Raw genomic sequence first — 57,186 nt, 5'->3', positions numbered from 1 at the left:
GCGCTACGGAATGCAAGCGTCGCGTTCAAAAACACCAGCTACTCTCCGGACGGTGACAATATCGTCCTGAACCAGGTGGCGTATCGCTACGATGCGAATAATGACGGCAACTACTCCGAACCCGAAGTCACCATCACCATGCGAGCAGACAAGACGTTTGACTTCAAAGGAGCCAAAGTCGGCCGGTATCGATTCAAAGTGTATGTAAAAGAAGACTACGGCAAGGAGGCTACAGGCTACTTTGACTTTGAGGTCATCAACGACGCCCCGCAGGTATCGTTCGACGTCACTTCTGAAAGCCTGGAGCCTGAACCCCTTGTGTCGGTACCGATCAGCACGAAAACAATGGCAGAAGATCGCACCAAGTGGGGAAACAGCAACTTTGGAGCCGAGACAAAAATTTCTTCCTGGGTCTACAATCCAGCAAATGGAGCCTTGGCTGCCCCGTGGGCGACGTTCAACCGGGCGGAGCTCTTCATGGTTGGAAGCGACGGATATCCTCGGACCGTACGCAGCAATCCGGTCGATGATCGTTCCTTTACCGGTTTCATGCAGTCAGCCCTTTTATCTGGCGGCGTCACGGCCATCTCCAACTACGATAAAAATACGTACGTCTACACGTACGATTTTTATCGGGATGGAGTGAAAATCGGCAGCCGAACGGGACTAGAAGGCATCGTTGCAGTTGATCTGTACACGGGGATTGTGCACACCCGGCTGTATGGCGATGCCAGCAAAATCAGAAGCTACTACGCCGATTCCTTCCTTAATCCTGCCGGAACCCCGTTTGCCATACGGGGAGAAGTGTATGCCAACGGCAAATGGATCAAAGTCGATTACCCTACGGTACTGGGAACGACGCCGAACCTGAATGCAGGCAGCTTGCCGACAGCTTTTTCCGACCATCTCTACTACTATGCGGAGTACCAGAACAGCAGCAACGGAACTCCACTAAAAACATCGTTCACATGGGACGGAGTGAAGAGCGAAAAGCAATGGTACAACAACACTGAATATGAGCATAACTATATTCTCGGAGCCGAGTCCATTGTCGCCGGCAGCGTCGATAAAGACATGAACTATGTCACCTCGTCGTACCGTACCTTCTCCAGTTCATCGAAAGTCTATTTTAGCCGGAATCTGGAGGATGACACGGACCGGTACCAGAACCTTATTCGTACACCAGACGACCGTATCTTTGTCACGTTTGATGGAAAATGGGTCGTAACCAACACGGGTGTTTATGATCGGAACCATCCCTACTCCTACGCGGATCCAATCTCCAGCTTTGACTATGGGACCCGAGTCATGCACGTGACCGATACGAACTACGCTTTGCTGGACAACTACGAGCGAGGGGCAAAGCTGATCCGAATTCAAGATAACGGAACGATAACGACCATCCGAGATTATCCTCAGCTGCAGTCCATTTATAGAAACATACGGATTGATAATCAGAACAACTTCGTCTTCCAAGACCGGGAGACGCTATACAAGATCAGCACGTCCGACTTCTCGCTCACGCAGCTGGCGGCCGTAGGCAATTTCGCCGTGCCGATCAACAACGGTGCTTTTACGGTGGCAACCAACGACCGGCGAACAGAAGTCTATGCGCCTCGCGAAAGTCGGCCGGAAGGAGCCTATATCTCTTCCCACAACCAATTGCTCGGTCAAGCAAAGATGAAGAATGTCTCGTACAGTTTCAAGATGAAGCTTAACATGTCAGCTCCGTCGTATCTCTATTCGGGCTATTCGTTCCACGCGCAGGATAACCGGAACATGTACCGCGTTGAGGTCAATCATGACTCGGTCAGCCTGGTTCGGGTCGCCGGAGGAACGAGGAAGGTGCTTCAAAGCGCATCCTATCCAATCAATCTGGCCCAAAAGTACACGTTTAAGATTCAAGTTCTCGACGGAAAGATCAAGGTCTACGTGGACGGCACGCCTGTCATCGACATCAACGAGACTACGTACACCGAAGGGAAGTTCGGGCCGTTCGCCGAGATTCCCAAAACGGAATTTTTCCAGGTGAGCTATACGGACCTGACACCAATCAGTACGTCAACCGTGCTGAACGGCGTCGGCCTCGTCGGAAGACCGCTCATTTATACGATCCGGAACACGGACACGGAAAACGATCCGCTAATCAAAGATCTGACTTCCTGGAAGTACGTCCAGCTGGCGCAGAAATTCCTCGATGCCCAGGACGGCAAATCAGGCGCGTCTGCCTTGAGCGGGAAGTGGTTCACCTCTCCGGCCGCCGTCATCGACAAGGTAGGCTTGTACCGAATCAGCTACAAGTCCAAGGATGATCCGCATCCTGACTATCTCTATCCGAAGATGGACTTCGACGAATACCGCAAGGAGAGCAACGAGTCGGTACGCGATGTCATCATCCACCGGCCGCCAATTTCGGACTTCGACGTCTCGCTCGCTTCGAACGGGACCGTCTTGTGGACGGACCGCAGCCGGGACCCCGATCGCTACCTGTCGAGCAGCCATTACTCGACCGAAGCGACGGGCATCGACTACTACCGGACCAAAGGCGTGCTCGAGAAAAAGTTCTATTATCTCTCTCCATCGGGCAAATTCGTTCGAACCAAGTTGGTTACCCCGGATGAAATCGGAGAATATACTGTTGGCCTGGCGGTGAAGGATGAATACGAAGCCTGGAGCGATTACACGGAGAAGACCGTCTACGTCGGCACGCTGCCGCAGCCGGACGAGCCTCCGCACGCCGGCTTCAACCTGAGCCGCGCGACGACGTATCGAGGCGTAGAGATCAGCATCGATTCGACCGCATGGGACAAAGAGGATGGAGCGCGCCAAAACCTTCCTCACGACTACTTCATCCGGAATCTGGATGGCGGAACCGAAAAGATGGCCAGCCAGGCCCGGACGACGTGGACCAAGACGTTCAGCACGATGGGGACTTTCCGAATCCGTCAGGTGGTGGAGGACAAGCTGGGCCAGACCGACACCGTTTCAAAAACGGTACAAGTCGTTAACCGAATTCCGACGGCCAACATCTTCGTTCCTTCTTCGACCGATCAGACGAAGCCAGAGAAACTGACCGAATTCCGTCCGAAGTTCAAATGGAGCTATGGCGATGCCGACAGCGATCCGCAAGCCAAGTACCAGGTGAAGATTTACCGATATGGGGGCGTCATCGTCCACGATTCGGGCATCAAGAACGGGAGCGACGGAACCTACATCCCTACAGCCGATCTTCCGGAATACACGAACCTTTACATCGTGGTCAGAGTTCTGGACGGCTTCGATTGGGGGGAGAGCGCTCCGAAGTTCTTCTACATTGAAACGAACCGCCCGCCCGTAGCGGACTTCGATTGGACGCCGAAGCCGGTCTATGAAGGCGACCCGCTCCAGATGCTCGACCGCTCGTCCGATCCGGACGGAGACGCGCTTACGGCGAAATGGACCGTGCTCGACCCGTCGGGCCGAACGAGCGTGCATGCGGCTCCGCCGCTCATCGAACGGTCCTTGCCCGGCACCTATCAGGTGACGCTGACGGTCAGCGACGGCAAGGCGGAAGCGACGGCTGCGAAGCCGATCTCGGTCGTGCCGCTTGGACTGAGCGCGGATGTCGGCCATACGGCGGACTGGAAGGAAATCCATGACCGGCTCGGCCACGAGACGGCGCAGCATCCGAAGGAGTTTTATGCCGGGGAGAAGCTGATCGTGCAAGGCTATCCGGTCCCGGCTCCGGTGCTGCAGGTGACGGCGAGCTTGACGGCCGGAGGCGGGCTGGACGCACACACCATCCTGAAGCCGGTGACGGCCGATCGCCATTATGCGGGCGAGCTGCATGACGAGCGGTGGGCGCATTTGACGGATGGACTGTCCAAGGGCGCCTATACGATCCGCTTCGAGGTGGTGTACCGCAACGGCACGCGCAAGACGGCGGACGTGCCGATCCGCATCATCGGCTCGGCGCTCGGCGCCGCGGGCGTGCACCGCAAGCAGTAGCGGCAGCCGCAGACGGACGGTTGACACCTTTTGCCGGTATGAGGTATAACCTAGTATAGAAATGCCGATGATAGACCGACCGTAACCATAGCAACTTCATTGACGAGAACACGCGCCCTGCGGGGAAGATCCCCAGAGAGCCGGCCCAGAGCTGCAAGCCGGCGTTCGGAACCCAGACGTGCATCCTCTCCGAGAAGCGCCGCCGAATCGGCCGCTTCGGCCCCCAGGGCTGGACGGTCCCAGTAAGCGCCGCCGGATGTCCTCCGTTACAGGGAACGCGGATTGCGCAGGTTCGATCCGCTGCCGAGGAGCGCTTGCGCTGACGGCTGTCGGGATCGACAGGCCGCTGCCGATGCGTTCGAATCAGGGTGGTATCGCGAGTTTACGCTCGTCCCTTTCCAAGGGGCGGGCTTTTTTATTTTCTAGAGCTTATTTTCCAAGAGGAGTGTTGAGCGATGCAAAGAGTGGATGTGAAGGAGAAGGCCCGCGCGCGCGAGCTGCGCGTGCTGGACAAGTGGAAGACGGAGGAGACGTTCAAGGCTTCCATCGACAACCGCGCAGGCAAGCCGAACTTCGTGTTCTACGAGGGACCGCCGACGGCGAACGGCAAGCCGCATATCGGGCATGTGCTCGGACGCGTCATCAAGGACTTCATCGGCCGCTACAAGACGATGTCCGGCTACCGCGTCGTGCGCAAGGCCGGCTGGGATACGCACGGCCTCCCGGTCGAGCTCGGCGTGGAGAAGGAGCTCGGCATCTCCGGCAAGCAGGAGATCGAGAACTACGGCGTCGAGGCATTCGTCAAAAAGTGCCAGGCGAGCGTGTTCGAATACGAGCGCCAATGGCGCGAGCTGACCGAAGCGATCGGCTACTGGACCGACATGGACGATCCGTACATCACGCTCAAGAACAGCTATATCGAGAGCGTCTGGCATATCCTCTCGACGATCCATGGCAAAGGGCTGCTGTACCGCGGCCACCGCGTCAGTCCGTACTGCCCGTGCTGCCAGACGACGCTCAGCTCGCATGAGGTCGCCCAAGGCTACGAGGACGTCAAGGATCTCAGCGCCACGGTCAAGTTCCCGCTGGAGAACGGCGAAGGCCATCTGCTCGCCTGGACGACGACGCCATGGACGCTGCCGGCCAATACGGCGATCGCGGTCAACCCGGATTTGACCTACGTCAAGGCGAAAAAAGACGGCGAGGTATACTTCGTCGCCGAGGCGCTCGTGGACAGCGTGTTCAAGGGCGACGACAAGCCGGAAATCGTCGGCAGCGTGAAGGGCGCCGAGCTTGTCGGCCTCGCCTACCGCGCTCCGTTCGACTATGTTCCGGTCGATAAGGGCCATGTCGTCATCGGCGCGGACTTCGTCAGCGACACGAGCGGCACGGGCATGGTCCACATCGCGCCGGCGCACGGCGACGACGACTATAAGACCGCCCGCAAAAACGGCATCAGCCTGCTGGCCGTCGTCAACAACCAGGGCCGCTATGTCGACGAGGTGACGGATCTGGCCGGACGCTTCGTCAAGGACGGCGAGGTCGACATCGAGATCGTCAAGATGCTGAGCGAGAAAGGGCTGCTCTTCTCCAAAGAGAAATACGAGCATAGCTATCCGTTCTGCTGGCGCTGCAAATCGCCGCTCATCTATTACGCGACCGAGAGCTGGTTCATCGAGACGACCGCCGTCAAGGAGCAGCTGATCGCGAACAACAGCGGCGTCGACTGGTACCCGGGCCATATCCGCGAGGGCCGCTTCGGCAAGTTCCTCGAGGACCTCGTCGACTGGAACATCAGCCGCAACCGCTACTGGGGCACGCCGCTCAACGTCTGGGTGTGCGAGGCGACGGGCAAGGAGTACGCGCCGTCCAGCCTGGCCGACCTGCGCGAGCGCTCCGTGACGGAGCTGCCGGAGGACTTCGAGCTGCACAAGCCGTATGTGGACGAAGTGAAGCTGCGCAGTCCGTTCGCCGAAGGCGCGGTCATGACCCGCACGCCGGAGGTCATCGACGTCTGGTTCGACAGCGGCTCGATGCCGTTCGCGCAGCAGCATTATCCGTTTGAGAACGAAGGCCGCTTCGCCGAGCAGTATCCGGCCGACATCATCTGCGAGGGCATCGACCAGACGCGCGGCTGGTTCTTCAGCCTGCTGGCGGTCTCGACGCTGTACAACGGGCAAGCTCCGTACAAGGCGGTCATCTCGACCGGCCATGTGCTCGACGAGAACGGCCAGAAGATGAGCAAGTCCAAGGGCAATGTCATCGACCCTTGGGAAATCATCGACGAGTACGGCACCGACGCGTTCCGCTGGGCGCTGCTCGCGGACAGCGCGCCGTGGAACAGCAAGAAGTTCTCGCGCGGCATCGTCGGCGAAGCGAAGTCCAAGGTCATCGATACGATCGTCAACACGCATGCGTTCTTCGCGCTGTACGCGAGCATCGACGGCTTCGATCCGTCCGAGCATCAAGGACGCGTCTCCGCGGCCAAGCTGGACCGCTGGATCGTCTCCCGCCTCAACACGCTCGTCCGCACGGTCGTGACCGGCCTGGAAAGCTGGGACTTCCTCAACTCGGCCAAAGCGATCGAGGCGTTCGTCGACGAGCTCAGCAACTGGTACATCCGCCGCTCGCGCGACCGCTTCTGGGGCAGCGGCCTGACCGACGACAAGCTGGACGCGTACGCGACGCTGCGCGACGTGCTGCTGACGCTCTCCCGCCTCATCGCGCCGTATGCGCCGCTGCTGGCGGAGGATGTTTACGGCAACCTCGGCGGCAAAGGCAGCGTCCATCTGGCCGACTATCCGACTGTCGACGAATCGGCGATCGACGCCGAGCTCGAGCGCGACATGGAGACGGCCCGCACGATCGTCGAGCTGGCGCGCAACGTGCGCAACGAGACCGGCATCAAGACGCGTCAGCCGCTGTCCGAGCTCATCGTCTCGCTGAGCGGCGAGTTCGCGCTGACGGACTACGAGGAGATCGTCAAGGACGAGATCAACGTCAAGGCGATCCGGGTCGAGACGAGCGACAGCGGCTTCGTCGACTTCGCCCTCAAGCTGAACCTCAAGGTCGCGGGCAAGAAGTTCGGCAAAAACGTCGGTCCGATCCAAGCCTACCTCAAAGGATTGGACGTCGATGGCGCTCGCGCGATCGTGACGGGCGGCAGCTTCGTCTTCGCCTCGCCGGACGGCGAGGAAGCGACGGTCGCGCTCGAAGAGCTGCTCGTCGAGAAGCAGGCCAAGGCGGGCTTCGCCTCCGCTTCCGGCGGCGGCGTGACCGTGGCGCTCAATACCGACATCACGCCGGAGCTCGAGCGGGAAGGCTGGGTACGCGAGGTCATCCGCGCCGTGCAGGATACCCGCAAAAAGCTCGACCTGCCGATCGAGAAGCGGGTCGAGCTCGTGCTGGACGCCGACGCCGAGCTGACGGCGGCGCTGCAGGAGAACGACGAGCTGCTTCAGAGCAGCGTGCTGCTGAGCAGCGTCAGCTACGGCAGCGAGGCCGGCATGGAGCGCGTGCAGCTTGGCGAGCGCTCGCTCGGCCTGCTGATCCGCGGCTGATTCGGGCCGCGAGGCCAGGCGTCGCGTCAGCGGCAGGATGGACGGACAAAAAGGCTCCTTTCTCCCGGACGGGAGAAAGGAGCCTTTTCCTGTGGAATCCGCCAGCATTTTCCGGGACATACTAGCGGGGAATTCTTGAGCCTGAACATACGGAAGGAGGAGCGGCATGGGCGAAGAGCATCGGAGGAACAAGGCGAGCGAGCAGGAGCGGATCAGCCTGCTCCAGGATCGGCTGGAGAAGATCGCCGCCGATCTGGAGCGGTCCCAGATGGCCGAATACGTCGATCTGCTCAATCGGCCGTGGAAGCTCATCCGCCGGAATCTGGTCGCAGGCGTCTCGCGCGGCGTCGGCTACGCGATCGGCATCGCCTTCTTCACGACCGCGATCCTGTATCTGCTGCAGGCGCTCGGACAGCTCAACCTGCCGATCATCGGCGACTACATCGCCGACCTCGTGCGCATCGTGCAGATCCAGCTGGAGGGCAAGCAGTATTGAACGAGGCGGATCAGTCGGACGGCAGCTCTTCTCCCCGGCCGCTGTCCATGTAGTTCTTGTACTCGCGGTTGCGCACGACGCTCACATGGCGGCCGGTCATGTCTGTCGCAAGGAAGCTTTCGATGTCTTCGACGTAGCCGACATTCTCGTCGGACTCGATGCCGATGCTCTGGTAGCTGTCTCCCGGCATCTCGTCCATGGCCGGAGAGGTCGACGTGCCCCAGTGCTCGACGGTCTGCCACGCATCCTCGCCGTCGAATCCGGGATCGTCCTTGCCGTCGCGGTCGGAATCGCCGAACGGAGGACGCAGCACCGCCTCCTCGGCCGGACGGCGGTGGGACACATGCTGCCGCGGGGAATGCTGGATGCAATAAAGCGTATCGGGAAGCGCCGACAGCCGCTTTTCCGGAATGTCTTCGCCGCAGACCGCGCAGCGGCCGTAGCTGCCGTCGATCATCGCCGCCAGGGCGGCATCTATGCGCTCGCGATGCAGGTCCATCTGCTCCTGAAGCGCGATATCCTTGCCGCGCTCGAACATTTCCGTCGCTATGTCCGCAGGGTGGTTGTCGATCGTGCTGAGCTCGCCGGTCTCGTCGCGCAGCGACTCCTGCAAGCCGTCGTGATCGGACTCCACGTCGCGGCGGATCAGCTCCTCGCGCTGCCGGAGCAGCCTTTGCTTCAACCGCCCGATGAGAGCTGGGGAATGAGTCATGTCGCACACACCTTTCGGCAGCCGCGCAGGCTGCGAGGGGACTGGAATTGCTGCTGTTAGTGTGGACGACTTGCAGCCGGATTACAGATGGGGTTCTCTGGAAGCGAGGAGCCTCCGGCCAATGGCTTGCGGGCCGGCGCCGCGCCGTCCCGAATCCGTCCTTATCGCCGTCCCGGCACCGGCTCCAACGCTTGCCTCGAAGCTGTCCTGAAGCCTGCTGCCAGGCATGCCTGAGCGCTGGCTCCGCCCGGAACGGTTATGCTACAATGAGACGGACGAGGAGGGAAAAGCTTGAAGGTCAAGGGGTATTCATACGTGGTGGCGCTGGCCGCCATCTTGCTCGACCAGATCACCAAAATCATCATCATGAACCGGCTCGAGCTCTACGAGCAGATCAAAGTCATCGGAGATTTCTTCATCATCACCTCCATCCGCAACACGGGAGCGGCCTTCAGCATGCTGGAGGGGAAACAACTGTTCTTCCTCATCATCACGCCGATCGTCGCGGCGGGCATCGCCTGGTACATCCACCAGCAGCGCCGATCCGGCAACGTCTGGCTGCTGACCGCGCTGGGCCTCGTGCTCGGCGGAGCGCTCGGCAACTTTATCGACCGGCTGCTCTACGGGCATGTCGTCGACTTCCTATCCTTCAATTTCGGCTCCTATTCGTTCGCGGTGTTCAACATCGCCGATTCGGCGATCACGATCGGCGTCATCATGATCATCATCGACACGCTGCGGGAGGACCGCCGCGCGCGGGCGGCGGCCAAGGAAGGCCGCGACCCGGAGCAGCCGAAGGAAATATTGCATACAGAGGACTGACTTCGCCTTATGACATTCCAAAACAACCCGCTTGAACATGTCGTCGAGCAAGACGACGAACGGCAGCTCGAATGGACGATCGCGCCGGAGCAGGCGGGACAGCGCATCGACAAGTTCATTACCGACCAGCTCGCCGATCCCGCCATCTCGCGCACGCAGGTCCAGGACTGGATCGCGTCCGGCGCCGCATCGGTCGGAGGCCGCGCCGTCAAGGCGAACTACAAGCTCTCCGCAGGCGACTCGCTCTCCGTGACGGTGCCGGAGCCGGAGGACGCGGCGATCGTGCCGGAGGACATCCCGCTCGACATCGTGTACGAGGACTCCGACGTCATCGTCATCAACAAGCCGCGGGGCATGGTCGTGCATCCGGCGCCGGGCCACTCCGGCGGCACGGTCGTGAACGCGCTCATGCATCATTGCCGCGACCTGTCGGGCATCAACGGCGTGCTCCGTCCGGGCATCGTGCATCGCATCGACAAGGACACGTCCGGCCTGCTCATGGCGGCCAAAAACGATCTGGCCCATCTGTCGCTCGCCGAGCAGCTCAAGGAGCATAGCGTGACGCGCAAGTATGTCGCGCTCGTGCACGACAACCTGCATCATGACATCGGCACGATCGACGCGCCGATCGGACGGGACGAAAAGGACCGCAAGATGTTCACGGTCACCACCAAAGGCAGCAAGCATGCGGTGACGCATTTCCAGGTGATCGAGCGGATCGGCGACTATACGCTGGTCGAGCTGCAGCTGGAGACGGGCCGGACCCATCAGATCCGCGTCCACCTCAAGTACATCGGCCATCCGCTCGCGGGCGATCCGGTCTATGGGCGCAACAAGACCGTCGCGCTGGGAGGACAAGCGCTCCATGCGGCGGCGCTCGGCTTCACCCATCCGCGCACGGGCGAGCGGCTCGAGTTCGAGGCGCCGATCCCGGACGACATGCAGCATGTGCTGACGAGCTTGCGGAACCGCTAGCGGCAGCTGCGCCGGCGCTTCGGGCATTGCGGACGATGCGAAAAATGCAAATTTTTCGCGCAATGTTCCATTAGCACGGCAAGCGCCTTGCGCTATGCTGAAACAGGCTGCACTCGCGCGCCGCTCCCCTCCGGGAGCGGCCGTGCCAGCATGAGACCTCCACGACCCGGGCGCGGCCTTCCGCTCCCGGGTCCATTCATGAAAACGAAAGGGGATCCGATCCCATGACCTCGATCAATTCCAACTATTTGAACCTGCAAGGCAGCTACCTGTTCTCGGAAATCGCCAAGCGGCGCACGAAGTTCATTCAGGACAACCCGCAGGCCGAGATCATCAGCCTCGGCATCGGCGACGTGACGCGCGGCCTGCCGGAAGCCGTCACCAAGGCGATGCACGCCGCCGTCGACGAGCTGGCCGTGCCGGGCAGCTTCCGCGGCTACGGTCCGGAGCAGGGCTACGACTTCCTCATCCAGGCGATCATCGAGAACGACTACAAGGCGCGCGGCGTCGACATCGCCGCCAACGAAGTGTTCGTCAGCGACGGCTCCAAGTGCGACGTCGGCAACATCCAGGAGATCTTCAGCCAGGATGCCGTCGTCGCCGTCCAGGATCCGGTCTATCCGGTCTACGTCGACACCAACGTCATGGCGGGCCGCTCGGGTTCGTTCAACAGCGAGCTCGGCCGCTACGAGAACATCGTCTACCTCGACTGCACGGCTGAGAACGGCTTCAAGCCGTCGCTGCCGGACCGCAAGGTCGACCTCATTTACCTGTGCTACCCGAACAATCCGACCGGCATGACGCTCACGAAGGACGAGCTCAAAGTATGGGTCGACTATGCTCGCGAGAACAACTGCCTCATCCTGTTCGACTCGGCGTACGAGTCGTTCATCACCGAAGCCGACGTGCCGCACAGCATCTATGAAGTCGAGGGAGCGCGCGAGGTCGCGATCGAGTTCCGCAGCTTCTCCAAGACGGCCGGCTTCACCGGCGTCCGCTGCGCCTACACGGTCGTGCCGCGCGAGCTGAAGGGCCTCGACAAGGACGGCAATTCCGTCGTCATCAACGACCTGTGGAACCGCCGCCACACGACCAAGTTCAATGGCGTCTCCTACGTGACCCAGCGCGGCGCGGAAGCGATCTACTCGCCGGAGGGCAAGGAGCAGATCCGCGGCCTCGTCGACTACTACATGACCAATGCCGGCATCATCCGCGACGGCCTTGCGTCGCTTGGGCTGGACGTATTCGGCGGCGTCAACGCGCCGTACATTTGGCTCAAGACGCCGAAGGGCCTCGATTCGTGGGCGTTCTTCGACAAGCTGCTGTCCGAGGCGAACATCGTCGGCACGCCGGGCGTCGGCTTCGGCCGCAGCGGCCAAGGCTACTTCCGCCTGACGGCGTTCGGCAGCCGCGAGAACACCGAAAAAGCTGTGGAGCGCATCCGCGGCCTCAGCCTGTAAGCCGATTCGACAGCCGGTCCGCCAAGCGGACCGGCTTTTTCTTTGCCCGACCATTGCCCTTTCCGGGAGAAGGTGTTATTATTATTCAGCCAATTGAATATTAATGCAGCACAACCAAGGAACAGGGTCGGGGTTGACTTCATCGGCCTCGCATGGGATAATCGTATCCGATAACGGCAGTACCTTTAACTCAGTCCAGAGAGGCTGGCAAGGTAGCGTGATATGTGCCGTCGTCGATGAAGCTTGTCAGCCAGCTCGGAGTCCTTGCCTCCGCGCGGCCGGCTCGGCGCGTCCTTGCGCCTGCCCGCCGCCGGAGAGGGATCCGCCCGCTTGCTCTTCTTCAAGACGGCACATGCTTCTTTCCCTCTCCTTGCTGAGCGTTCAGCAGGGAGATTTTTTTTGCCCTGCCGAGGGAGGATAAAGCCGTACACTACCCATGCGCAGCGGCTGCGGCCGGACGCTGAAGGAGCTCGATCACCCATGTCAGAAGGCGAGAAGCGCGCCATCATGGACGATACCGCCATACGGAGAGGCCTGACCCGGATCGCCCATGAGATCGTCGAAAAGAACAAAGGCATCGAAGGCTGCGTGCTGGTCGGCATCCGGACTCGCGGCGTCTACCTGGCCCGCCGCCTCGCCGAGCAGATCCGCGAGATCGAGGGAACGCCTGTCGCTTGCGGCGAGCTGGACATCACCGGCTACCGCGACGACCGCTCGCCGGACGGCCAGCGGGGAGCCATCGCGGTGCCCGATGCCGGAGGCCAGCCGGTCCCGGTCCACGACAAGCGCGTCATCCTGGTCGACGACGTGCTCTACACGGGCCGGACGATCCGCGCGGCGATGGACGCCTTGATGGATCAGGGACGTCCGCAGTCGATCCAGCTGGCCGTGCTGCTCGACCGCGGCCACCGAGAGCTGCCGATCCGGCCGGATTATGTGGGCAAAAACGTGCCGACCTCCAAGCAGGAGAGCATCCGCGTCTCCCTTCAGGAAGTGGATGGAGAAGACAACGTCACCATCACGGAAAGACAGGGAGGATGATCAGGATGACGGCATTGCAGCTGCGGCAAAAAAGCCTGCTTGGCTTGAAAGGGATGGGGCGCGAGGAGCTGGAGTCGATCCTCTCGCGCGCGGCCCACTGGGAGCGGCAGGAGCAGAAGGTGCAGCCCGTGCTCGCGGGAAGCTTCGTCGCCAACATGTTCTTCGAGAACAGCACGCGCACGCGGTTCAGCTTCGAGGTGGCGGAAAAGCGGCTCGGAGCCGAGGTGCTGAACTTCTCGGCGGCGGAATCGAGCGTGCAGAAGGGCGAGTCGATCTACGACACGGTGCGGACGCTGGAGTCGATGGGCATCGACGCCGGCATCATCCGGCTCAAGCCGGCCGGAGTGCTCGAGGAGCTCGCGGAGCGCATCCAGGTGCCGCTCATCAACGCAGGAGACGGCAACAACGAGCATCCGACGCAGGCGCTGCTCGACCTGTACACGATGCGGCAGCAGTTCGGACCGCTTTCGGGGCTGCGCGTCTCGATCATCGGCGACATCAAGCACAGCCGGGTGGCCCGCTCCAACTACTGGGGGCTGAAGCAGTTCGGAGCGCAGGTGCGCTTCTGCGCGCCGGAAAACATGCGCGAGAACGAGCTGGATGTGGCCTACGTGAGCATGGAAGAAGCGCTCGAAGCCGACGTCGTCATGATGCTGCGCGTGCAGCTCGAGCGGCATGAGGGCGGCATGCTCCGCTCCGCGGAAGAGTACCGCGAGCAGTACGGTCTGACGGCGGAACGGGCGGCGCGCCTCGCGCCGCATGCGATCATCATGCATCCGGCGCCGGTCAACCGCGACGTCGAGATCGACGGCGATCTGGTCGAGCATCCGCAGTCGAGAATTTTCCCGCAGATGCAGAACGGCGTGCCGGTGCGCATGGCCGTCATCGAACGGGCGCTGAGAGGATAGAGGCGGCGAGCGCCGCCAGGAAGCAAGGACGACGGAAGCAGGCAGGCAAGGCGGCATTCGCTGCGAAAGGGGACGGATCAAGCAATGGCAGCTGTGGAATGGATCGTGAACGGACGGATCTGGAACGAGGAGAGCGGCGAGCTGGAGACGAGGCATATCCGCATCGAGGACGGCCGGATCGCCGAGATCAAGGCCGGCGACGCGCCGGCGGCGGCAGGCGAGGGCGTGCTGGACGCGCGAGGAAGGCTGGTCTCGGCGGGCTTCATCGACATGCACGTGCATCTGCGCGACCCGGGCTTCGAGCACAAGGAGGATATCGTCACCGGCACCGCCTCGGCGGCGGCGGGCGGCTTCACCACGATCGCCTGCATGCCGAACACGCGGCCTTCGATCGACACGCCGGAGACGGTGCGCTATGTGATCGACAAAGCCCGCGAGCAAGGAAACGGCGTGAAGGTGCTGCCCTACGCGGCCATCTCCAAAAACCAGCTCGGCCGCGAGCTGACCGACTTCGCGGCGCTGAAGGCGGCCGGCGCGATCGGCTTCACCGACGACGGCGTCGGCGTGCAGCGCGCGCAGACGATGAAGGACGCGATGGGGCTGGCGCAGTCGCTCGACATGCCGATCATCGCTCACTGCGAGGATGACAGCCTCGTCGAAGGGCTGTACGTCTCCGAGGGCAAGTTCGCCCGCGACAACGGCATCAAGGGCATCCCGAACGAGTCCGAGGCGATCCATGTCGGCCGCGACGCGCTGCTGGCGGAATCGACCGGCGTCCATTACCACGTCTGCCACGTGAGCACCGAGCAGTCGGTGCGCCTGATCCGGCTCGCCAAGTCGGTCGGAGTCCGCATCACCGCCGAGGTGTGCCCGCATCATCTGGTGCTGAGCGACGAGGACATCCCCGGCATGGATTCCAACTGGAAGATGAACCCGCCGCTGCGCACGCCGCGCGATGTCGAGGCGGTCATCCAAGGCCTCGAGGACGGCACGATCGACATGATCGTCACCGACCACGCCCCGCACAGCGCCGAGGAAAAAGCCCGCGGCATGCAGCTCGCGCCGTTCGGCATCGTCGGCTTCGAGACGGCGTTCCCGCTGCTGTACACCGCCTTCGTCCGCACGGGCAAATGGTCGCTCGGCTTCCTGCTGAACCGCATGACCCGAATTCCCGCTTCCGTCTTCCGCCTCGACTCGGGGCGGCTGGAAGTCGGAGCTCCGGCGGATCTTACCGTCGTCGAGCTGGAGGAGAAGCGCGAGGTCGATCCCTCTGCCTTCCTTTCCAAAAGCAGCAACACGCCTTTCGGCGGCTGGAAGCTCTACGGATGGCCCGAAGCCACCGTCGTCGCCGGCAGCGTCGTCTGGTCCCACCAAAGCGCATAAGGAGTGATACGGATGCAAGCGAGACTGATTCTTGAGGATGGAACCGTATTTGCGGGCCAGTCGTTCGGCGCCGAGACGTTCAAGCCCGGCGAGGTCGTATTCAACACCGGCATTACCGGCTACCAGGAGGTGCTCTCCGATCCGTCGTACTGCGGACAGATCGTCACCATGACGTATCCGCTGATCGGGAACTACGGCATCACCCGCGACGATTTCGAGACGGTGGCGCCGTTCATCCACGGCTTCGCCGTACGCCGCCACGAGCCGATCCCGAGCAACTGGCGCGCCCAGGTGTCGCTGGACTGGCTGCTCAAGGAGCACGGCATCCCGGCGATCAGCGAGATCGACACGCGCATGCTGACCCGCAAGCTGCGCCACTTCGGCACGATGCGCGGCGTCATCACGACCGGCAGCGAGCGCGTCGAGGCGATCGTCGAGCAGCTGACCGGCACGCCGCTGCTGCGCGACCAGGTCGCCCGCACGTCGACGAAGCAGGTGTTCACGAGCCCGGGCTTCGGCGAGCGCATCGTGCTGATCGACTACGGCGCCAAGACCGGCATCCTGCGCGAGCTGACCAAGCGCGGCTGCGACGTCGTCGTCGTGCCGCATGACACGTCCGCGGAGACGATCCGCCGCCTCAATCCGGACGGCATCCAGCTGTCCAACGGCCCTGGCGACCCGCAGGACGTGCCGCATGCGGTCGCGACGATCCGCGAGCTGCTCGGCGAATACCCGATCTTCGGCATCTGCCTCGGCCACCAGCTGTTCGCGCTCGCTTGCGGCGCGGATACGGAGAAGCTCAAGTTCGGCCATCGCGGCGGCAACCACCCGGTCAAGGAGCTTTCCACGGGACGCTGCTACATTACGAGCCAGAACCACGGCTACACCGTGCCGGAGTCCAGCATCGCCGGCACCGAGCTGACCGTGACCCATATCAACAACAACGACAAGACGGTCGAAGGGCTGAAGCATAACGAGCATCCGGCCTTCTCGGTCCAATACCATCCGGAGGCGGCCCCGGGGCCGTTCGATTCCAGCTACCTGTTCGACGAATTCCTGGAGCTGATCCGCACCCATCGCCGCACTAACCCTTCCAAGCCGCGTCAAGCCCAGCTGTCGGAAGCGTCCAAAGGAGAGCTGCTGTATGCCCAGAAATAACCTGCTCAAGAAGATCCTCGTCATCGGCTCCGGCCCGATCGTCATCGGCCAGGCCGCCGAGTTCGACTATGCCGGCACGCAGGCTTGCCAGGCGCTGAAGGAAGAGGGCTACGAGGTCGTCCTCATCAACAGCAACCCGGCGACGATCATGACCGATACGAACATGGCCGACAAAGTGTACATCGAGCCGATCACGCTCGACTTCGTCTCCCAGATCATCCGCCAGGAGCGTCCGGACGGCCTGCTGCCGACGCTCGGAGGCCAGACCGGCCTCAACATGGCGGTCGAGCTGGCGCGCGCCGGCGTGCTCGAGCGCGAGAACGTGCAGCTGCTCGGCACGCAGCTGACGGCGATCGAGAAAGCCGAGGACCGCGATCTGTTCCGCGAGCTCATGCGCGAGCTGGAGCAGCCGGTGCCGGAGAGCGTCATCGTCACGACGGTCGAGGAAGCGGTCGATTTTGCCAATGAGATCGGCTACCCGATCATCGTTCGCCCGGCGTATACGCTCGGCGGCACGGGCGGCGGCATCTGCGCGACCGAGGCCGAGCTGCTGGAGACGGTCGCCTCCGGCATCCGCTACAGCCCGATCGGCCAGTGCCTGATCGAGAAGTCGATCGCCGGCATGAAGGAAGTCGAGTACGAGGTCATGCGCGACGCGAACGACAACTGCATCGTCGTCTGCAACATGGAGAACTTCGATCCGGTCGGCGTGCACACCGGCGACTCGATCGTCGTGGCGCCGAGCCAGACGCTGTCGGACCGCGAGTACCAGATGCTGCGCTCCGCCTCGCTCAAGATCATCCGCGCCCTGAACATCGAGGGCGGCTGCAACGTGCAGTTCGCGCTGGATCCGTTCAGCTTCCAATACTATGTCATCGAGGTCAACCCGCGCGTCAGCCGCTCCTCGGCGCTCGCCTCCAAGGCGACGGGCTACCCGATCGCCAAGATGGCCGCGAAGATCGCCGTCGGCTACACGCTCGACGAGATCGTCAACCCGGTCACGGGCCAGACGTATGCCTGCTTCGAGCCGACGCTCGACTACATCGTGTCCAAAATTCCGCGCTGGCCGTTCGACAAGTTCACGGGCGCCAACCGCAAGCTCGGCACACAGATGAAGGCGACCGGCGAAGTGATGGCGATCGGCCGCACGTTCGAGGAGTCGATGCACAAGGCGATCCGCTCGCTGGAGATCGGCACGCATCGCTTCCATCTCAAGGACGCGCATGAGCTGGGCGACGAGACGCTCCGCACGCGCCTGGCCAAGCCGGACGACGAGCGCATGTTCCTGATCGCCGAGGCGTTCCGCCGCGGCTGGACGCTCGCCGACATCCAGGACCTGACCAAGGTCGACTGGTGGTTCCTCGACAAGATCGAGAGCATCGTCGCCTTCGAGGACGAGCTGCGCCGCGCTCCCGGCCTGACCAAGGAGCTGCTCTACGCGGCCAAGCGCCGCGGCTTCTCCGACCGCTCCATCGCCGAGCTGCGCCGCGAGGGCAGCCAGCAGACGCTGACGGACGAGCATGCGGTGCGCACGTTCCGCCTGGAGCAGGGGCTGCGTCCGGTCTACAAGATGGTCGACACCTGCGCCGCCGAGTTCGAGGCGAGCACGCCGTACTACTACTCCACCTACGAGGTGGAGAACGAAGTGACCGAGACGGACAAGCAGAAGGTGCTCGTGCTCGGCTCCGGCCCGATCCGCATCGGCCAGGGCATCGAGTTCGACTACTCGACCGTGCATGCCGTCTGGGCGATCCAGAACGCCGGCTACGAAGCCGTCATCATCAACAACAACCCGGAGACGGTATCGACCGACTTCAGCACCTCCGACCGGCTCTACTTCGAGCCGCTGTTCCTGGAGGACGTGCTGAACGTCATCGAGCAGGAGCAGCCGATCGGCGTCATCGTGCAGTTCGGCGGCCAGACGGCGATCAACCTCGCGGCTCCGCTGGCGAAGGCGGGCGTGCGCATCCTCGGCTCCAGCCTCGAGAGCATCGACACCGCCGAGGACCGCAAGAAGTTTGAGGCGCTGCTGCGCGGCCTCGACATCGCGCAGCCGGAAGGCAGCACGGTGACGAACCTCGAGGAGGCGATCGTCACGGCGAACCGCCTCAGCTACCCGGTGCTCGTGCGTCCGTCTTACGTCCTCGGCGGCCGCGCGATGGAGATCGTCTACTCCGACGAGGAGCTGGTCGGCTACATGGCCGAGGCGGTCAAGATCAATCCGGAGCATCCGGTGCTGATCGACCGCTACATGCTCGGCAGGGAAGCCGAGGTCGACGCGATCTGCGACGGCGAGACGGTCGTCATCCCGGGCATCATGGAGCATGTCGAGCGCGCGGGCGTGCACTCCGGCGACTCCATCGCGGTGTACCCGCCGCAGTCGCTGTCCGCGGACATCAAGGAGCAGATCATCGACATCACAATCAAGATCGCCAAGGCGCTGAAGGTGGTCGGCCTGGTCAACATCCAGTTCGTCATCCATAACGACAAGGCGTACGTCATCGAGGTCAACCCGCGCTCCTCGCGCACGGTGCCGTTCCTCAGCAAGGTGACGGGCCTGCCGATGGCGAACCTGGCGACGCGCGCCATCCTCGGCACGAAGCTGGCCGAGCTCGGCCATGTCGACGGCCTCTGGCCGGAGGACAAGTTCGTCAGCGTCAAGGTGCCGGTGTTCAGCTTCGCCAAGCTGCGCCGCGTCGATCCGACGCTGACGCCGGAGATGAAGTCGACGGGCGAGGTCATGGGCCGCGACGAGCAGTACGCCAAGGCGCTGTACAAGGGACTGATCGGCGCCGGCATGAAGATTCCGCTGCAAGGCTCCATCGTAGCGACCGTGTCCGACAAGGACAAGGGAGAGGCGCTTGAGCTGCTGAAGGGCTTCTATGCGATCGGCTACAAAATCATCGCGACCGGCGGCACGGCCGCCGCGCTCGAGGCCGAGGGCATCGTCGTGCAGCGCGTCAACAAGCTGAGCGAAGGCTCGCCGAACATCCTCGACCTGATCCGCAGCGGCCAGGCGCAGTTCGTCTTCAACACGCTGACCAAGGGCAAGACGCCGGAGCGCGACGGCTTCCGCATCCGCCGCGAGGCGGTCGAGAACGGCGTCGTCTGCATGACGTCGCTCGATACGGTGCGGGCGCTGCTGAACATGCTGCAGACGATCAACTTCAGCTCGAACCCGATGCCGGTCCTGCAATAATCCGATGAAGCACGGCCAGCGCCGATGAGCGCGCCGTCTCCAGCACCGCCTTCCTAGGCGCTGCCGGCGGCGCGCTTCTGGCGGATGGCCTTTCTCTATGCCCAGTCGACCGAACAGATCGATCATAAGGAGGAGCAAGCGATGAGCACAACGGCCCTGAGCCGCGAGCAGGCGGCAGCCAAGGTGATGGTGGCGCTGGATTACCCGGACGCAGCCTCCGCCGAGCAGCTGCTGGAGCAGCTCCAAGGCATCCCCTGCTACATGAAGGTCGGCATGCAGCTCTTCTACGCCGCCGGACCGGACTTCGTCCGCCGGCTCAAGGAGCGCGGCTACCGCGTGTTCCTCGACGTGAAGATGCATGATATTCCCAACACCGTCAAAGGCGGCGCGAGCAGCATCGCAAGGCTCGGCGTCGACATGTTCAACGTGCATGCCGCCGGTGGCCGCGACATGATGGAGGCGGCGATGGACGGCGTCGAGGAGGCGCTCGCCGCCGATCCTTCGCTGCCGCGCCCGACGGTCATCGCCGTCACGCAGCTGACGAGCACGAGCGAGGAGGTGCTCAACGACGAGATCGGCATCCCCGGCACGGTCGAGGAGGCGGTCGCCCGCTACGCGCTGCTCGCGATCGCGTCCGGCCTCGACGGCGTCGTCGCCTCGCCGCATGAGGTGCAGCTCGTCAAGGACGCCTGCGGGCCGACGTTCCAGACGGTCACGCCGGGCATCCGTCCGGCCGGCGCCGATGTCGGCGACCAGACGCGCATCATGACGCCGCAGGACGCGCTTCGCGCCGGCACCGACTATATGGTGATCGGACGGCCGATCACCCGGGCGGCCGATCCGCGCGCCGCCATTGAATCCATGATCGAGGAGCTGATCCAAGCATGAGCATGCTTCAAGTCGAAAGCCTTCCGCGCGAGATCGCGGCCAAGCTGCTGGACATCGGAGCGGTCGCGCTGCGGCCGGAGGAGCCGTTCACCTGGACGAGCGGGCTGAAGTCGCCGATCTACTGCGACAACCGGCTGACGATGTCCTACCCGGATATCCGCGACCTTGTGGCGGAGGGCTTTGCCGCGGTCATTCGCGAGAGCTATCCGGACGCCGACGTCATCGCCGGCACGGCGACGGCGGGCATCCCGCATGCCGCCTGGGTCGCGCAGAAGCTGAACCTGCCGATGGCCTACATCCGCGACAAGGCCAAGGGCCACGGCAAGCAGAACCAGATCGAAGGCCGCATCGCCGCGGGGCAGAAGGTCGTCGTCATCGAGGATCTGATCTCGACCGGCGGCAGCTCGATCAAGGCGGCGCAGGCGGTCGCCGAGGCGGGCGGCGAGGTGCTGGCGGTCGTCGCCATCTTCTCGTATCAGTTCGCGAGCGCCGAGAAGGCTTTCGCGGAGGCGGGCGTGCCGCTGCGCACGCTGTCGGGCTACTCGGCGCTGATCGACGTGGCGGCCGAGCGCGGCATCGTGCAGAGCGGGCAGCTCGCGTCGCTGCAGGCGTGGCGAGAGGACCCGGCCAGCTACGGCAAGTAGGCGGCGAGATCGGCCTCGCGCCGAGGCAGAGCGATAGAGGGCGGGACGGCGCATGAGGCCGACCGTCCTTTTCGCTGTTTGGGCAGGAGGGCCGCTGCGCGGGCTGAGCCTTTCTCCGGTGAAGCCGGAGAACCAGACCCGGAGAAGCAGCCCCGGTAGGGCAAGAAGCCCGCTGCGCGAGCCGAGCCTTTCTCCGATTCCACTGGAAGCCGGATGCCCTGATTTCCCGACCTCCTATTCGGAGGCCATCCGTCTTCCAAGAGGACCGCTGCCGCTTCTCCGAAAGGCATCGTCTCGCTCCGCTCTGCCTCGCCCCGCAAGCTTGCTCCCTCCCCCTTCTTATTAGGGGGGAGGGCCGTCTCCCGAATGCGGGGAGACGGCAGCGCTTCGCACGGCCGCAACAAACTGGCCTTAAAACAGACCAAGCCAGCAAGCAGTCAAAGCTGCCTGCACAAACCATCCCAGCCCTGCTCGACCAATTACATAGGCGAGCTGCGCGGAAAAACCGAGTAACTCGGGCGTCCAGGGGGAGAAACGGAACGAGTTGCGCGGAAAAACCGAGTAACTCGGGCGTCCAGGGGGAGAAACGGAACGAGTTGCACGGAAAAACCGAGCAACTCGGGTGCCCGGGGGAGAAACGGGGCGAGTTGCGCGGAAAAACCGAGTAACTCGGGTGTCCGTGGGGAGAAACGGAGCGAGTTGCGCGGAAAAACCGAGTAACTCAGGTGTCCGTGGGGAGAAACGGAGCGAGCTGCGCGGAAAAATCGAGCAACTCGGTGCGGCTGTGGAGCTGGAAGTTCAGGGGCGGTTGGTGGAGCGGTCTGGTTGCGCATCTGAATGCAGAGGTAAGATGCTGCTCTTGTTGCAACAGGCGCGGAACCGTGCAACATACGCGAAGCGAGAGCAATATGCCAGGACCAGGAGCGAAGCGGACGGGAGACTCGCGAAGAAGCGGCCGCGGGTCCCTTGGAGGCCGGGTTCCACCCCTGCTGGAGAATGGAATCAGAGGAATCTGGGCTCTAGGAAGATCGGAACGAGTCCCCGCTCCGCGAAGCGGATCGGTCCCGGTGTCCGCGCTCCGACAAGCGAAGATAGGACTCGAGCGGTCATTACAAAGCGCCGTCGAATCGTGCTATACTAGAGGGAGTGATTGTGGATCCGAGTCGATCCGGCTTTAAAAAATTCATGGGTAAGGACCGATAACATTGAGCAATCGACAACCTGCAACTGACGTGATCTTGATCGGCGCCGGCATCATGAGCGCCACCCTTGGCGCCTTGCTGAAGGAGCTTGCGCCGGACTGGAGCATCAAAGTGTTCGAAAAGCTCGCCTCGGCAGGCGAGGAAAGCTCGAACGAATGGAACAATGCCGGTACGGGCCACTCCTCCCTGTGCGAGCTCAACTACACGACCGAGAAGGCCGACGGCTCGATCGACATCAGCAAGGCGGTCAAGGTCAACGAGGAATTCCAGGTATCCAAGCAGTTCTGGGCGCATCTGGCGGCAAGCGGACTTATCCAGCATCCTCAGGAGTTCATCAAGGCGCTGCCGCATATGAGCCTCGTGTTCGGGCAGAACAACGTCAACTTCCTCCGCAAGCGCCACGAAGCGCTCAAGGACAACCCGCTGTTCCGGGGCATGGAGTATTCCGACCGTCCCGACCAGCTCAAGCAGTGGATTCCGCTCATCATGGACGGACGCAAGGTCGACGAGCCGATTGCGGCGACGAAGATCGACTCCGGAACGGACGTCAACTTTGGCGCTTTAACGCGCATGCTGTTCGCCCATCTGCAAAGGCAAGGCGTCGATGTCCGCTACAACCATCAGGTCGACGACGTGAAGCGTGCCGGCGACGGCAGCTGGGAGATCAAGGTGCGCGACGGCCGAGGAGCGGTCGAACGCCATAACGCCAAGTTCGTCTTCCTCGGCGGCGGCGGCGGCAGCCTGCATCTGCTGCAGAAGTCCGGCATTCCAGAAGGACGTGCCATCGGCGGCTTCCCGATCAGCGGCATCTTCATGGTATGCCAAAATCCGGAGGTCGTCTCCCGGCATCACGCCAAGGTGTACGGCAAGGCCGCCGTCGGCGCGCCGCCGATGTCCGTGCCTCATCTTGACAAGCGTTATATCGAGGGCAAGGAAATGCTGTTCTTCGGACCTTTCGCCGGCTTCTCGCCGAAGTTTCTCAAGAACGGCTCGATGCTCGATCTGATCACGTCCGTCAAGCCGAACAACCTGGTGACGATGCTCGCTTCCGGCGCCAAGAACGTGCCGCTCGTGAAGTACCTGCTCAAGGAGCTGTCGCTGTCCAAGGAGCAGCGGATGAACGCGCTGCGCGAGTTCGTTCCGGAAGCCAAGAGCGAGGACTGGGAGCTCGTCGTAGCCGGCCAGCGCGTGCAGGTCATCAAGGATACGCCGGCGGGCAAAGGCATCCTGCAATTCGGTACGGAAGTCGTAAGCGCGGCCGACGGCTCGATCGCGGCGCTGCTTGGCGCCTCGCCGGGAGCATCGACTGCGGTTTCCGTCATGCTGGAGGTCATTGAAAAATGCTTCCCGCAGCAGCTCAAGGCATGGGAGCCGAAGATCAAGCAAATGATCCCTTCCTACGGCCTCAAGCTTCTCCAGCACCCGCAGCTGATCGCGCAGATCGAGGCCTCTACGGCCAAGGCGCTCCAGCTCAAGGAACTGCATCCAGCCAAATAAGCTGTCTTCCCTCCCCGGTGCCGACCGAACGGTTCCGGGGATTTTTTGCATTCTTTCCCAAAATACTCCTGGATTATGCTATGATAGGCAGGTTGAAGGAGGAGACGCGCAATGCTAGGCTGGATCAAGCGCCGTCCGTGGACGGCGGCAGCGGCGGCGGTCGTGCTGATCGCGGCGAGCTGGACCGGGAATCTGCTCTATCGCGGCACGCAGCTGTTGGAAGAGCCTTATTTTTTCACGCAGGATCAGCTCGTCCATCCCGGCACCAATCAGCTCTACATCCCTTACTTGGAAAATCGCCGAGAGCGGAATTCCGTCCTATTCGTGCAATGGAACGAGCGGCCCGATGCTGCCATCGTGCTGCAAGAGACGATGGGCTTCCGCTACCAGCGCCAGCTGACGGCCTATGCCAGTTGGGAAGTGGATCAAGAGGCCTATGAACAGCTCAAGGAGCCGCAGCCGATAACGTTGACCGTACATTACCGCAATGGAACCATAAAGCAGGTCCGGGCCGGCACGCTGCGCAAGCGCGAGGAGTCGGTTCTAGGCATCAAGGGCAAGGGGGGCGGGTCCGACAACGGTTCCGTAAACGGCGCAGCCGCTTGCGACTGCACGCTCGAAAGAATCGAAGTCGTTCCTGCTGAGCTTGGCGACTCGATCCGGTTGAAGCCTTACGGCTTCGGGGCTAAGTCGCTGCAGCCGCCGGTCGCGCTGACCAAAGGGGAGACGATCCGGATCGACTGGTCGTTCGCGCCTGACGGCGGGAACAGCCTTCGCGGAGCCCATTATTACGAGATGGGCCTGGAGCTGACGTTCCGGACGGAGGACGGCCGGATCATCCGGGAGCGGGAGCCGCTTGCTTTTCCGAACTTGGCCATCGACGAGAACGACTTGACGGCGCTGGTGAAGCAGCTTCGAAAAGGAAGCGAGCCGCATCCGGCCATGAACGGAGGGAGCTCGCGATGAATGTATCCTGGCGAAAGCCGCTTCGCCGCATCGGCTGGGGCCTCCTCCTCGTGCTGCTCGACGTGCGGATCGCGGGCATCGACTGGCTGCCGGACTTCGTCGGCTATATGATGGCGGCGTCGGGATCGCTGCGGCTCGGCAGCGAGTTTCCCGCGATGCGCCGCGCCGGGCGGCTCGCCTGGGGGCTGGCGGCCGTCTCGCTCCCGGCTGTGCTCATGCCGTATACCATGAATCCGACGGAGGGAATCTCGCAGCTGCCGCTGCCGGTCCAGCTGTACGGCCAGCTGATGCTGGCGCTTCACGCCGTGCTGATCATGCTGCTCTGCACAGGGCTGCGCGAGGCGGCATCCAAGGCGAAAGCGAGGGACATCCAGCATCAGGCCGGAGGCAGGCGGACGTTTTATGCGCTGCTCGCTTTTGTCCTGCTGGTGTTCTATCCGTTCCAGTTCAATCTAGAGGAGCTGCAGTGGTGGGTCTGGTATGGAGGCGGCGTCCTCCTGCTCGGCATCGCCGAGCTGCTGGCGCTGCGGCTGCCGTTCCGTCTAGCCCGTGTCCGCAGGCACAGAGTCGACAAGGAGGCGACAAGGAGGCGCCAACCCTATGATCATCATTCGTAAACGAAATCCGGAAGAGCCGCTGCCGATGGAGCTGCTGCTGCTCGCCGACCCGTCCGCCGAGATGGTCGCTTCCTACGCGGAGCGCGGTGAATGCTGGCTGCTGGCCGATGGCGACGGACCGCCGATCGGCGCGTACGTGCTGCTGCCGACGAGGCCGGCGACGCTGGAGCTCGTCAATGTGGCGGTCGCCGAGGAGCGCCAGGGCCAAGGCCTCGGCAAGCGGCTCGTGCTCCATGCGGTCGAGCGCGCCCGCGAGCTCGGGGCGGCGACGCTCGAGGTCGGCACGGGCAACTCCAGCATCGGCCAGCTGGCGCTCTATCAGCGCTGCGGCTTCCGCATCGCGGGCGTCGACCGCGATTTTTTCGTGCGCCACTACGACGAGCCGATCGTGGAGAATGGAATTCCGTGCGTCGACATGATTCGGCTGTCGATGGATCTTCCCCGCTCCGACGCGGGTGCCGGGACTTCCGGCCCCCGTTGATTTTCCGATAGACAAGGCGAGGCCGACCTCCGATAATAGAGTTGAAGTTTTCCATACGTGGAGCTTACATAATCGAGGTCAGGGGAATGCCAATCATGAACCATTGGAAAGGTCTTGCCGCCACGGCAATCGCTGCGGCCGTCATCGCGACGAGTCTCGGAAGCGGCGCGGCCGATTCGGCCGCGGCGGCCGCCGCCAAGCCGGCGATCAGCGTCGTGCTGAACGGCAAGACGCAGAAGTACGATCAGCCGCCGGTCATCGTGAACGGCTCGACGCTCGTGCCGCTGCGCGGCATTTTCGAAGGGCTCGGCGCCAAAGTGTCCGTCAGCGGCAAGCAGATCACCGCGACGAAGGGCTTCACGACGATCGTCCATACGATCGGCCAGAACTGGGCGCTCGTCGACGGCCAGAAGGTCGAGCTGTCCCAGCCTTCGCTCGTGCTCAAAGGACGCACGCTCGTGCCGCTTCGCTTCATCGGCGAAGCGCTTGACAGCAAGGTCGGCTGGAACGCCGCCAAGCAGCAGGTGACGGTCGCTCCGCTCCAAGGCGCCGAGCTGCAGGCGCGCTGGGCGGACAAGGCCAACAGCTTCGCCTGGGCCGGCAAGCTGGACAAGCTCAAGGCGATGCTTGCCGCAGGCTGGAAGCCGGCGCTCAGCGAGCAGGCGTTCATCACGAGCGTCTTCACCAAAAACAAGGACATCGTCAAGCTGTTCCTCGACAACGGAGCCGACGTCAACATGATCGTCACGATGGAAGAGGGCGACGCCATCGCGCTCGTCGAAGCGGCGACGTTGCCTTACCGCGAGACGGCGGACGGGGAATATCCGGCAACGACCGAGGCGTCCGATCTGGAGCTCTTGCGGCTGCTGCTCTCCGCCAAGCCGGACATCGCCGGCCTCGAGCAGGAGAACGGCAACCTCGTCTGGACGGCGATCCACGCCGGACGCCTGGAGATCGTGAAGGAGCTGCTGGCGGCCGGAGCGAGCGCCAAGTCCGACGGCAAGCAGCAATTCGCTGCGCCGCTCGCCGCCGCTGCCGGCTATGTCGGCGCTGACGGCAGCCGCGCGTACGCCATGATGGAGCTGCTGCTCAAGAACGGCGCCGATCCGAACGACTGCAACTGCGACGTCAAGGAGAGCTACACGCCGCTTGAGCTCGCGAGCGGCATGCTGTACGACGCCCAGGATGACGGCATCGCCTACAAGCCGGAAGCCCGCGTCGTCGAGCTGCTGCTCCAGCATGGAGCCGATCCGAAGCGGGACCATGCGCTGTACGAAGCGGTCGACGCCGAGGCGCTGGACATCGTCAAGCTGCTGCTCGCCAAGGGCGCCGACCCGAACAAGAAAAATCCGTCTACGGAAAAAACGCCGCTGGATCTTGCCAAGGAGCTCGGCAACGCCGAGCTGACCGCGCTGCTGCAGCAGACCGCGGCAAGCGTATAGCAACAGAGCCCGTCCGCATTGTCGGACGGGCTTTTTTAAGTCAACCGGAATTTTAAGTCAATCGGAAGAAGGAGGCAGGCCGAGATGAATCGAGAGGAAACGATCCGCGCCGCGGCGCGCTTGCGCGGCGAAGGCCAGGGCGAGGAAGCGCTGCGGCTGCTGAAGGCGCTGGCGGAGCATGCCGAGGAGGACGCCGAGCTGCAGTACCAGCTCGCCTGGACGCATGACTCGCTCGGACTGGAGCGGGAGGCGGTGCCGCATTACGAGCGGGCGCTCTCGCTCGGACTGGCGGAGCCGGGAGACGATGCGGGAGCGAGGCTCGGACTCGGGAGCACGCTGCGGACGCTCGGCCGCTACGCCGAGGCGCGGCAGCTGCTGGAGGCGTCGGCGCAGCGGTACCCGGAGCGGGCGGAATTTCGCGTGTTCCTGGCGATGGCGCTGTACAACGAAGGCGAGGCCGCCCGCGCGATGGAGCTGCTGCTGCGCGAGCTGGCGGACAGCAGTTCCGCCGCCGGCGTGCGGGATTATGCGCCTGCGATCCGTTTTTATGCGGACAAGCTGGATCAGGTATGGTGAAAAAAAGCCTTTACCAAACCTTCCCTTCCGTGTAAGATGAATCATCAAACGGAAGGGTTTCTAGGGATCCGGGAAGCGGCCGCGCCGATGCGGCCCTCTTCGACCGAACCGAGCGAGACCGGCGCGGCGCCATAGGCCGCGTACACCGTAAGGGATAAAAGACCTTCGGAAAGTTCCGCCTGCACGCCTGTGCCGGCCGGCTTTCCGAAGGTCTTTTTGCCGATTCCGGCCGAGGCCGGGAAAGGAGCGGCCCCGCATCGCGTGCGGGTCCGGCACGGACAGACGAGCACGAAGGGAGCGGAGAGCATGAACGTATTGGAGACGAAGGGACTGCGGAAGACGTTCCGCGTCAAGCGCAAGGAGCCGGGATTCGCGGCGAGCCTCCGCTCGCTGTGGGCGCCGAGCTGGAGCGAGAAGGAGGCGGTGTCGGGCATCGACCTCGCGGTCGAGGAGGGGGAGACGATCGCTTTCCTCGGTCCGAACGGAGCCGGCAAGTCGACGACGATCAAGATGCTGACCGGCATCCTGCATCCGAGCGGCGGCGAGGCGACCGTGCTCGGCCATGTGCCTTGGAAGGAGCGCAAGCAGCTCGCCTACCGGATCGGCACCGTCTTCGGGCAGAAGTCGCAGCTGTGGTACCATCTGCCGCCTAGCGACACGTTCGAGCTGATGAGCCGCATCTACGAGCTCGACCGGGACGACTACCGCCGCCGGCGCGACTTGCTGATCGAGCGCTTCGAGCTCGGGCCGTACCTCGATACGGCCGTGCGGCGGCTGTCGCTGGGCGAAAGGATGCGCTGCGAGATCGCCTGCTCGTTCCTGCACCGGCCGCGCCTGCTGTTCCTCGACGAGCCGACGATCGGCCTCGACGCCATGATCAAGGAGCGGATCCGCGAGCTGATCGCGGAGCTGAACCGGGAGGAGGGGACGACGGTGTTCCTGACGTCCCATGACGCGGGCGACATCGAGCGGCTGTGCCGGCGGGCGGTCGTCATCCATCACGGCGGCATCATGGTCGACGGCTCCGTGCAGCGGCTGAAGCGCGACATCCTCCGCTACAAGACGGTCGCCGTGCGGCTTGCCGAATCGTCCCCGCCCGCCGAGTCGCTGCCGCTGCCTCCCGGGGCGCGGCGGCTGCCGGCCGACGCCGGCCAGCTGCGGCTGTCGGTCGATCTGACGGAGATCGGCGTCGAGCAGGTGCTGCAAGGGCTCATGTCGACGCTGGCGATCGCGGACGTGACGATCGAGGACCCGCCGATGGAGGAGGTCATCAAGACGCTGTTCGCCCGAGGCCGAGACGAAGGCGTGGCCGCGCGAGAGGAGGATGCGCCATGATCGCCGCCAAAGGCGCGAAATACGCCGCCGTCGTCCGCATCACGCTCAAGCAGCAGACCGCTTACCGGATGGACTTCCTCATGCGCTCGCTGTTCCTGCTGCTCATCCTCTACGTGTTCATGCAGCTCTGGTCGGCGGCGTACAGCGGCCAGGGCGAGGGCGCGGAGATCGCCGGCTTTCGGCTCAAGGACATCATCTGGTACCTCGTGCTGACCGAGGCGTTCACGATGGCGTTCCCGCAGCTGTGCACGCGCATCGAGGAGGAGGTCAAGAGCGGCGGCATCGCCGTCCGCCTGCTGACGCCGATCTCGTACGCCGGCTACCAGTACGCGTCCTATCTCGGGGAGGCGGCGCTGCGGTTCGTCGTCAATCTGGCCTGCGGCAGCCTCATCGGCTGGATGCTCGTCGGCCCGCCGGAGCTCGGAGCCGGCTGGTCCTCGATCGCGGTGCTCGGGCTCGGCAGCTTCACGCTGGCGTTCCTGCTCAACCTGTCGATCGCGCTCTGCTCCTTTTGGGTGGAGGAGACGCGGGGACTGGAGTTCATCCTGCAAAAGCTGCAGTTCACCGTCGGCGGCATGCTCATCCCGCTCGACCTGATGCCGCACTGGCTGCAGCAGGTATGCGCCTGGCTGCCGTTCCAGGCGGTGCTGTACTTTCCGGCCAAGTCGGCCGTCAGCGGCGGGGAGGAGCTGGGCGCCTACGTGGCGCAGCAGCTCGGCTGGATCGCCGTCATGGCGGCGCTGTGCGCCTGGATCTATTCGCGGGGCATAAGGAGGCTGAATGCCAATGGAGGCTGATCGCAAGCCGGCCGAGCGGTCCGCGTCGGCGGCCGCGCCGACCCGGGCCGCGACCATGGCCGCTTCCGCGGCGGCCGCGGACCGGCGCAAAGGAACGTTTTGGCGAGGCACGCTGCCGTTCCTGCTCACCTGCTGGAAGCTGAATCTCGCCGGCGCGATGGAGTTCCGCCTGAGCTTCCTCATGACCGCCGGCACGATGTTCCTGAACAACGTCATCTGGCTGCTGTTCTGGGGCATCTTTTTCGACCGCTTCCCGGATGTCGCCGGCTGGGAGCTGAAGGACGTCATGCTGCTCTGGGCGGTCAGCGCAGGCGGCTTCGGCTGGGCGAGCGTGCTGCTCGGCAACTTCACGCGCATCGCCTATCTGACGGCGAACGGGGAGCTGGACGTCTACCTGACCCAGCCGAAGCCGCTGCTGCTGAACGTGCTGGCGAGCCGCATGTCGCTGACGGCGATCGGCGACTTCCTGTTCGGCGCGGCGATCTATGCGTACGTCGGCGACCATAGCTGGACAGGGCTGGCCTCTTTCCTGCTCGCGCTGCTGATGTCCGGCCTGTTCTTCCTGTTCTTCACGCTCGCGACCGGCTCGCTGGCGTTTTTCTTCGGCAACGCCGAGGGCATCGCCTTCCAGCTGTTCAACAGCTTCCTCGCGTTCACGACCTACCCGGCGGACATCTTCAAAGGGCTCGGCCGGCTGCTGCTGTTCACGATCGTTCCGGCGGGCTTCATCAGCTACATGCCGATCGGCCTGCTGCGCGGCTGGGACGGATCGTTCATGCTGGCGGCGGCAGGCATGCTGCTGCTGCTGGCGGCGCTGTCGCTCGGGCTGTTCTATGCGGGCCTGCGGCGCTACAGCTCGGGCAACCGGATGGCGATGAGGAGCTGACGTCCAGCCGGCGGAATGGCTGCGGCCAGCGAATGCCTACAGCCAGCCGGAGTAGAATTTCTCGTAGCCGGCCTTCATGACGCGTCCGCCGAAGCGGCTGAACGCCTGGTCGCGGTTGTCCTCGGACACCCGGCGCGGATGCGCGGCCGCCATGTTCAGCAGCTCGAACCAGTTGGACTCGCTGCCGGCGAACGTATGCGTCGACGCGATATGCCCGTAGCAAGGATGCTCGGGCTTGACGACGAGCTTGCCCATCGCCATCGCCTCCGCGAGCGGCATCGAGAACGTGTCGAAGCGGCTGCTGCTCCAGTACACCTTCGCCGAATTCATCAGCTCGAACACCTCGTCCCTGGACAGCGCGAACTTCAGCGTCACGTTGGACGGGATGTCGTAGCGCTTCATGCTCTCGCGGTAGCGGAGGCCGCCCATCGCCATCACGACGTCCTTGTCCGGATTGCGGCGCGCGTACTCGAGCGGCAGGTCGGGACGGCGGTTCGGCTCGTCGCGCCCGATCCACAGGATGCGGTTCTCGACCACCTGCGACGGGTCGTAATGGCGCTCGGCGAGCTCCTCCTCGAAGCCGATCGGAATGACGTCCACGTCCGTGACGCCCCAATCGGCGCGGAACAGGCCTTTCAGATAGTCCGTATGCACGACCGCCTTGTCCACGATCGAGTAGAACGGCTTCATCATCTCGTAGCCGGTCAGGTCGGGATGCGGGTAGCTGTGCGGGAACAGCACCGCCTTGTCGCGGAACATCTTGAGGAACGTGAACCCGGATACCGTGTAGATGACATGCTCGATCCGCTCCCGGTCGAGCTGCTCCAGCACGAGGTCGTAGTTGACGAGATCGCCTTTTTCGTACTCGTAGCCGGGCGCCTGGTCGTATCCGCTCACATGGCGGTCCGGCGCGACGAACACGATCTCGACGCCGAGCTCGCGGCTGAGCGCCTGCAGCCTTTCGGCATAGATGCGGGGGCCCTGGGCCTCCGCGAATTGAATTTTTCTCATGACGAGACCGACTTTCGTCACCGTCGATTCCTCCTTCGGGTGGGGCATGCTTCTGCTAGTATAATCGACCGGCCCGATATGGGGTAGAGAAGAGGGAGGAGAACGGCAGAGCGGCGAGGAAGAGGGTATAAGGCATTAAGGAAACGAAACGCCGCATCAGCACTCGAGAGGAGCATGCATCATGGAAAAAATCGAGCTATGGCCGCAAGGAGCGCCGGGCGCGCTCGGCACGCAAGAGGAGGATCGGCCGCATCTGCTGCGCTTCCCCGCGGCCGGCACGGCAGCGAGAGGGGCCGTCGTCGTCTGCCCCGGAGGAGGCTACGCGATGCGGGCCGGACATGAGGCCGACCCGATCGCGGCCTGGTACCAGGAACGCGGCTTCCACGCGTTCGTCCTGCATTATCGCGTCGCCCCGTACGCCTATCCGAGCGCGCTGGAGGACGCCCAGCAGGCGATCCGTCTCGTACGGCTGCACGCGCAGGAGTGGGGCGTCGATCCGGAGCGGATCGCGCTGCTCGGTTTTTCGGCAGGCGGGCATGTGGCGGCGAGCGCAGGCACGCTCAGCAACGACGGCGACCCGCTGTCGGACGACCCGATCCGGCGGATCGGCTGCCGCCCGGACGCGCTGCTGCTCTGCTATCCGGTCATCAGCATGCGCCCGGACGTGACGCATGGCGGATCGCGGCGCAACCTGCTCGGCGAGCGGCCCGATCCGGAGCTGGAGGCGCTGCTGAGCGCGGACGAGCAGGTCGGCCCGGATACGCCGCCGACGTTCCTGTGGCATACGGCGGAGGATGAAGGCGTCTCTTCTCGCAACAGCCTCCGATTCGCGATGGCGCTGGCGGAGCACGGCGTCTCCTACGACCTCCATGTGTATCAGCGCGGGCGGCACGGCATCGGCATGGCGGCGGACGACCGCCGCGCCGGCGGCTGGCTGGAGCTTTCCCGGAGCTGGCTGGAGGATCTCGGCTGGGGAGGATCGTCGCGTTGACGGCATTGAATTAATTTTATACAATTGAATCAGAAACGATTTAATTGGGAGGCGATGCCGATGTTGATCTATGAGATTCCAGTGGAGAAGTCCGGCGGGGAGCAGACGACGCTGGAGCCCTATCGCGGCAAGGTGATGCTGATCGTCAATACGGCGACCAAATGCGGGCTGGCGCCGCAGTTCGACGGCTTGGAGAAGCTGCATCAGACGTATAAGGACGAAGGGCTGGCCGTGCTCGGCTTTCCGTGCGGCCAGTTCGCCAATCAGGAACCCGGCGGCGACGATCAGATCCAGGAGGCGTGCCGCATCAACTTCGGCGTCACGTTTCCGCTGTACGCCAAGGTCGACGTGAACGGCGACGGCGCGTCGCCGCTGTTTCAATACTTGACGAGCGAGGCCAAGGGCTTTCTCGGCACGAAGGCGATCAAGTGGAACTTCACGAAGTTCCTCGTCGACCGGGACGGCCGCGTCGTGCAGCGCTTCGCGCCGACCGACAAGCCGGAGAAGATCGAGAGCCATATCCGAAGGCTGCTCGGAGCCGGCGCTCCGGCGTGAGCCGCGCCGGGCGATGAGCGGCGCCAGGTGATGAGCGGCTCGACCGCAGAGGCGCCTGTCCGATAAGCGGCTCGATCGCAGATGCGCCCGTCCGATAAGCGGCCCGACCGCAGAGGCGCCCGATCGATGATGTCGGTCGCCGCCCGCCCGTCTCCGACTCCGGAGGCGGGCTTTTCTATCTGCCCAAGGCCGCTCTGTGATAGACTGGATACGATCCAGATCCAAGGAGGAACAAGCATGCTGCGTATCGGAATCATCGGCTCCAACTTCATCACGGAAACGTTCATCGACGCGGCTCGGCATGTCGACGGGCTGCAGCTCGCGGCCCATTATTCGCGGAGCGCCGAGCGGGGGGCGGAATTTGCGGACAAGCACGGCATCCCGTGCCGGTTCACGGATCTCGAGGAGATGGCGGCGAGCCGCGAGCTCGACGCCGTCTACATCGCCAGCCCGAACTCGCTGCATGCGGAGCAGGCGGTCTTGTTCATGAAGCGCGGCAAGCATGTGCTGTGCGAGAAGCCGATCGCCTCCAACAGCCGCGAGCTGCGGGAGATGATCGCCGCCTCCAGGGAGCATGGAGTGCTGCTGCTCGAGGCGATGAAGTCGACGTTCCTGCCGAACTTCGCCGCGATCCGGGACAACCTCGGCCGTCTTGGCGAGGTGCGGCAGTATTTCGCTTCGTTCTGCCAGTATTCCTCGCGCTATGACCGCTACAAGGCGGGCGAGGTGCTGAACGCCTTCAAGCCGGAGCTGTCCAACGGCTCGCTGATGGATATCGGCGTCTACTGCCTGTATCCGCTCGTAGCGCTGTTCGGCAAGCCGCAGACGGTGCAGGCGAGCGCCGTCATGCTGGATACCGGCGTCGACGGCCGCGGCAGCCTGCTGCTCGGCTATCCGGGGATGGAGGCGCTGATCGCGCACTCCAAGATCAGCGATTCGTCGCTGCCGGCCGAGATTCAGGGGGAGCAGGGCGTCATGCGCATTGAGCGGATCAGCCAGCCGGCGTCCGTTCGGCTGCAGCTCCGCGGCGGGCCGGAAGAGGACTTGAGCCGGCCGCAGGCAGCCAATACGATGCAGTATGAGATTGAGGCTTTCGTACGGCTGATCGCCGAAGGCCGGACCGAGTCGGACATCAACACGTTCGAGCTGTCGCTCGCCGTGATGGAGGTCATGGACGAGGCGCGCCGCCAGATCGGGCTTGTGTTCCCGGCGGACCGGGCGTAAGGGCAGGGACGGCATGATTCAAGGGTACAAGGAATGAGGGAGGAGGCTGTTTCCAGGCCGGCTGCGCGCCGGTCGGGGACGGCCTTTTTTTGTGTGCCGGGATAAGGGGACTGGCGTTCGGGGGCGGACAAGCCGCTGTGCGGGCTGACTGCGTAGGACGAAGCCGCCAAGGGGACGAAGAGGTCGCTGCGCGAGCCGAGCCAAGCCTGTGGGACGAAGAGGTCGCTGCGCGAGCCGAGCCTCTCTCCGATTCCACTGGAAGCCGGATGGCTTGATCCCCTGACCTCCAATGCGGAGGCCATCCGTCTTCCAAGAGGACCGCTGCCGCTTCTCCGAAAGGCATCGTCTCGCTTCGCTCCCTTCGCCCGCCGCCCGCTCCCCCTTTATTTAGGGGGAGCGGTCCGTCTCCCGAAAGCCTGGGAGACGACAGCCTCGACTGTGCCCAGCGCTCGCCAAGTTAGCTCGGCTTTGCTCCATCTCCGCGTCCGCCCAACCCGCGTCGACTTCTAAGCAGGCTATGATCTGCCAAGCTGCCGACCCTACTGCCTCGTCAGCCAGCCATTGGCGAAGCTAGCTGGTGAACGGAGGAGCGTGATCGAGGCATGAAGTCGAAAAAATCATGTTACCTGGAGGACAGTTGGAGAAACGACGGAGATGCGCGGAAAAACCGAGTAGCTCGGGTGCGAAGACGAGTGAACAGGGGGAGATACGCGGTAAAACCGAGCAACTGGGACTCGTAGACGAGTAAACGAGGGAGATGTGCGGAAAAACCGAGCAACTGGGGTGTGGAGACGAGGAGAGGTGTGCGGGCTGCTGAGCTCGGGCGGCGTCGGTCGGGTGGCGCGAGCGCGGGATGCAAACGGTGGCATGCGAGCGGGACGCGGGCGGTGCGGACGGCGTGGGGGAGTGCGGGCTGCGGAGGCGAGGATGCAGGCAGCGGGAGCCCGGGATGTGCAAGGCGGGACGCGAGCGGTGCGGACGTCCGGGCGGCGTGGGCGGAGCTAACGAAACTGAGGAACGTTATTTGTCCGAAATAGGCGCAAATAAAATTGTAACGATACTGAGAAGTGCTATTGAAGGCTTCAACACCGATTTTTCGGAGTTGAAGGCCCCGTAGCGCTCGTCAGTTTCGTTAAAAGTTCAGAAAGGCGGTTTTCGGCGAAATAGCGTCTCTCCGTATTGTTAGCCCTCCAAGGATGCGGACAACACAAATGGAAGCGGCTGTAAGATGCCTCCGTTCTCGAGGAGCTTTCCGAACCGCCGCTTGTGCCGGAAAAGGGAATTCGTGGCTTCGGGCTCCACGAAGACCGAGAAGAGTCCCCGTCATTCGGACGTTCAAGTCCGGAGCTTTAGCCCGGGAAGCCGCATCTGAAACGGGACTTTTGTCGCGTTTTTTGGTTTTTTTTCGAAAAAGGCAATTTCCGGTGTAACCTTTAACCATTTCCATCCGTCTACAGGAAAAATGAGAAAGATGAGAAAATGGAGGGTCGAGATTCACCATGATCTGGAAAAAGAAGAAAAAAGATTCTCCTGCTCAGGCGCCGCCGGATGAACTGTCGCCGGAACCGACCGCCGAAGGCGAGCTTGTCGAGGCGGTCGGACCGGCCGATCCCGCCGGGCTCCAGGGCGGCACGCATCCGGCCGATCCCGCCGAGCTCCAGGGCGGCACGCATTCGGGCGCTGCCGCCGGCCGCATCGAAGCCGCGGCAGCGGAACGGGACGTTCCGTCCGGCGAGCCGCTGCTTCAGGTCAGCGGCGTCCAGCGCAGCTTTCCGGCCTCGGGCGGTCCCATCCATGTGCTCAAGGGCATCACGATGGAGGTGCCGCATCGCCGCCTCGTCATGCTCAAGGGCCGCTCGGGCTCCGGCAAGACGACGCTGCTCAATCTGATCGGGGGACTCGATACGCCGTCCAGCGGCGAGATCTGGTTCGACGGTGAGCCGATCCACAAGCTCGGCGACGACAAGCGCACGGTCATCCGGCGCGAGCGGATGGGCTTCATCTTCCAAGCGTTCGCGCTCATGCCGCTGCTCTCCGCGTACGAGAACGTCGAGCTGTCGCTGCGCATGGCCGGAACGCCCCGCTCCGAGTGGAAGGGCCGCGTGGAGCATTGCCTCGCGATGGTCGGCCTCGAGCGCCGCATGAAGCACCGCCCGTTCGAGATGTCCGGCGGCGAGCAGCAGCGGGTCGCCATCGCCAAGGCGATCGCCCATCGGCCGCGCCTGCTGCTGGCCGACGAGCCGACCGCGGAGCTCGACACGCAGATGTCGGCGCAGATCATGTCCGTATTCCGCACGATGATTCAATCCGAGGGCGTCACGATCTGCATGACGACTCACGATCCTACGATTTTGGAGGTTGCCGATCATGTTTACGAAATGGTGGACGGGACGTTCATCTAAGCGTGCCGCCGCTCTGCTGCTGGGCTGCTCGCTGGCGCTCTCCGCCGGCTGCTCGCTGCTGCCGGCCGAGCCGGAGGAAGAGGTGCTGCCGACCATCGCTCCGCCGCAGATTTCCAAGAAGCCGGAGTACGAGGTCACGACGCAGACGCTGGAGACGCGCGTCGAGGCCGCCGGCAAGCTGATCTCGCTGCGCGAGGAGACGCTCTATTACACGCTGGATGGAAAACGGCTCAAGGACTTGTACATAAAACCCGGACAAAAAGTGAAGAAAGGCGATCCGATCGCGTCGCTCGACGTCGAGGACATGCAGAAGCAGCTGCGCGACCAGCGCCTGCAGTTCCGCAAGGACGAAGTCGCGATGAAGGAGACGCTGCGAAAGAAGGACGAAATGCCGCCGGTCGACTTCGAGGCGGCCGTCATCGCCTTCGAGGAGAAGCGCCAGGCGATCGGCGACCTGGAGGAGGAGATCGGCAAGGCGACGCTCGTCGCGCCGTTCGCCGGCACGGTCGTGCAGCTGCCGGTGCAGAAGGGAGACGCGATCAAGGCCTACGATCCGATCTGCGTCATCGCCGATACGGGCCAGCTCGTGCCCGGCATCAAGCTCGACGCCGACGAGCTGGAGCAGGTGACGGTCGGCATGAAGGCTGTCGTCGACATCAACGGCGTCGGCGAGGTCAGCGGCAAGATCACCGCTTTGCCGGTGGCGCAGCCTGACGACAACGGCGGCAACGGAAACGGAGGCAATGGAGGCAACGGAGGCGCGTCCACGCCGGAGCGTCCGGAGGACTTCCTGCTCATCCAGCTCGACAAGGTGCCGGCGAACGTGGCGCGCGGCACGATGCTCTCCGTCAGCATCGTCGTCAAAAGCAAGCCGAACGCCATCGTCATCCCGCCGTCCACGCTGCGCAGCATCGGCTCCCGCACCTACGTGCAGGTCGTCGAGGGCGAGACGAAGCGGGAGGTGGACGTGGAGGTCGGCGAGCAGACGGCGACTGCGGTCGAGATTCTGAAGGGCCTCGAGCCCGGGATGAAAGTGGTGGGCAGGTAACGTGCTGCTGATCCGATTCCTGTTCCGCAAGATGTGGAACACCAGATGGCTGACGCTCAGCTCGCTCGCCGGCCTCGTGCTGGCGGTCGCGTTCGCGGTCAGCATCCCGATGTACGCGGACGGCTCGCTGAAGCGCGTCGTCACGCAATCGCTGCAGGAGGAGAGCGAGGGGCTGCCGGCCGGCTCCCTGCTCATGCGCTACAATGCAAGCCCGGGCCCGACCGATCTGGCCGCGCTCGGCAGCGTCGACGGCTACATCCGCGACGACGTCCCGGCTCAGATCGGCTTCCCGATCGAGACGGCGACGCGCAGCTACTCGATCCGCAGCGCCGACATCACGCCGGAGGACCCGACCAAGGTCAGCGCCAGCGTCAGCCGCAAGTTCTCGCTGCAGGCGCTGACGGGGCTCGAGGGCAAGGCCGAGCTGACGCAGGGGCGCTGGTTCGTGCCCGGCAAGGGCGGCGGGGATACGATCGAGGCGGTCGTGCTGGAGGAGGCGCTGTACCGCGCCGACATGCACGTAGGCGACGTGTTCCTTTACCCGGCCTACGGAGGCGGCTCGAACCAGACGCTGCGCGTCCAGATCGTCGGCACGTTCAAGCCGAAGCAGGATACGGATCCGTTCTGGTACCAGGGCCTCGAAGGGATGATGAACACCTTCCTCACGAGCGAGCCCGCCATGACGGACGGCATCCTGAAAGACCGCAAGCTGCCGCTCCACAGCGGCACCTGGTACTACGCGTTCGACCTGCGCGAGATTCGCACCGGCGAGCTCGCTCCGCTGAGCCGCACGCTGGAGAGGCTGAACATCGAGCTGTACCAAAAGCTGCCGGATACGCGCGTCGAGATCAGCTTCGCGTCGATCCTGCAGCAGTTCCGGACGACGAGCCTGCAGCTGCAGACGCTGCTGTTCACGCTCGCCGCGCCGATGATCGCGATGGTGTTCTATTTCATCGCGATGAACGCCCGCCAGGCGCTCGACAAGCAGCGCAGCGACATCGCCGTGCTGCGCAGCCGCGGCGCCGGCACCCGGCAGATCATCGGGCTCTATCTGCTGGAGAGCCTGCTGCTCGGCGGCGCGGCGTTCGTGCTCGGCCCGCTGCTCGGCTGGTTCATGGCCAAGAGCATCGGCTCGGCCAACGGCTTCCTTGAATTCGTCGACCGCAAGTCGATTCCGGTCGGCTTCACGACCGATGCGATCATCGCCGGCAGCGCGGCCGTGCTGCTGGCCGTGCTGGCGACGGTCATCCCGGCCGTCGTCTACGCGCGGGCGTCGATCGTCGGCTACAAGCAGAAGCTGGCCCGCTCGGACCGCGCGCCGTTCTGGCAGCGCTGGTTCCTCGACGTGCTGCTGCTCGGCGCGAGCGGATACGGCTGGTACCTGCTGAGCGAGCGCCAGATGCTGACGTTCCAGACCGGAATGACGACGGATCAGCTGAACGTGCAGCCGTTCCTGTTCTTCGTGCCGGCGCTGGCGATCTTCTCGCTCGGCCTGTTCTTCCTGCGGCTGTTCCCGTGGCTGCTGCGGCTGTTCAACTGGCTCGGCCGCAAGCTGCTGCCGGTGCCGCTCTACTTGACGCTGACGCAGCTGTCGCGCTCGTCCCAAGGCTATTATCCGCTCATGATCCTGCTCATCCTGACGCTCGGGCTCGGCGTCTACAACGCCTCGGCCGCGCGCACGATCGACCTCAACTCGACCGAGCGCACGCTCTACCAATACGGCACCGACGTCGTCATGCAGACCGTATGGTCCAGCACGCCGGAGCTGCAGCCCGGCCAGGGCGGCAACGGAGGCGGAGGCAACGGCGGCAACGGCGGCAATGGCGGAGGCGGCAATGGAGGAAACGGCGGCAACGGCGGAAACGGCAATGGCGGCGGCAACGGCGGCGGCGGAGGCGGCAATCCGGGCGGAGGCGGCCAGCAGCCGGTCAAGGTCCGGTATTCGGAGCCGCCGTTCGAGGTGTTCCGATCGCTGGACGGCGTCGAGGCGGCGGCCCGCGTGCTGCAGGCCAAAGGCAACCTCGTCGTCTCCGGCCGCTCGATCGGCCAGGGCACGCTGATGGGCATCGACAATGTCGACTTCGCCAAGGTGGGCTGGTTCCGGGACGATTTGTATCCGGTCCATCCGAACCATTATCTCAACAACCTCGGCATCTATGCCGAAGGCGCCGGAGCGATCGTCCCGTCCGGCCTCGCCGAGAAGTATCAGCTCAAGCTCGGCGATACGATCTCGATGGGGCTTTCCGACGGCATGATCGACTTCGCGGTCGTCGGCATCCTGCCGTACTGGCCGTCGCAGTATCCGGACGAATCGCCGTTCCTGATCGCCAACCTGGACTACATCTACGATCAGGTGCCGCTCCTTCCGTACGAGGTCTGGCTCAAGATGAAGCCGGACGCCAAGGTCGCCCCGCTCATGACCGAGCTTCAGCAGCACGGCATCGAGCTGGCGAGCGTCAAGGACGTGCGCTCGGCGCTGATCGCCCAGAGCAAGCTGCCGACGCGCGGCGGCGTGTTCGGCATCCTGAGCCTCGGCTTCCTCGTCTCCGTCATCGTCACGCTGACCGGCTACATCCTGTACTGGTTCTTCAACCTGTCGGGACGGGTCGTGCAGTTCGGCGTGCTGCGGGCGATGGGGCTGTCCAAGCGCCAGCTGACCGGGATGCTGCTGCTCGAGCAGCTGTTCACCGCCGGCCTCAGCATCGGGCTCGGCGTCGCGATCGGCAAAATCGCGAGCCTGCTGTTCCTGCCGTTCCTGCAGACGGCGGACAACGCATCGGGCAACGTGCCTCCTTTCCGCGTCGTGTTCAACAGTCAGGATACGATGCAGCTGTACGTCGTCGTCGCCTTCATGATGCTCGTCGGCGCGCTGCTGCTGATGCTCCATATCCGCAGGCTGCGGGTGCATCAGGCGGTCAAGATGGGAGAGGAGCGATGATGGGTCATGATTGATTGCGAAGGGCTGGTCAAGATCTACAAGACCGACGATCTCGAGGTCGTCGCCCTGCAGGGGCTCAACCTCAGCGTCAAGGACGGCGAGCTGATGGCGATCATCGGCAACAGCGGCAGCGGCAAGTCGACGCTGCTCAACATCCTCGGCGGCCTCGACCGGCCGTCGGCCGGAACGGTGCGCGTCGGCCCGTGGGATCTGCTCAAGATCACCGACGAGCAGCTCGTCAAGTACAAGCGGGAGACGGTCGGCTTCATCTGGCAAAACAACGCCCGCAACCTGCTGCCGTACCTGTCGGCGATCGAAAACGTCGAGATGCCGATGATGCTGCGCGGCAAGGTGGACCGCGCCTATTCTCGGCAGCTGCTGGAGTGGGTCGGTCTGAAGGAGCGGATGCACAACAAGCTGCATCAGCTGTCCGGCGGGGAGCAGCAGCGGGTCGCGATCGCGATCTCGCTGTCCAACCGGCCGCAGATGCTGCTCGCCGACGAGCCGACCGGCTCCGTCGACAGCCGCACGAGCGACCTTATCATGGACATTTTCCGCACGCTCAACCGCGAGCTCGGCCTGACGATCGTCATCGTCACCCATGACCTGTCGCTCGCGGGCAAGGTCGACCGGGTCGTCGCCATCCGCGACGGCCTCACGAGCACCGAGTTCCTGCGGCGCAACACGCATCTCGACGAAGCGACCGGCTTCGGACAGGGCGGCCTGCAGGACGTGCACGAGGCTTTCGCCGTCGTGGACCGGGCCGGGCGGCTGCAAGTGCCCAAGGAGTACCTGACCGCGCTCGGCATTACAGGCAAGGCGTCGATGGAGTTCGACGGGGAGCGCATCATCATTACGAAACCGAAGCTAATTGAGGGGGAACAGGCATGAAGGAGCTTGGAGAAAACGCCGTTGTAAAAAAGAAGGGGACGCGCCTGCGCGCGGCCGGCTTGGCCGCGATGGCGGCGGCACTGGCCGCGGGAACGCTTGTAGGCTGCAGCGGCTCCTCGTCGGAGCAGGCGGAGCAGAGCGTGCTGCGCATCGGCATGCTGTACGGCTCGCCGGACAATGACTCGTGGTTCCGCCAGCAGTACACCGATACGTTCGAGTTCACGCATCCGAACGTCAGCTTGGAAATCGTCTATGCGAACAATTACAACGACATGCGCTACACGAACGGCGACCAGCAGAAGGAGCAGCCGGATCCGTACGAGAAGATGCAGGAGCTGCTGACCGGACAAAATCCGGTCGACGTCGTGATGGTCGACTATTACCAGCTCCAGCGGATGGTGCAGGACGGCCTGCTGCAGCAGCTCGACCCGCTCATCGCCAAGGATAAGTTCGATATCAGCGACTACGTGCCGACGGTCATCGACGGCATCAAGGCGGCCGGAGACTCCAAGATCTACGTGCTGACGCCGACCTTCTCCGGCTCCGCCCTGTTCTACAACAAGAAGATTTTCTCGGACGCCGGCGTGCAGCCGCCGACCGACAAGATGACATGGAACCAGGTGTTCGACCTCGCCCGCAAGGTGAAGGGCGGCACGGGGGAGAAGCAGGTGTTCGGCCTGACGATGAACCGCTGGAGCGGCGGCGATCCGTTCAGCGACCTTCAGACGTATATCGCTCCGCTGCAGCTTAAGATGTTTGACGATAAGGGCGAGAAAATGCTCGTCGACAGCGGACCGGCCTGGTCCAACGCCTGGGATACGATCCTCAAGCTGTACAAGGAGGACGTCCTGCCGACGCAGGAGAAGATCCAGAAAATCAACGAAGCGCAGCAGAAGCAGCGGGAAAAGGACCAGAACTCGTTCATGTACCAGAACGACCTGTTCAACTCCGGCAACGTCGCGATGACGATCGCCGACTACAACTACATCATGGAGCTCAAGAACATCAAGGATGCGGCCGCGACGAACAAAAACATGAAGCCGATCGACTGGGACGTCGTGACGGTGCCGGTGTTCGAGGAGCACCCGGATGTCGGCGGCAACTCCTACCTCGGCCAGCCGATGGGCATCAACGCCAAGGCGCAGAATCCGGACGGCGCTTGGGAATTCATCAAGTTCCTCAACAGCCGCGAATGGGCGAAGCTGAAATCGCGCAGCACCTATGAAATTCCGGCGCGCGCGGAGTTCATCAAGCCGATCGACGGCATGCAGTACAACATCAAGGCGTTCTACTCGCTGAAGCCGGTGCCGCCGACGAGCAGCGCGATGGAAGAGCTCGCGCGCAAGAAGCCGGGCATCTACGAGGTGCAATCGATTGGACAGCAGTCGTTCCAGCAGGCGCTCAGCGGCAAGATGACGGCCGAGGAAGCGGTCAAGGACTGGGCGACGAAGGGCAACGCTTTGCTGGCGAAGCTGAAGACGAACCCGACGAACAGTCCGGAAGGCAAGGAAGGCGGAAGCACGGACGGAGGAGCGGTGGAGGTTCTGCCGGCCGGCTGACGGAAGGCATTCGAATCCGCCGGCTCTCGGGGCGGCGTCCCGAGCCGAGCCGGCGATTGTCGGACTGCCGGCCGGATCGTTCCGGCAGGCGTCAAAAAGGGACGAAGCGCGCATCGCTGCGCTTCGTCCCTTTTTGTCCTGCGGGATGCGTTGCGTCCTAGAAAAGGATCAGATTGAGGCCGCCAAGCGCGGCAAGCCCGAGGATCAGCGCTTGGAACAGCTTTTGCGGAATGAGCGGCAGCAGCTTGATGCCGACCCAGGCGCCGGCGGCGACCGCCGGAATCATCCACGCGTTCAGGACGAGCGTATCGGCCGTGATCAGCCCGAGCGAGGCGGTGAACGGCACTTTAGCGACGTTGACGATGAAGAAGAACATGGCGTTCGTGCCGACGAAGCGCATTTTGTCCATGCCCTTGGCGAGCAGGTAGATCGACATGATGCTGCCGGCGGCGTTGCCGATCATCGTCGTGAAGCCCGCCAGCACGCCGAGGCTGTTGTTGAACGCCGGAGCGGAGCTCAGCGAGACGGACGCGGCGCTTTCGATGCGGTTCTTGAACAGATGCAGCAGCAGCAAGGCGAGCACGAGGCTGCCGAGCAGAATCGAGAGCGGCCGGTCATGGATGCGCCCGAGCACGAGGAAGCCGCCGATCAAGCCGGCGAACACCCACGGCAGCAGCGTCGCCAGATGCCGCCAGACGACCTCCTTGCGGTAATAGAGGATCGCGATGATGTCGCCGATGATAAGCACCGGCGTGATCAGGCCGACGGATTCCCGTGCCGGATAGACGCTCGCCATGACGGCGGCGACGAACAAGCCGAGCGTCGGCATGCCGGTTTTGGAAAAGCCGATGAGGATGGAGCAGAGGACGAGGACGGACAGCTGCAACGATGTCGGTTCCATGGTAGCCTCCTCTGCGTCAGCCAGGCGAATGCCTGGCCATGTCATGCGCGGTTTCCTTCATCTTAACGGACGGAAGGCGCGTCCGGCAATCCCGCCGTTTTCGCGCGTGCATCCGGAATGAAGCGCGTACATCAGGGGAACGATGACGATAAAGAGGCTCGGACGACAGGCAGGAGCCGCCCGACGACGAAAGGATGCGAGCGACGCGATGACAGCGATGACAAGATGGATTTATTGGGGACGCCTGTACGACAGCAAGTTCCAGGCGGGCTGCCTCGTCAAGCGGATGGAGAACGATTGGTGGATTTACGGCTACGAATGCCCGAAGGAAATCGAAGTGTTTCAATCGAAACGGGGAAAGTACGGCGTCCGCTACATGCCCTGAGCCTGCTCGGGGCCGCTCTCCAAAATCTCGTTGCAGCCGGAAATTGAACGCGATAGAATAGCGGTAGCATGAAGCCGAATGACGCGTTCAAACGTCAGCTTGGCAGAGAGCGAAGGGAGGGGCGCGCATGAAGGAAAGCCAGTCCGGCTTGACGATTCGGAGCTTCGACCAGCCCATGGAGACGGTCTCGCTGACGAGCAGCGGCTTGGAGCTGAAGCTGATCGCATCCGGCGACGGCACCGAGATCATTCACCACCGGCTGAAGGCCGGAAGCCGCTGGGCGTTGTATCCCGCCGACGGATGGGAAGCGCTGGAGTTCGTCTACGTGCTGACGGGCTCGTTGATCTGGCATTCTCCGTCGGGCGACCATGTGCTGAGGAGCGGGGACTCCGTCTCCGGAGAGCCGGTTCGGGACGAGACGATTTTCATCGCCGAGACGGATTGCGAGTTTTTGTATGTCGCTTCGCAGCCCGTGTTCCACCACTATAGCGAAAATGCCAAGGAGCTCATGAGGCTGGCTGTCGACATCGAGCAGAAAGACGGCTACACCGCCGACCATTGCTACACGATCATGAGGATGGCGATGATGATCGGGGAGAGCATGGGCCTCACCTCCGCCCAGCTGATGGAGCTGAATTACGGCTCGTTCTTTCATGACATCGGCAAGACGAGGGTGCCGGCCAGCATCTTAGGCAAGCCCGGCAAGCTGACGAGCGAGGAATACGAAATCATGAAGACCCATGCGGCGCTAGGGCGCAGCATCCTGAACGAAACCGGGATGACCCATCTGAAGGCGGCCGGGCTCATCGTGGAGCAGCATCACGAGCGATTCGACGGCAGCGGCTATCCGTATGGCTTGAAGGGCGGCAGCATCCACATCGGCTCGGCGATCGTCGCCGTCGTCGATTCCTACGATGCGATCACGGCCCAGCGCGTCTACAAGGCAGCCGTGCCCAAGGAGCAGGCTTGGGAAGAGATGGAGCGCTCCCGCGGAAAATATCATCCCGATGTCATGGACGCCTTTTTCAAGCTGGCGCATCAGCTATAAAAAAACCTGCCTGGCCCCGAGCTCTCGAGAGAGCCCGCAGCCAGGCAGGTTTTACGTTTTTGGCCTGTTGATCAGCGCCAGGGGCGGATCGACGGCCAGCAGGGAGAAGCCGTTCAGCTTGACCATGGCGTAGGAATGATCGATGGAAAGGCCGGTGAGGCCGGTTACCGTCCCATGCACGTCTTCTTGCAGATTGAAGGTCGCTTCGCCCAGTGCGCCCGAAGGCTTGATGACGCTTGGCAGCAGGTTGATGCCGACGGTAATGTCCTGTTCAGGCTTGTAGGCGGCAAAGGCGCTTCCAGCGAGCAGCGTTTGGACCGCGATTGCAGCGGCAACGAGCAGCGTTGCTTTTTTCTTCATTCTACCCCTCCTATCAGGTGATGGATATAAACAAGGTCATAGGTCCTATAAACCGATAAAAATCGGTATATATGGGCCTTTTGACGCATGATTTATAGGGTGATCTTACCAATTCCTGCTAGAGTCGTCAATTGCGATTTGCGAGAGTTTGCATCGAATCAAAGCCCGCCGGCCGGCAGGTTGACTTTGCCAGAGCGGCTGTAGTATATTTATGTTTGTGTTCCCAAGCGGAACCGTGATTCCTTGACGCGGGGTGGAGCAGCCCGGTAGCTCGTCGGGCTCATAACCCGAAGGCCGCAGGTTCAAATCCTGCCCCCGCAACTTATTCGCCCTTATGCGAGTCAACCTATCCCTCAAAAGGGCCCTTAGCTCAGTTGGTTAGAGCGGTCGGCTCATAACCGATTGGTCGCAGGTTCGAGTCCTGCAGGGCCCACCAATCAGAACGAACGGACCGCCTCGCGATGCGAGGCGGTTTTTTATTTCCCGGCGGTCCGGACAATCCGTTGACGCGCGCTGGCGAAGTATGGTAAGCTGTCTTTCGTCATGTCGCTCATGCGGCGCATCTCGTCTTGCCGGAGTGGTGGAATGGCAGACACAACAGACTTAAAATCTGTCGGGGGCAACCCCGTACCGGTTCGAGTCCGGTCTTCGGCATCATACGCAAAAAAGCAGCCCTCGGGCTGCTTTTTTGCGTGGATCATGCTTTCGCGCGGCCGATCAAGGAAGCTCGTCCGAATCCGGCGTGGCAGGAGCGGCCGGACTTGCGGCGGCGGGAACGACCTTGGCCTGCACCTGCTGGGCCGGATTGCTCGGCGCGCCGTGGGGCATCGCCAGAGCGAGCAGCGACAGCAGCAGAGCGGAGGACCAGACGGCGCCGACCAGGCGGCTCGTCGCAGACAGCTTGCTCCATCTGGCCGGCAGCATGACGAACGGAGCCATCATCCAGCCGACGGCTGTAGCCAAGCGCATGGCAATCACGCTCCCTCCCGTGGATACGAACTATATCGGCAGGTTTTTTCATTCCATTAAACGGATCAGCGTGAAAAATAACGCCGGATTGCCCGGCTTGGCTGAATCCAGTACACTGGAGACAGAAAAAAAGAAGCCCCTGGAGGCCTCTTACTTCGCTGCCGGCTCGGCAGCCTTCAGCTCTTCCAGGTCGACCTGGCTGCTGATTTCCTCGATGAACTTGTCCATGCAGTTGCAGTAGTAGTCTCGGCGGCATACCGGACAAGGCGTCGTCTGGAGACGATTGATCTTGGTGCCTTCCGGGCCGTAGAACAGGCGGCATTCTCCGCCGTCCTTGAGCTTTACGACGACCTGGTACAGCTGGGTGGAGTCGTTGCGCTCCGCGAGCTTGACGTTCGTTACGAGCGGACGGTAACTCATGGCCATCACCTGCGACTTTCTTCGATATGGGCTAATCAATTTTACTTTCTACGGAGGGCGATGTCAAATGACCGTGACGTTCCGCAACGACTGGGAGCCGTTTATCCGGGAGGAGATGCAGCAGCCGTATTACCGCGAGCTGCGAGGCCGGCTGGCGGAGGAATACCGCAGCGGTCCGGTCTATCCCGACATGCATGATATTTTCAACGCGCTGCATCTGACCTCGCTCGCAGACACGAAGGTCGTCATCCTCGGCCAGGACCCGTATCACGGCCCCGGCCAGGCGCATGGCCTCAGCTTCTCCGTACAGCCGGGCGTGCGCATCCCGCCGTCGCTGCAAAACATCTACAAGGAGCTTCAGGACGACATCGGCTGTCCGCTGCCCGAGAGCGGCGACCTGCGCGGCTGGGCGCGCCAGGGCGTGCTGCTGCTCAACAACGTGCTCACCGTGCGGCGGGGACAAGCCGCTTCGCATCAGGGGCTCGGCTGGGAGCGGTTCACGGACCGCATCGTGCGGCTGATCGGCGAAAGGGAGCGTCCGGCGGTGTTCCTGCTCTGGGGCAAGCATGCGCAGAACAAGGCCGCTTTTCTGGACGGGAGCCGGCATCTGCTGCTGTCTACGCCGCATCCGAGTCCGTTCTCGGCCCATCGCGGCTTCCTGGGCAGCCGGCCCTTCTCCAAGGCGAACGCTTTTTTGGAAAAGCACGGCATGGAGCCGATCGATTGGTGCCGGACGGCCGAGCCGGCCGCTCGCGACGAAGCCGCCGCCGGGCACGAGCGCGGCGCCCGATGAGCGGCCCGGCGAAACGGCCGGCCCGCTGGCTCAATCCTGCGGCAGGCTATCTCGAAGGCTATACGCATACGCTCAATCCGTACACGGGCTGCAGCTTCGGCTGCAGCTACTGCTATGTCCGCCGGATGCCGGTCGGACTGTTCCGGGCCGAGCCGTGGGGCAGCTGGGTCGACGTCAAGAAGCTCGATGCGGCCTCGTTCCGGCGCGAATGGAGCCGCGAATCAGACAAAGGACCGATCCGGCTCTTTTTCGGCTCGGCGACCGATCCGTACCAGCCCGCGGAGGCGCAGGCGCGCACGACCGCTTCGCTGCTCGAGCTCATGCTGGAGCGCCCGCCGGAGTTCATCCTGCTGCAGACGCGCAGCGCCTTGATCCTGCGGGACAAGGAGCTGCTGGCCCGCTTCGGCGGCAGGCTGCGCGCGAGCGTGACGATCGAGACGGACGACGAGGCGATGCGCCGCCGGTTCACGCCGCAGGCGCCGCCGCTCGCCGCCCGCTGGCGCGCGCTGAAGGAGCTGCGCGAGGCGGGCATTCCCGTGCAGGCGGCCGTCTCGCCGCTGCTGCCCCATACGGAGCGATTCGCAAGCCGTCTCGTCCGCGAGGCGCCGCGCATCGTCGTCGACGACTTCCACCGCGGAGACGGCAGCGGCGGCCGGCGCTCCGGCCAGCTCGGCATGAGGGAGCAGTACCGTTCCCTCGGCCTCGAGGCCGACTATGCGCCGGCCGCCGCGGACCGGTTCTATGAGTCGCTGCTGGCAAGCCCGGACGTCAGCGTGCATTTTTCCCGGGCAGGATTCCTCCCTTGAGCGGCTCGCCGCTGCTGGCCGCCGCTTCGTCGAGCACGGCCGTATAAGCTTCGTCGACATACGTGTCGGCGCTCACCTCGGTGATGACCTGCGGGTACATCTGGCCCGGCTTCGGCCGTACGACGGCGACGCTCACGATCGCCTGTCCGCCGTCGAAGCGGATCGAGGCGATCCGGATGCCGTAGCCGGGATTCGGTGCTTGAGCGGATACGGTCACTTTGACGACGCCGTCCGCCAGCTTCGCCGTCGTCAGCTCGACGCCTGCAAGCGGCGAGACGGGAGAGGGAGATTCGCTTTCCGGTTTTATGCCTTTCACGAGCTTCCTTCCTCCTTCGACCCAGGCTGCCGCGTCGCTGCGCGAGACGGCCTTTTTGGGCTGGAAATTTCCCGACGGATCGAGCAGCGGCAGACCCGCGCCGATCAGCTCGAGCACGCTGTCCCGATAGGCGCTTCCGACCGCGGAATCGTCCTCGGGCGCCTCGCCTTTTGCTCCGCTCCACCCGCCGTCAGCCGCCTTCATCGCCTGCAGCAGCAGCGCCGCGAACGTCTCGCGGGACATCGGCGCGCCCGGCTTCACGTCCTTCGGCAGCCCGACGCCGAGCGCCGCGCCGATCAGAAACGACTCCGAATACCATGCGCTGTCGCTCATGCCCGGATAGTACTGGCTCGCCTGCGGAGCCTGAATGAACCGGATCCGGTCCAGATTGAGTCCGAACGCCTTCACGAGCAGAGCTATTCCTTCCGCATTCGTCAGCGCCTCCGCCGGCCGGAACTTGCCGTCTCCGCCGCTCAGCAGCCCGGCCTGTTCCAAGCTGCGGATGGCGGCCGCGTTCGGATCCGCTTCCACATCGGCAAAAGCGCCGGCATGGAGCGGCGCGGCCGCCAGCAGCAGCGCCGCTGCCAGACCGCCGGCCAGCAGCCGGCTTTTCTTTCTATTCCTCGTCATCTTCCCTCGCTCCCTTCTCGATTCCGCTATCTGTAGGTTGGCCCAAAACTCGGCCCGGCAAGCAAAGACCATTCTGCCGTTACAGACGCAGTCCAGGAGCGAATGGTTGCGGCTCAGGGACGGATCGTGACTCTGGTCCCGAGCGGCACGAGCGCCGAAAGCTCGAGCACGTCCTCGTTGTGCATGCGGATGCAGCCATGAGAGACTGCGCGCCCGATGGAGGCGGGATCGTTCGTGCCATGAATGCCGTAGTGAGGCTTCGACAGCCCCATCCATAGCGCTCCGAACGGCCCGCCCGGATTCAGCTGCTTGTTGATGATCGTGTACTCTCCGGTCGGAGTCCGGGTCAGCATCTTGCCGACAGCAATCGGAAACTGCCTCACGACAATATCTCCGTCCAGCAGATAGAGCGCGCGATCGGACAGATCGACGATGATGCGGTATTTAGGCATGCGGACCTTCTCCCTTCCCGGTAGCATATGCGACCGAAGCCCCCTTTCGCCTGGGTCTTTCCTTTACATAATCGTTAAAAATTCCAAATATAGCCTAAACAATTATGCCTTAGGATCAGCTTGTACGGGACAATAGTCGCAAAGAAGGGTGAAGAGCCAACCATGAACAGAGGATCTAAAGCAATTGCAGCGGCGCTGGTCGCCGCGATCGGAGCCGGTGCGGCAACAGCGGTGTCCGCGGCCGAAGCGAAGCAAGCCACGATCAGCGTCAATGGAAACGAAGTGATCGTACGCTCGATCGTCCAGGGGGGCAGCCAGCTGCTGTCCGCCGCTGATCTCGCCCATGCTCTCGGCGCCGAGCTGGAGGTTCTTCCCGGCGGAGCCGGCGTGCGCGTCACGCTCGGAGACCGCACGCTGCTGCTGCAAGCCGGCTCCAAGCAGATCCAGACGGACGAAGGTCCGGTCGCTCTGTCCAGCGCCGTCACGAGCTGGAAGCAGGTCAACTACATCGAGCCTGGCGCCTATGCGGCCGCTCTCGGAGCGACGTGGAAGGGCGGAGCGGACGGCTGGTCGATCGAGACGCTCGACCTGCTCGATGCGGTCGACTCGGTCCAATGGGCAGGCAGCGGACTGATCGCATCCGTCACGACGGAGGACGGCCGCCTCGACTACATCGTCGACCCGGCGACCGGAGCGCGGACACAGCTGCTCACCTCGAACGGCGCTTCCGAGCTGGTCGTCTCGCCGGACGGCGCCTCGGCGGCGTTCGCGGATGCTGACGGCGTCGTGCGGATCGTCGATCTGGCGGCGCGGACGATGCGCAAGCTCGGCACGGACACGAGCATCAAGAGCAATCTGCAATGGGCGCCGGACGGCAAGAGCCTGTTCTTCCTGCAAGGCGACAAAACCTCTGTCATCGCGGCGATTTCCCTCGAAGACGGCAAAGTGTCCAAGGTGCTGGACGACAAGGTCGAGTACAAGGGCGACCTGTCCGTGAACGGAGCGGGCCTGACGTATTCGGTCGTGAAGACCGGCAAGGTGACCGCCGATGCGAACAAGGACGTCAGCCTCGACGATGTCGCGATCGACTTGGCCGGCACGAGCCCGCAGCTGTTCGATCTGGCGCTTGGCGCCGCTGACGCCAAGCCGGCCGCTCTGACCAAGGGCGACGAGGACAAGCTGTTCATCCAGCGCTCCGCATCCGGCACTGTTTATTATGTGAAGGCCGGCGACGAGAAGACGATCTCCACGCTCGTCTCGCAAAAAGGCGAGCAAGCGAAAACCGCCTTCGACAAAGAGGACGTGCTGGAAGCCGTCCAGGCGGGCAGCTTCATCGGCATCCTGACCGAAACGTCGGTCTACGTGCTGGACGAGTCCACCGAAGCGGTGACGAAGCTGGCTGCCGCTCCGGAAGGCGCCTACGGCCTGACGCTGTCCAAGGACGGCAAGCGCGCCGCGCTGATCGCGGACGGACGGCTGCAGTCGCTCGGCGCGGACGGACGCTGGACAACTCTCAGCAAGTAAGCGGCAAGCACGGCCTGACGGCCAATTTTTACGGGTCCAATCGAAAGGGGAAACTTCCACATGAAATGGTTCGGCAAAATGACTACGATCACGCTGGCGGCGACGCTGCTGCTCGGCTCCTACTCCGGCTCCGCCACGGCGGCCGCCTCCAAACTGAGCGGCAAAATCGTCATCAACGGCTCCTCCGCGCTGCTGCCGCTGTCGCTGCAAGCGGCGAGCGAATTCAAGAAACTGCATCCGAAGGTGCGCATCTCCGCCTCCGCCGCGGGCTCCGTGACCGGTCCTCAATCGGTCCGCAAAGGCATCGCCGACATCGGCGCTTGCGACTGGGACGCCTCCACGGACGTTCCGGGCTTCAAGAAGTTCGACGGCCAGGTCGCCAATAAAGTGGCGGTCATCCCGTTCGCGGCGATCGTCAACAAAAGCACAGGCGTGACCGAGCTGTCGACGAAAGAGCTGCAGGACATCTTCTCCGGCAAGGTGACAAACTGGAAGGAAGTAGGCGGCAAGGATGCCGACATCGTCGTCGTCAACCGCGCCTTCGGCTCCGGCACGCGCGTCAACTTCCAGCTGAAGGCGCTCAAGGGCACCGACTTCATCTCCAAAGGCGACAACTATAAAGAAGTCAAATCGAGCGGCGACATGAAAACGGCCGTCGAGACGACGCCGAACGCGATCGGCTACATCGACCTCGTCTACGTGACGGACAAGATGAACGCCGTCAAAATCGACAACGTCGCTCCGACGACGGACAACGTCATCAACGGCAAGTACAAGGTGTGGAGCTACGGCTACTACATGACGAAGGGCCAGCCGACCGGCGCGACGAAAGCGTTCATCGAGTACATCCAGAGCGCCAAGTTCCAAAACGGCTCGCTGAAGAAGCTGAAGTTCATCCCGATTACGGCAATGAAGGAAGCGTAATTACTCCCTTCCTCCATTCGGTGTCGGCAATGAAAGAAGCGTAAGACAGCGCTTCTTCCATTCCGGTGCCATTCCCGCTCGACCCGCTCCCCGGAAACCGCGCCCAGGGCGTGTTTGCAAGGCTCCTAAGCCGGTTTGCAAACACGTCCCGGGAGGCCGGCTTCCGGGGATGCTTTTCATCTCTCGGAGAGGATCGTCCGCCCATGAGCAAAACCATTCCAACCCTATCCGCCCCGCAGCGCCCTTCGCGCAGCTCCAGCGTCCGCAGGCTGCGCCTGAGGCTGGAGCATCGCTCGTTCCGGCTGCTGTGCGCGTCATCGGCCGTGCTCGTCTGCGGCGTGCTGCTGGCGATGCTGTTCTTCATGTTCCGCACCGGCGTGCTGACGTTCCGCGACGTCCCGGTCAGCGAGTTTTTCCTGTCTACGGCCTGGGAGCCGGAAAAAGAGAAGTACGGCGCGCTCGTCTTCATTCTCGGCACGTTCGCGGTGACGGGCCTGACGCTACTCATCGCCGTGCCGATCTCGCTGCTGGCGGCGCTGTTCCTGGCCGAGCTCGCTCCGCAGCGGCTCAGCCGAGTCGTGCGTCCGATCCTTGACCTGCTCGTCGGCATCCCGTCCGTCGTGTACGGCTATATGGGCCTGACGCTGCTCATTCCGGCGCTGCGCGCGGTCACCGGCTCGAATCTGGGCGACGGCGTGCTGGCGGCATCGCTCGTGCTGGCGGTCATGGTGCTGCCGACGATTACGCGCATCAGCGACGACGCGCTGCGCGCCGTGCCGCGCAAGTATGTCCAGGGCTCGTTCGCGCTCGGTGCGACGCGCTTTCAGACCGTCACGGGCGTCATCCTGCCGGCCGCCGGCCGCGGCATCGTGCAGGCGGTCATCCTCGGCATGGCGCGCGCGATCGGCGAGACGATGGCCGTCGTCATGGTCATCGGCAATACGCCGCAGCTGGCGGACAGCCTGCTCAAGCCGACGTCGGTGCTGACGAGCAATATCGTCATGCAGCTGCCGAACGTGCCTTTCGACTCGACCTGGAACAACGCGCTGTACATGATGGGCTTCCTGCTGCTCGCGATCTCGCTGCTGATGATCGGCGTCGTCCGGATGCTGCAGAAGAAAGGGGAGAATGCGGCATGAGTCAAGCTGCGAATCAAGCGCGGCGCACCGCGCTCCGCCGCAGCCGTCGCGCCGACAAGGCGTTCACCGCCGTCGTCTGGTCCGTCGGCCTCGGCTGCGTGCTGTTCACGCTCGCGCTGCTCGGCACGATTTTGGCGGAGGGGCTTCCGGGATTGTCGTGGAGCTTCGTGCTCGGCTTGCCAAGCGAGATCGAGGAAGGAGGCGGCATCGGACCGGCGCTGTTCAACTCGCTGTATATTCTCGTGCTCTCGCTGCTCATCTCGATTCCGCTCGGCCTTGCTTCCGGCATCTATCTGGCGGAGTTTGCTCCCGACAACCGAGCGATCGGCCTCATCCGCATCTGCGTCGAGGGACTGGCGTCCGTGCCGTCGCTTATTTTCGGCCTGTTCGGCATCGCGCTGTTCGTGGAGGGCATGGGCATCGGGCTGACGATCATCGGCGGGGCCGTCACGCTCGCGCTGCTCAATCTGCCGCTGCTGACGCGGGTGACGGAGGAGGCGATGCGCTCAGTTCCGCCGGAGTACAAGCAAGGCTCGCTGGCGCTCGGCGCGACGCATACGCAGACGATCTTCAAGGTGTGCTTGCCGGCCGCCTTGTCCAGCATCATGACCGGCATCAGCCTGACGGCGGGACGCGCGTTCGGAGAGAGCGCCGTCATCGTGCTCGTATCGGGCGTCTCCACCTCCGGGCTCATGTGGGACTTCGATCCGATGTCGCCGGGAGCGACGCTGGCCGTGCATCTCTGGTACGTGCAATCCGAGGCGATCGTGCCGGACGCCGCTGCCATCGCTTCGCATGCGGCTGCCGTGCTGCTGATCGTCGTCCTGCTGCTCAATCTGCTGCTGCGCATCCCGATCTGGTGGAACGCGCGGCGCGCCTAGGCTCGGGCAAGGATGAGGCAGGCGCTCCTGCCGCCGCCGAGAGGCTTCCATGGCCCATCGTCAAAAGACCGCGATTGTCCCCTGTCGGCGGACCATCGCGGTCGATTTCGTTTTCTTTAGGAGTCGGATGCTTGATGCAGCGAAGGAAGAGGCTGCTTGCGCCTGCGGACGCGCGGTGCGAGCGATTCGACGGCAGGGCGATGCGGGAGGACGGTGCGGCAACCCTCGAACTTGCATTGTTCCATGAAAAAATAAGTTCCGGCAATCTTCACCGTATCGCGATTGAACATCTCGATCGGATGGCCGCTTAGGATCAGGCGGGAATCCTTATAAACGGACACGGTCCATCCTTCGTCGACGGCCTGCTGGAAATGGGCCGGCTCGCTCAGCAGCCTCAGCACTAGCATGACAGCAACCCCTAAACCAATCTACTATGATACGAATTGTATCATAAAAGGCGTGTAGAATGGAAGGGGCCATAGGGCGAAAGAACGATTATTCGGAATCATCCAGCTTTATAAAAGGAAACGATTAATTCATCCAAACGCCTGCTTAGCTCCAGACTGTATCCAGAAGAGCTTACGGGAGCCTTATTGAGGGCTTCGCGCAACCGTTCGATATCCTTCATGATCTCGGTCTTTTTTGACATGGTCAGTCACATCCTTAGAAATATTGATGGATGGTGTCGACAACTTATGCATTATTTACTATATATTGCCACTCTCTATGACTATTATTAAAGCGATTGAACTCGTTTGAAACAGAGGTCACCGTTCTTTTTTGGAATAGGCGGCGAAGCAGGCGAGCAAAAAGGCTGCGGTCAGAGCTCCCGACAGATCGATGATCACGTCGTATAGCCTGCCGTCCCGATGCTGAAAAAGCTGCAGCGCTTCCGTCGCCAACGCGAACAGCAGCGACAGAGCCAGCGCCGGGAGCTTGCGTCCTAACCACAGCATGAGCAGCAGGTCGAGCACGGCGAAGCCGAGAAAGTGGCCGAGCTTGACGAGCAGCCATTCGCTATGGATGGAGCGGATGTCCGCCCAGTGGAAAAACGGCCGGAAGTCGGGAGAAAGATCGAAGGAGAAAACCAGCTCCCGATGAAGGAGGAGCTGACGGAGGCTTTCCGTGCCGGTGAGCATGAGCAGGACGCCGGCCCAGGCAAGCACGGCGGCTAGGCGCAGCGGATGAGGATTCGGTTTTGTCGGCATGGCGGCGGATCACTCCTTTTCGTTGGCCATTTGGTTTGCAGTATAGCCGACGGAATCGCTTGCAAAACAACCGAAAACTTTTTTTGAAAAAAGTGTTGACGATGTTTGGTCAAGCTGGTATAGTATTAATTGTTCGCGGGACAAACGCGGACGAGATGAAAGAAAGAAATATCCCTTCTAAACATGATCTGTTAGCTCAGCTGGGAGAGCACCATCTTGACAGGGTGGGGGTCAGTGGTTCGAGCCCACTACAGATCATACCAAAAACCCTTGCGGAGCAAGGGTTTTTTTCATTTTCGGGAATATGGGTTTTCTACTAAGCATGGTGAAAAATAAAGGAATGAAACCTTTCCAACCGGCCCTCGTTTTCCTTGCATGCTGAAGCCAGTACATAAGGAGAGGGGCCTGCGCTCCATTTCTTAAGCAGGCCCGGATCCGCGGATGGTCCGGGTCTTTTTCATGCGCTTGCCTTCGGCATTTCAATGATCATCGGGTTCGCGGCGGTCGCGCTGGCGCTGTCGTTCTTCCTTATGAACAAGCGGCGGCGGGCGCCTGTGACGGAACTCGTCCCGGCGGCTTCTGCGGGCCACAGTCGAGTGCGATTGAAGCGTAGGACCCTTCATCGCTGGAGAGTTTGCTCTTTCCGTCCAAGGAGGACCAGACGAGCCAACGGTTGACGGGGTTGCGGCTTGCCTCCGGGGGGATGCTAGGAGGGCTTCCTTTTGCGGCTGTTCCACTTGGCCGTTTCATCCCATCCCTTAGCGAACCTGGAGGTCTGA

General features: G+C 63.1%; 49 protein-coding genes and 4 tRNA genes (1 of these 53 only partly in view). 42 read left to right on the top strand and 11 right to left on the bottom strand.

The genetic code is table 11. The features are described from left to right. The 3 genes from B8V81_RS23855 to B8V81_RS23845 all read left to right on the top strand — a co-directional run. On the top strand, positions 1–3,987 hold the 3' portion of the coding sequence (locus tag B8V81_RS23855) for a CARDB domain-containing protein (RefSeq protein WP_101809330.1). The gene continues 2,166 nt to the left of window position 1, outside the view; the window shows 3,987 of its 6,153 coding nt (coding positions 2,167–6,153); its start codon lies beyond the left edge, outside the window; the stop codon is at positions 3,985–3,987. 455 nt (positions 3,988–4,442) lie between these two features. Then, positions 4,443–7,547 (top strand): isoleucine--tRNA ligase, encoded by a 3,105-nt coding sequence (gene ileS / locus B8V81_RS23850; protein WP_101809329.1) that lies wholly within the window; start codon positions 4,443–4,445, stop codon positions 7,545–7,547. A gap of 166 nt (positions 7,548–7,713) precedes the next feature. After that, positions 7,714–8,043, top strand: a complete 330-nt coding sequence (locus tag B8V81_RS23845; RefSeq protein ID WP_028596992.1) for a DUF5665 domain-containing protein — start codon at positions 7,714–7,716, stop codon at positions 8,041–8,043. A gap of 10 nt (positions 8,044–8,053) precedes the next feature. Here B8V81_RS23845 and B8V81_RS23840 read toward each other — a convergent pair whose 3' ends face one another. Continuing rightward, positions 8,054–8,755 (bottom strand): TraR/DksA C4-type zinc finger protein, encoded by a 702-nt coding sequence (locus B8V81_RS23840; protein WP_043110735.1) that lies wholly within the window; start codon positions 8,753–8,755, stop codon positions 8,054–8,056. A gap of 291 nt (positions 8,756–9,046) precedes the next feature. Here B8V81_RS23840 and lspA point away from each other — a divergent pair, with 291 nt between their 5' ends. The 19 genes from lspA (at position 9,047) to B8V81_RS23745 (ending at position 31,032) form a co-directional block, all read left to right on the top strand. Continuing rightward, entirely contained in the window at positions 9,047–9,577 is a 531-nt protein-coding gene (gene lspA, locus B8V81_RS23835) for a signal peptidase II (RefSeq protein ID WP_028596991.1), read from the top strand. Between the two features lie 9 nt (positions 9,578–9,586). After that, entirely contained in the window at positions 9,587–10,552 is a 966-nt protein-coding gene (locus B8V81_RS23830; protein ID WP_028596990.1) for an RluA family pseudouridine synthase, read from the top strand. A gap of 224 nt (positions 10,553–10,776) precedes the next feature. Continuing rightward, positions 10,777–12,012 carry an LL-diaminopimelate aminotransferase gene (locus B8V81_RS23825; protein WP_101809328.1) on the top strand — a complete coding sequence of 412 codons (1,236 nt, stop codon included), beginning with the start codon at positions 10,777–10,779 and terminating at the stop codon, positions 12,010–12,012. 480 nt (positions 12,013–12,492) lie between these two features. Next, entirely contained in the window at positions 12,493–13,053 is a 561-nt protein-coding gene (gene pyrR, locus B8V81_RS23820) for a bifunctional pyr operon transcriptional regulator/uracil phosphoribosyltransferase PyrR (RefSeq protein ID WP_101809327.1), read from the top strand. A gap of 5 nt (positions 13,054–13,058) precedes the next feature. After that, positions 13,059–13,961: an aspartate carbamoyltransferase catalytic subunit gene (locus B8V81_RS23815; RefSeq protein WP_425320493.1), complete on the top strand. Its 903-nt coding sequence runs from the start codon at positions 13,059–13,061 to the stop codon at positions 13,959–13,961. 84 nt (positions 13,962–14,045) lie between these two features. Then, positions 14,046–15,344: a dihydroorotase gene (locus tag B8V81_RS23810; protein ID WP_101809326.1), complete on the top strand. Its 1,299-nt coding sequence runs from the start codon at positions 14,046–14,048 to the stop codon at positions 15,342–15,344. Between the two features lie 12 nt (positions 15,345–15,356). After that, entirely contained in the window at positions 15,357–16,502 is a 1,146-nt protein-coding gene (locus B8V81_RS23805; RefSeq protein ID WP_101809325.1) for a carbamoyl phosphate synthase small subunit, read from the top strand. Beyond that, positions 16,489–19,701 (top strand): carbamoyl-phosphate synthase large subunit, encoded by a 3,213-nt coding sequence (gene carB, locus B8V81_RS23800; RefSeq protein WP_028596984.1) that lies wholly within the window; start codon positions 16,489–16,491, stop codon positions 19,699–19,701. Before B8V81_RS23805 ends, carB begins: the two co-directional genes overlap by 14 nt. Positions 19,702–19,842: 141 nt before the next feature. Further along, a complete protein-coding gene (gene pyrF / locus B8V81_RS23795; protein ID WP_101809324.1) occupies positions 19,843–20,589 on the top strand; it encodes an orotidine-5'-phosphate decarboxylase in 747 nt (248 codons plus the stop codon). Between the two features lie 2 nt (positions 20,590–20,591). After that, complete coding sequence (gene pyrE, locus B8V81_RS23790; protein WP_028596982.1) at positions 20,592–21,233, top strand: orotate phosphoribosyltransferase; 642 nt, start codon at positions 20,592–20,594, stop codon at positions 21,231–21,233. A 1,205-nt stretch (positions 21,234–22,438) separates the two neighbouring features. Next, positions 22,439–23,932, top strand: coding sequence for a malate:quinone oxidoreductase (locus B8V81_RS23785; RefSeq protein ID WP_101809323.1), 1,494 nt, complete (start codon positions 22,439–22,441; stop codon positions 23,930–23,932). Positions 23,933–24,043: 111 nt separating this feature from the next. Next, the gene (locus tag B8V81_RS23780) at positions 24,044–24,898 is read left to right on the top strand and encodes a hypothetical protein (RefSeq protein WP_028596980.1); all 855 of its coding nucleotides are present in this window, start codon (positions 24,044–24,046) and stop codon (positions 24,896–24,898) included. Next, the gene (locus B8V81_RS23775) at positions 24,895–25,515 is read left to right on the top strand and encodes a hypothetical protein (protein ID WP_101809322.1); all 621 of its coding nucleotides are present in this window, start codon (positions 24,895–24,897) and stop codon (positions 25,513–25,515) included. The genes B8V81_RS23780 and B8V81_RS23775 overlap by 4 nt, the downstream gene beginning before the upstream one ends. Beyond that, complete coding sequence (locus tag B8V81_RS23770) at positions 25,502–25,996, top strand: GNAT family N-acetyltransferase (protein WP_425320501.1); 495 nt, start codon at positions 25,502–25,504, stop codon at positions 25,994–25,996. The genes B8V81_RS23775 and B8V81_RS23770 overlap by 14 nt, the downstream gene beginning before the upstream one ends. A gap of 95 nt (positions 25,997–26,091) precedes the next feature. Beyond that, positions 26,092–27,438 (top strand): stalk domain-containing protein, encoded by a 1,347-nt coding sequence (locus tag B8V81_RS23765; protein ID WP_052332849.1) that lies wholly within the window; start codon positions 26,092–26,094, stop codon positions 27,436–27,438. 84 nt (positions 27,439–27,522) lie between these two features. After that, positions 27,523–28,014, top strand: a complete 492-nt coding sequence (locus tag B8V81_RS23760) for a tetratricopeptide repeat protein (RefSeq protein ID WP_101809320.1) — start codon at positions 27,523–27,525, stop codon at positions 28,012–28,014. A gap of 306 nt (positions 28,015–28,320) precedes the next feature. Continuing rightward, a complete protein-coding gene (locus tag B8V81_RS23755) occupies positions 28,321–29,349 on the top strand; it encodes an ABC transporter ATP-binding protein (RefSeq protein ID WP_101809491.1) in 1,029 nt (342 codons plus the stop codon). Next, positions 29,346–30,146, top strand: a complete 801-nt coding sequence (locus B8V81_RS23750) for an ABC transporter permease (protein ID WP_228551559.1) — start codon at positions 29,346–29,348, stop codon at positions 30,144–30,146. The genes B8V81_RS23755 and B8V81_RS23750 overlap by 4 nt, the downstream gene beginning before the upstream one ends. Beyond that, positions 30,136–31,032, top strand: a complete 897-nt coding sequence (locus B8V81_RS23745) for an ABC transporter permease (protein WP_244912807.1) — start codon at positions 30,136–30,138, stop codon at positions 31,030–31,032. The genes B8V81_RS23750 and B8V81_RS23745 overlap by 11 nt, the downstream gene beginning before the upstream one ends. Before the next feature lie 36 nt (positions 31,033–31,068). Here B8V81_RS23745 and B8V81_RS23740 read toward each other — a convergent pair whose 3' ends face one another. Next, on the bottom strand, positions 31,069–32,064 hold the full coding sequence (locus B8V81_RS23740; protein ID WP_028596974.1) for a glycosyltransferase: 996 nt from the start codon (positions 32,062–32,064) through the stop codon (positions 31,069–31,071). Between the two features lie 160 nt (positions 32,065–32,224). Here B8V81_RS23740 and B8V81_RS23735 point away from each other — a divergent pair, with 160 nt between their 5' ends. From B8V81_RS23735 to B8V81_RS23700, 8 genes are all read left to right on the top strand, one after another. Further along, a complete protein-coding gene (locus tag B8V81_RS23735; RefSeq protein WP_028596973.1) occupies positions 32,225–33,034 on the top strand; it encodes an alpha/beta hydrolase in 810 nt (269 codons plus the stop codon). Positions 33,035–33,094: 60 nt separating this feature from the next. After that, positions 33,095–33,589 carry a glutathione peroxidase gene (locus B8V81_RS23730; protein WP_028596972.1) on the top strand — a complete coding sequence of 165 codons (495 nt, stop codon included), beginning with the start codon at positions 33,095–33,097 and terminating at the stop codon, positions 33,587–33,589. A gap of 237 nt (positions 33,590–33,826) precedes the next feature. Further along, a complete protein-coding gene (locus B8V81_RS23725) occupies positions 33,827–34,813 on the top strand; it encodes a Gfo/Idh/MocA family protein (RefSeq protein ID WP_028596971.1) in 987 nt (328 codons plus the stop codon). Positions 34,814–36,312: 1,499 nt separating this feature from the next. Continuing rightward, the gene (locus tag B8V81_RS23720; RefSeq protein ID WP_101809319.1) at positions 36,313–37,215 is read left to right on the top strand and encodes an ABC transporter ATP-binding protein; all 903 of its coding nucleotides are present in this window, start codon (positions 36,313–36,315) and stop codon (positions 37,213–37,215) included. Further along, positions 37,181–38,263: an efflux RND transporter periplasmic adaptor subunit gene (locus B8V81_RS23715; RefSeq protein WP_028596969.1), complete on the top strand. Its 1,083-nt coding sequence runs from the start codon at positions 37,181–37,183 to the stop codon at positions 38,261–38,263. The genes B8V81_RS23720 and B8V81_RS23715 overlap by 35 nt, the downstream gene beginning before the upstream one ends. Positions 38,264–38,294: 31 nt before the next feature. Continuing rightward, positions 38,295–41,201 carry an ABC transporter permease gene (locus B8V81_RS23710; RefSeq protein ID WP_052332891.1) on the top strand — a complete coding sequence of 969 codons (2,907 nt, stop codon included), beginning with the start codon at positions 38,295–38,297 and terminating at the stop codon, positions 41,199–41,201. A 6-nt stretch (positions 41,202–41,207) separates the two neighbouring features. After that, a complete protein-coding gene (locus tag B8V81_RS23705; RefSeq protein WP_028596967.1) occupies positions 41,208–42,092 on the top strand; it encodes an ABC transporter ATP-binding protein in 885 nt (294 codons plus the stop codon). Next, complete coding sequence (locus tag B8V81_RS23700) at positions 42,089–43,651, top strand: ABC transporter substrate-binding protein (protein ID WP_084136445.1); 1,563 nt, start codon at positions 42,089–42,091, stop codon at positions 43,649–43,651. Before B8V81_RS23705 ends, B8V81_RS23700 begins: the two co-directional genes overlap by 4 nt. 157 nt (positions 43,652–43,808) lie before the next feature. On the opposite strand, the gene B8V81_RS23695 is transcribed toward B8V81_RS23700, so the two are convergent. Beyond that, positions 43,809–44,552, bottom strand: coding sequence for a sulfite exporter TauE/SafE family protein (locus tag B8V81_RS23695; protein ID WP_028596965.1), 744 nt, complete (start codon positions 44,550–44,552; stop codon positions 43,809–43,811). Between the two features lie 208 nt (positions 44,553–44,760). Here B8V81_RS23695 and B8V81_RS25425 point away from each other — a divergent pair, with 208 nt between their 5' ends. Beyond that, the gene (locus tag B8V81_RS25425; protein ID WP_153783803.1) at positions 44,761–44,937 is read left to right on the top strand and encodes a hypothetical protein; all 177 of its coding nucleotides are present in this window, start codon (positions 44,761–44,763) and stop codon (positions 44,935–44,937) included. A gap of 127 nt (positions 44,938–45,064) precedes the next feature. Further along, on the top strand, positions 45,065–45,985 hold the full coding sequence (locus B8V81_RS23690; protein ID WP_043110732.1) for an HD domain-containing phosphohydrolase: 921 nt from the start codon (positions 45,065–45,067) through the stop codon (positions 45,983–45,985). Positions 45,986–46,036: 51 nt separating this feature from the next. On the opposite strand, the gene B8V81_RS23685 is transcribed toward B8V81_RS23690, so the two are convergent. Further along, a complete protein-coding gene (locus B8V81_RS23685; RefSeq protein WP_028596963.1) occupies positions 46,037–46,345 on the bottom strand; it encodes a hypothetical protein in 309 nt (102 codons plus the stop codon). Between the two features lie 247 nt (positions 46,346–46,592). Between B8V81_RS23685 and B8V81_RS23680 the strand changes: the two genes are divergently transcribed. The 3 genes from B8V81_RS23680 to B8V81_RS23670 all read left to right on the top strand — a co-directional run bounded on the left by B8V81_RS23680 (position 46,593) and on the right by B8V81_RS23670 (position 46,999). Further along, positions 46,593–46,666, top strand: a tRNA-Met gene (locus tag B8V81_RS23680). 38 nt (positions 46,667–46,704) lie between these two features. Beyond that, positions 46,705–46,781 (top strand) — tRNA-Ile (locus B8V81_RS23675). A 135-nt stretch (positions 46,782–46,916) separates the two neighbouring features. Continuing rightward, positions 46,917–46,999 (top strand) — tRNA-Leu (locus B8V81_RS23670). 63 nt (positions 47,000–47,062) lie between these two features. Here the strand turns inward: B8V81_RS23670 and B8V81_RS23665 are convergent. Together B8V81_RS23665 and B8V81_RS23660 are read right to left on the bottom strand one after the other, a co-directional pair. Continuing rightward, the gene (locus tag B8V81_RS23665) at positions 47,063–47,314 is read right to left on the bottom strand and encodes a hypothetical protein (RefSeq protein ID WP_028596962.1); all 252 of its coding nucleotides are present in this window, start codon (positions 47,312–47,314) and stop codon (positions 47,063–47,065) included. Positions 47,315–47,464: 150 nt separating this feature from the next. Further along, complete coding sequence (locus B8V81_RS23660; protein ID WP_043110782.1) at positions 47,465–47,734, bottom strand: hypothetical protein; 270 nt, start codon at positions 47,732–47,734, stop codon at positions 47,465–47,467. 67 nt (positions 47,735–47,801) lie between these two features. Here B8V81_RS23660 and B8V81_RS23655 point away from each other — a divergent pair, with 67 nt between their 5' ends. Together B8V81_RS23655 and B8V81_RS23650 are read left to right on the top strand one after the other, a co-directional pair. Next, positions 47,802–48,527, top strand: a complete 726-nt coding sequence (locus B8V81_RS23655; RefSeq protein WP_028596961.1) for a uracil-DNA glycosylase — start codon at positions 47,802–47,804, stop codon at positions 48,525–48,527. Beyond that, a complete protein-coding gene (locus B8V81_RS23650; RefSeq protein WP_028596960.1) occupies positions 48,524–49,333 on the top strand; it encodes an SPL family radical SAM protein in 810 nt (269 codons plus the stop codon). The genes B8V81_RS23655 and B8V81_RS23650 overlap by 4 nt, the downstream gene beginning before the upstream one ends. On the opposite strand, the gene B8V81_RS23645 is transcribed toward B8V81_RS23650, so the two are convergent. After that, positions 49,296–50,279: an S-layer homology domain-containing protein gene (locus B8V81_RS23645; RefSeq protein ID WP_052332848.1), complete on the bottom strand. Its 984-nt coding sequence runs from the start codon at positions 50,277–50,279 to the stop codon at positions 49,296–49,298. The genes B8V81_RS23650 and B8V81_RS23645 overlap by 38 nt on opposite strands. Positions 50,280–50,392: 113 nt before the next feature. Then, positions 50,393–50,731, bottom strand: a complete 339-nt coding sequence (locus B8V81_RS23640) for a L,D-transpeptidase (protein ID WP_028596959.1) — start codon at positions 50,729–50,731, stop codon at positions 50,393–50,395. Positions 50,732–50,893: 162 nt separating this feature from the next. Between B8V81_RS23640 and B8V81_RS23635 the strand changes: the two genes are divergently transcribed. From B8V81_RS23635 to pstA, 4 genes are all read left to right on the top strand, one after another. After that, a complete protein-coding gene (locus B8V81_RS23635) occupies positions 50,894–52,255 on the top strand; it encodes a stalk domain-containing protein (RefSeq protein WP_028596958.1) in 1,362 nt (453 codons plus the stop codon). A 60-nt stretch (positions 52,256–52,315) separates the two neighbouring features. Then, positions 52,316–53,179 (top strand): phosphate ABC transporter substrate-binding protein, encoded by an 864-nt coding sequence (locus tag B8V81_RS23630; protein WP_101809318.1) that lies wholly within the window; start codon positions 52,316–52,318, stop codon positions 53,177–53,179. A gap of 203 nt (positions 53,180–53,382) precedes the next feature. Beyond that, a complete protein-coding gene (pstC, locus tag B8V81_RS23625; RefSeq protein ID WP_101809317.1) occupies positions 53,383–54,318 on the top strand; it encodes a phosphate ABC transporter permease subunit PstC in 936 nt (311 codons plus the stop codon). Continuing rightward, on the top strand, positions 54,315–55,199 hold the full coding sequence (gene pstA / locus B8V81_RS23620; protein WP_101809316.1) for a phosphate ABC transporter permease PstA: 885 nt from the start codon (positions 54,315–54,317) through the stop codon (positions 55,197–55,199). Before pstC ends, pstA begins: the two co-directional genes overlap by 4 nt. Before the next feature lie 116 nt (positions 55,200–55,315). On the opposite strand, the gene B8V81_RS23615 is transcribed toward pstA, so the two are convergent. The 3 genes from B8V81_RS23615 to B8V81_RS23605 form a co-directional block, all read right to left on the bottom strand. Then, complete coding sequence (locus tag B8V81_RS23615) at positions 55,316–55,606, bottom strand: hypothetical protein (RefSeq protein ID WP_101809315.1); 291 nt, start codon at positions 55,604–55,606, stop codon at positions 55,316–55,318. Positions 55,607–55,704: 98 nt separating this feature from the next. Further along, positions 55,705–55,848 carry an aspartyl-phosphate phosphatase Spo0E family protein gene (locus tag B8V81_RS23610; RefSeq protein ID WP_084136441.1) on the bottom strand — a complete coding sequence of 48 codons (144 nt, stop codon included), beginning with the start codon at positions 55,846–55,848 and terminating at the stop codon, positions 55,705–55,707. 118 nt (positions 55,849–55,966) lie between these two features. Next, positions 55,967–56,407: a VanZ family protein gene (locus tag B8V81_RS23605; RefSeq protein ID WP_101809314.1), complete on the bottom strand. Its 441-nt coding sequence runs from the start codon at positions 56,405–56,407 to the stop codon at positions 55,967–55,969. A 185-nt stretch (positions 56,408–56,592) separates the two neighbouring features. Between B8V81_RS23605 and B8V81_RS23600 the strand changes: the two genes are divergently transcribed. Next, a tRNA-Val gene (locus B8V81_RS23600) sits at positions 56,593–56,665 on the top strand. The last annotated feature ends 521 nt before the right edge of the window (positions 56,666–57,186 follow it).

It is taken from the genome of Paenibacillus pasadenensis (assembly GCF_002864175.1).
GTDB lineage: Bacteria > Bacillota > Bacilli > Paenibacillales > Paenibacillaceae > Paenibacillus_O > Paenibacillus_O pasadenensis.
This window is presented reverse-complemented; position numbering and strand designations above follow the sequence as displayed.

Excerpts from the sequence above, each read along its gene's own strand:
- B8V81_RS23690 (WP_043110732.1), top strand. The coding sequence starts at position 45,065 with ATGAAGGAAAGCCAGTCCGGCTTGACGATTCGGAGCTTCGACCAGCCC.
- B8V81_RS23610 (WP_084136441.1), bottom strand. The coding sequence starts at position 55,848 with ATGTCAAAAAAGACCGAGATCATGAAGGATATCGAACGGTTGCGCGAA.
- B8V81_RS23700 (WP_084136445.1), top strand. The coding sequence starts at position 42,089 with ATGAAGGAGCTTGGAGAAAACGCCGTTGTAAAAAAGAAGGGGACGCGC.
- B8V81_RS23640 (WP_028596959.1), bottom strand. The coding sequence starts at position 50,731 with ATGCCTAAATACCGCATCATCGTCGATCTGTCCGATCGCGCGCTCTAT.
- B8V81_RS23765 (WP_052332849.1), top strand. The coding sequence starts at position 26,092 with ATGAACCATTGGAAAGGTCTTGCCGCCACGGCAATCGCTGCGGCCGTC.
- B8V81_RS23745 (WP_244912807.1), top strand. The coding sequence starts at position 30,136 with ATGGAGGCTGATCGCAAGCCGGCCGAGCGGTCCGCGTCGGCGGCCGCG.
- ileS (WP_101809329.1), top strand. The coding sequence starts at position 4,443 with ATGCAAAGAGTGGATGTGAAGGAGAAGGCCCGCGCGCGCGAGCTGCGC.
- pyrF (WP_101809324.1), top strand. The coding sequence starts at position 19,843 with ATGAGCACAACGGCCCTGAGCCGCGAGCAGGCGGCAGCCAAGGTGATG.
- B8V81_RS23650 (WP_028596960.1), top strand. The coding sequence starts at position 48,524 with ATGAGCGGCCCGGCGAAACGGCCGGCCCGCTGGCTCAATCCTGCGGCA.
- B8V81_RS23730 (WP_028596972.1), top strand. The coding sequence starts at position 33,095 with ATGTTGATCTATGAGATTCCAGTGGAGAAGTCCGGCGGGGAGCAGACG.
- pyrE (WP_028596982.1), top strand. The coding sequence starts at position 20,592 with ATGCTTCAAGTCGAAAGCCTTCCGCGCGAGATCGCGGCCAAGCTGCTG.
- B8V81_RS23715 (WP_028596969.1), top strand. The coding sequence starts at position 37,181 with ATGTTTACGAAATGGTGGACGGGACGTTCATCTAAGCGTGCCGCCGCT.
- pstA (WP_101809316.1), top strand. The coding sequence starts at position 54,315 with ATGAGTCAAGCTGCGAATCAAGCGCGGCGCACCGCGCTCCGCCGCAGC.
- B8V81_RS23665 (WP_028596962.1), bottom strand. The coding sequence starts at position 47,314 with ATGCGCTTGGCTACAGCCGTCGGCTGGATGATGGCTCCGTTCGTCATG.
- B8V81_RS23605 (WP_101809314.1), bottom strand. The coding sequence starts at position 56,407 with ATGCCGACAAAACCGAATCCTCATCCGCTGCGCCTAGCCGCCGTGCTT.
- B8V81_RS23635 (WP_028596958.1), top strand. The coding sequence starts at position 50,894 with ATGAACAGAGGATCTAAAGCAATTGCAGCGGCGCTGGTCGCCGCGATC.
- B8V81_RS23720 (WP_101809319.1), top strand. The coding sequence starts at position 36,313 with ATGATCTGGAAAAAGAAGAAAAAAGATTCTCCTGCTCAGGCGCCGCCG.
- B8V81_RS23760 (WP_101809320.1), top strand. The coding sequence starts at position 27,523 with ATGAATCGAGAGGAAACGATCCGCGCCGCGGCGCGCTTGCGCGGCGAA.
- B8V81_RS23710 (WP_052332891.1), top strand. The coding sequence starts at position 38,295 with ATGTGGAACACCAGATGGCTGACGCTCAGCTCGCTCGCCGGCCTCGTG.
- B8V81_RS23810 (WP_101809326.1), top strand. The coding sequence starts at position 14,046 with ATGGCAGCTGTGGAATGGATCGTGAACGGACGGATCTGGAACGAGGAG.
- B8V81_RS23695 (WP_028596965.1), bottom strand. The coding sequence starts at position 44,552 with ATGGAACCGACATCGTTGCAGCTGTCCGTCCTCGTCCTCTGCTCCATC.
- B8V81_RS23775 (WP_101809322.1), top strand. The coding sequence starts at position 24,895 with ATGAATGTATCCTGGCGAAAGCCGCTTCGCCGCATCGGCTGGGGCCTC.
- B8V81_RS23840 (WP_043110735.1), bottom strand. The coding sequence starts at position 8,755 with ATGACTCATTCCCCAGCTCTCATCGGGCGGTTGAAGCAAAGGCTGCTC.
- B8V81_RS23805 (WP_101809325.1), top strand. The coding sequence starts at position 15,357 with ATGCAAGCGAGACTGATTCTTGAGGATGGAACCGTATTTGCGGGCCAG.
- pstC (WP_101809317.1), top strand. The coding sequence starts at position 53,383 with ATGAGCAAAACCATTCCAACCCTATCCGCCCCGCAGCGCCCTTCGCGC.
- B8V81_RS23780 (WP_028596980.1), top strand. The coding sequence starts at position 24,044 with ATGCTAGGCTGGATCAAGCGCCGTCCGTGGACGGCGGCAGCGGCGGCG.
- B8V81_RS25425 (WP_153783803.1), top strand. The coding sequence starts at position 44,761 with ATGACAGCGATGACAAGATGGATTTATTGGGGACGCCTGTACGACAGC.
- B8V81_RS23725 (WP_028596971.1), top strand. The coding sequence starts at position 33,827 with ATGCTGCGTATCGGAATCATCGGCTCCAACTTCATCACGGAAACGTTC.
- B8V81_RS23750 (WP_228551559.1), top strand. The coding sequence starts at position 29,346 with ATGATCGCCGCCAAAGGCGCGAAATACGCCGCCGTCGTCCGCATCACG.
- B8V81_RS23685 (WP_028596963.1), bottom strand. The coding sequence starts at position 46,345 with ATGAAGAAAAAAGCAACGCTGCTCGTTGCCGCTGCAATCGCGGTCCAA.
- B8V81_RS23815 (WP_425320493.1), top strand. The coding sequence starts at position 13,059 with ATGACGGCATTGCAGCTGCGGCAAAAAAGCCTGCTTGGCTTGAAAGGG.
- B8V81_RS23735 (WP_028596973.1), top strand. The coding sequence starts at position 32,225 with ATGGAAAAAATCGAGCTATGGCCGCAAGGAGCGCCGGGCGCGCTCGGC.
- B8V81_RS23660 (WP_043110782.1), bottom strand. The coding sequence starts at position 47,734 with ATGAGTTACCGTCCGCTCGTAACGAACGTCAAGCTCGCGGAGCGCAAC.
- B8V81_RS23830 (WP_028596990.1), top strand. The coding sequence starts at position 9,587 with ATGACATTCCAAAACAACCCGCTTGAACATGTCGTCGAGCAAGACGAC.
- B8V81_RS23645 (WP_052332848.1), bottom strand. The coding sequence starts at position 50,279 with ATGACGAGGAATAGAAAGAAAAGCCGGCTGCTGGCCGGCGGTCTGGCA.
- B8V81_RS23755 (WP_101809491.1), top strand. The coding sequence starts at position 28,321 with ATGAACGTATTGGAGACGAAGGGACTGCGGAAGACGTTCCGCGTCAAG.
- B8V81_RS23845 (WP_028596992.1), top strand. The coding sequence starts at position 7,714 with ATGGGCGAAGAGCATCGGAGGAACAAGGCGAGCGAGCAGGAGCGGATC.
- B8V81_RS23615 (WP_101809315.1), bottom strand. The coding sequence starts at position 55,606 with ATGCTAGTGCTGAGGCTGCTGAGCGAGCCGGCCCATTTCCAGCAGGCC.
- B8V81_RS23825 (WP_101809328.1), top strand. The coding sequence starts at position 10,777 with ATGACCTCGATCAATTCCAACTATTTGAACCTGCAAGGCAGCTACCTG.
- pyrR (WP_101809327.1), top strand. The coding sequence starts at position 12,493 with ATGTCAGAAGGCGAGAAGCGCGCCATCATGGACGATACCGCCATACGG.
- B8V81_RS23655 (WP_028596961.1), top strand. The coding sequence starts at position 47,802 with ATGACCGTGACGTTCCGCAACGACTGGGAGCCGTTTATCCGGGAGGAG.
- B8V81_RS23630 (WP_101809318.1), top strand. The coding sequence starts at position 52,316 with ATGAAATGGTTCGGCAAAATGACTACGATCACGCTGGCGGCGACGCTG.
- B8V81_RS23705 (WP_028596967.1), top strand. The coding sequence starts at position 41,208 with ATGATTGATTGCGAAGGGCTGGTCAAGATCTACAAGACCGACGATCTC.
- carB (WP_028596984.1), top strand. The coding sequence starts at position 16,489 with ATGCCCAGAAATAACCTGCTCAAGAAGATCCTCGTCATCGGCTCCGGC.